The sequence below is a fragment of the Citrobacter sp. Cpo109 genome (assembly GCF_030332565.1).
Lineage (GTDB): Bacteria > Pseudomonadota > Gammaproteobacteria > Enterobacterales > Enterobacteriaceae > Citrobacter > Citrobacter portucalensis.
The window spans coordinates 115,343-173,013 of record NZ_JAOWHQ010000055.1; the positions used below are offsets into that span (position 1 = coordinate 115,343).

Below are 57,671 nucleotides of genomic sequence, written 5' to 3' on the forward strand. Positions count from 1 at the left end.
GGCAGGCAACTGCTGGCACACGCATTTACCCCGGAGCAACTGATGAACAACGACATTCCGCTAAAATATTATGATATCGCCGACGAGTACGCGACCGAGGCCGCAAAGCCGGTGAGCGACACAGAACGTGACGCGCTGGCGCACTACTTCCAGCAGTTGATCACCCGTTTGATGAACAACGAAGAGATCAGCGAAGAAGCACAGCAGGAGATGGCAACCGTGGCAGGTGTCGACGCTCAGCGTATCGATGATATCGCGGAGTTCCTCAATCGTTGGGGTAACGAGTAGCCAAAGACATGGCCTGTGTTTTACACTGCGCGCAAATTGAGTAGGTATACTCTACGAGTAATAGGTTTAATCAGGCGGAAACAGCAATGAACGGAACAATCACAACGTGGTTTAAAGATAAAGGCTTTGGATTTATCAAAGATGAAAACGGCGACAACCGCTATTTTCATGTGATTAAGGTTGCTAATCCTGAGCTGATCAAGAAAGACGCGGCGGTGACTTTTGAGCCCACCACCAACAACAAAGGCTTGTCTGCCTACGCGGTAAAAGTCATACCAGACAGCAAGTACATCTATATTGCAGGCGAGCGTCTGAAGCTCACCTCGATCAAGTCATTCCTGGTCTACAGCGAAGAAGTCCCTGTAGAGACCCGTATCGACAAAGAAAATGCTGTGCTGTCTGTCGGCGTGCTGATGAACAGCATCCGACCGAAATCAGACGTCAAGCCTGGTGAAATGCGCACGCTGAAAAAGCTGGCCATCACTACCTTCCAGGGCACGACGCTGATCTTCTCGGAAGATGAAATTGACATCGACGCGACGGTGAAACTGCTTAAAGTCTGAAACCCTTCAGACTGAATAAAAACCGGAACGCTGCTCTTTTCAGGAGCGGGTTTCGGTTTTTTTTTGATATGTGTAATTTACGTGATTCAGGTATGTAGTGATAAAATTAGTAGGTAGCAATCCGTTTCTGAATAGATATATATTATCCGTATTAAATAAATATGATCGCCAACTATTTGCAGATTAGTAGCGCGGTTAACTAATAGTGATTCACCGGTATAACTAATGGGGTAATATAAGTGATTTTTAAAAAAATATGGAAAGCTATATCTTCTGAATATATACCATCGGCCATTTGCTTTTTTCTCCTTGCAAAAATGGATTATGAAATAATATCTATCTGGCCACAGAATGAATCGGTTGATGACAGAATTAAACTTTCTTTACTATTCATTCATTTGGTGATGATTTTAGTGATGTTTACTCCGCTAATTAATCGGTTTTTGTCACGAGTAGACAATGAGAAACTTGAAAAGTTTATAGCTCTTCCGCAGAAAGATAAAAACATCACATACATCGATTATTATGATTTTCTGAGCGGGCTTGCTTTATCAGCATTTTACTTATCTATCCTTATTTTTACAATGAAGAGTATTTACGAAGAAGCAGGATGGATAATTTCTGGTATTTATATATTTACAATGTTTGTGTCTTCTATTTCTATTGCTGCATTGTCATTGCTTAGATTTATCTGGTTATTTACAAAGTTTAATAATTATATATATTGGTTTATTGTTTTACTTGCGAGCAGTATGTGTATGGCAGTTATTGGTGCCGCGATGAAAATGGCCTCGTAAAAATGCGCTTAATATCTGGAACAGTAATAATGGAGTATAAACTCTAAATAACAATACAGCTGGAACAGTGATGATTCCGTTTTGTAATCCGTGGGATGCATTGTTGCAAAGCTTAAAGCCTCTTTTGAAGAGGCTTTAAGCCCTCAGCGACCAGGGAAGTAAAAGACTGTCTTTCCTGGTGTTGAGCATTCTGCCAAAAACATAATTAACAGTATTCCAACTACTTTCTTCATTATCACGAGACTGCCGGATTTACCACGTCATCCATCAGTATGTAACGTGCTTCCTGGCGCGTGTATTGATCGATTAATGGTACAAGTCGCTGGAAATGCTCACTGGCACAATGTTCATCGAGAGCCGCGTGGTTTGGCCATTCTTCGATAAAAATAAAATGCCCCGGATCTTTTTCATCAATATAGAGGTCGTAAGCAATGCAGTGCGGTTCTTTCTTCGTTGCCGATATTAGCTCACGATACAACGGGAGAACGGTTTCAATATACTCAGGTTTGATGAAATCCTCAGCAATGACCTTTAACATGCAGCCTCCTGGCAGAAAACGAATGCACACTATGTAATGAAGATATTTTTTGGGCAAGAGGTCACAGAGTTTTATCGGCCGGATAGTGAGTTATGCCAGCTATCAATCAGATAATCCGCATAACTGTGATCCATCTCACCTCCCGGCAACCAAAATCTCCTGCGACTCGACGCCGTCCTCTATTTGTTTCGCCACCTTTTGTAAGGCCGGAAGATGCTTTTCCGCAGCCTGTTCGATGGTCATGGCGCTGGCCATATACACCAGATTCAGGCAGCCGATCACCCGCTGTTCGCTGCGGATGGGGACGGCGATAGAAGCGATTTTCTCTTCCTGATCCCAACAGCGAAAGTTCTGACCAAAACCGTCTTTTCGCGCGCGGGACAAAATGGCATTGAGCTTCAGCGGTTCGCGCGCAAGCTGAAACTCTTCTCCCGGTCGGGAGGCGAGTATCTCAATCAGTTCCTGCCGTTCATTCTCCGGACAAAATGCCAGCCAGGTCAGGCCGGATGCGGTTTTCAGCAGTGGTAAACGACGCCCTACCATCGCCCGGTGAAACGACAGGCGGCTGAAACGGTGGGTGGTTTCACGTACCACCATCGCGTCCACATCCAGCGTGGAAACGTCGGTCGGCCAGATGACCTCGCGCAGCAAATCCCCCAGCAGCGGGGCGGCGAGTGCAGAAATCCACTGCTCGTCACGAAACCCCTCGCTGAGCTGGCGGACTTTAATGGTTAAGCGAAAGCTGTCATCGGACAGGCTGCGCCGGACGTAACCCTCATCCTGCAGGGTTTCCAGCAGCCGTCTGACCGTGGTGCGATGCAGGCCGCTTAACTCAGCAAGTAAGCCAACACTGGCCCCACCATCGAGCCGGTTTAACATATTTAATAACATTAATCCGCGCGTTAATCCGCGTACGGTTTTGTACTCAGTGCTCTCGTCATTTTTCATATTCATTGACAAATCTACAGGTAAAACAACGTTGTGCACTTAGTGCACATCCTGGCATGTTTTGATTGTAGCGCAAAAACTCGCTTCTATACTGACCGCACAACAAAAAATTATTCACATATTTTTAACAAAACAGATTGCGCCTCACCAGGGTCTGCAATTGCGTTTTGTCCGAGTCGTGAGGTTCTGAAATGACAACAAAAAAACCGGATATCCAACCCGCTGTGCAGCATACCGCGCAGGTAGCGATTGCCGGCGCTGGTCCGGTAGGGCTGATGATGGCCAACTATCTTGGCCAGATGGGCATTGAGGTGTTGGTAGTGGAGAAGCTCGACACGCTGATCGACTATCCTCGCGCCATCGGCATTGACGATGAAGCGCTGCGCACTATGCAGTCTGTGGGGCTGGTCGAGCGCGTTTTGCCGCACACCACGCCGTGGCACGCAATGCGTTTTCTCACCCCGAAAGGCCGCTGCTTTGCTGATATCCAGCCGATGACCGACGAGTTTGGCTGGTCGCGCCGCAATGCGTTTATTCAACCACAGGTGGACGCGGTGATGCTGGAAGGGTTGTCGCGTTTTCCCAACGTGCGCTGCCTGTTCTCCCGCGAACTGGAGGCCTTCAGCCAGCAAAACGGCGAAGTGACGCTAAATCTGAAAGCGCCGGACGATCAACGTGAAACGGTGAAGGCCCAGTGGCTGGTGGCCTGTGACGGCGGCGGCAGCAACGTCAGACGCTCGCTGAACGTGCCGTTTGAAGGTAAAACCGCGCCGAATCAGTGGATTGTAGTGGATATCGCCAACGATCCGCTCAGCACGCCGCATGTGTATCTGTGCTGCGATCCGGTGCGACCGTACGTCTCCGCCGCACTGCCGCACGCGGTGCGCCGTTTCGAATTTATGGTGATGCCGGGGGAAACTGAAGCGCAGCTTAGCGAGCCGCAGAATATGCGTCAGCTCTTGAGCAAAGTGCTGCCGAACCCGGACAACGTCGAGCTGATCCGCCAGCGCGTGTATACCCATAACGCCCGTCTGGCCGAACGTTTTCGTATTGACCACGTGCTGCTGGCGGGCGATGCGGCGCACATTATGCCGGTCTGGCAGGGTCAGGGATACAACAGCGGCATGCGCGATGCTTTCAACCTGGCATGGAAACTGGCGCTGGTGATTAACGGTAAAGCCGGCGATGCGCTATTGAATACCTACCAGCAGGAACGTCGCGACCACGCCAAAGCGATGATCGACCTCTCTGTGACCGCAGGCAACGTACTTGCACCGCCCAAACGCTGGCATGGTGCGGTGCGCGATGGGGTTTCCTGGCTGCTGAACTATATTCCGCCGGTCAAACGCTACTTCCTTGAAATGCGCTTTAAGCCGATGCCGCAGTACCACGCCGGGGCGCTGGTGCGTGAAGGCAACGCGAAAACTTCACCGGTCGGCAAGATGTTTATCCAGCCGAAGGTGACGCTGGAATCGGGCGAAGCGACGTTGCTCGACAACGTCATCGGACCGAATTTCGCGGTGATTGGCTGGGGCTGTAACCCGCTATGGGGCATGAGCGAGGCGCAGATCCAACAGTGGCAGGCGCTGGGGACGTGTTTTATCCAGGTCGTGCCGGAGACGCAGATACATACCGATCAGGATAACCACGATGGCGTTACCCGCATTGGCGATACACAAAACCGCCTGCGCGCGTGGTTTGCCCAGCACAACGCCGCGCTGGTAGTCATGCGCCCGGACCGCTTCGTGGCCGCCATCGCCATTCCGCAAACCCTGGGCAGCACCCTGAATAAACTGGCGTCGGTGATGACGCTCACTCGCGCTACTGCCGACATTCCTGTTGAAAAGGTTGCCTGATATGCACGCTTATCTTCACTGTCTTTCCCATTCGCCGCTGGTGGGCTATGTCGACCCGGCACAGGCTGTGCTCGACGAGGTTAACGGCGTGATCGCCAGCGCTCGGGCACGTATTGCGGCGTTCGAACCTGAACTGGTCGTGCTGTTTGCCCCCGATCACTACAACGGATTTTTCTACGACGTGATGCCGCCGTTCTGTTTAGGCGTTGGCGCTACGGCGATCGGCGATTTTGGTAGCGCGGCGGGGGAATTGCCGGTGCCGACAGATCTGGCTGAAGCCTGCGCCCACGCGGTAATGAAAAGCGGTATCGATCTCGCCGTGTCCTACAACATGCAGGTCGATCATGGCTTCGCGCAGCCGCTGGAGTTTTTGCTCGGCGGCCTGGATAAGGTGCCGGTGCTGCCAGTGTTTATTAACGGCGTCGCCGCGCCGCTGCCGGGCTTTCAGCGCACCCGCATGCTCGGTGAAGCGATTGGCCGTTTCGCCAGCTCGCTGAATAAGCGCGTGCTGTTTTTAGGCTCCGGTGGTCTGTCGCATCAGCCGCCGGTACCGGAACTGGCGAAGGCCGATGCCCATATGCGTGACCGCCTGCTCGGTAGCGGCAAACAGTTGCCTGAAAACGAGCGTGAGCTGCGCCAGCAGCGGGTGATCAGCGCCGCCGAGAAGTTTGTGGTCGATCAAAACACGCTGCACCCGCTTAACCCCGTCTGGGATAACCGTTTTATGACGCTGCTTGAGCAGGGGCGTTTGCAGGAGCTGGACGCGGTCAGTAACGAAGAGCTGTCCGCGATGGCGGGCAAATCAACGCACGAAGTTAAAACCTGGGTTGCCGCCTTTGCCGCCATTTCTGCCTTTGGCAACTGGCGCAGCGAAGGCCGTTATTACCGCCCGATCCCGGAGTGGATCGCCGGATTCGGCTCCCTGAGCGCCACTACGCAGAACTAAATATGCAGGAGAACATCATGACTTACCAACCGCAAACCGAAGCCGCTACCAGTCGTTTTCTGGAGGTGCAGGAAGCAGGCGAAACCCTACGCGTGCATTTCAATGACTGTGGGCAGGGCGAAGAGACCGTCGTGCTGCTGCACGGCTCAGGTCCTGGCGCGACGGGCTGGGCAAACTTCAGCCGAAATATCGATCCGCTGGTACAGGCCGGATACCGGGTGATCCTGTTGGATTGTCCTGGCTGGGGCAAAAGCGATGGGATCGTTAACCGCGGTTCGCGATCCGATCTCAACGCTCGAATCCTGAAAAGCGTGGTCGATCAGTTGGATATTCAAACAGTCCACCTGCTGGGTAACTCGATGGGCGGCCACAGTGCTGTGGCGTTTACCCTGAGCTGGCCGGAGCGCGTGGGCAAACTGGTATTAATGGGCGGCGGAACGGGCGGCATGAGCCTGTTTACTCCGATGCCGACCGAAGGTATCAAGCGCCTGAATCAGCTGTATCGTGAGCCGACCATCGAGAACCTGAAGCTGATGATGGAGATCTTTGTCTTCGACACCAGCGACCTGACCGAGGCGCTGTTCGAAGCGCGTTTGAACAACATGCTGTCGCGCCGCGATCACCTGGAAAACTTTGTCCAGAGTCTGGAGGCCAACCCGAAACAGTTCCCGGATTTCAGCCCGCGTCTGGGTGAAATCAAAGCCCAGACCCTGATTGTCTGGGGACGCAATGACCGCTTCGTACCGATGGATGCCGGTCTGCGCCTGCTCTCCGGAATTGCCGGTTCTGAGCTGCATATCTACCGCGACTGCGGACACTGGGCGCAGTGGGAGCATGCGGATGCCTTTAACCAGCTGGTGCTGAATTTCCTCACACGCCCTTAAGGAACGGACATGACGAATCGTAATATTGAGCAGCTAGCCGCCGATTTACGTCAGGCTGAAGAAAAAGGGGAAGCCATCGCCCCGCTGCGTGAATTAATTGGTGTGGATAACGCCGAAGCGGCCTACGCCATTCAGCGCATCAACGTGCAGTACGACGTGGCGCGCGGGCGTCGCGTGGTGGGGCGCAAAGTGGGGCTGACGCACCCGAAAGTGCAGCAACAGCTGGGTGTCGATCAACCGGACTTCGGTACGCTGTTTGCTGATATGTGTTATGGCGATAACGAAACCATCCCGTTTTCCCGTGTGTTGCAACCGCGTATTGAAGCCGAAATTGCGCTGGTGCTGAACCGCGATCTGCCCAATACCGACACCACTTTTGACGAGCTTTACAACGCCATCGAGTGGGTACTTCCCGCGCTGGAAGTGGTCGGCAGCCGTATCCGCGACTGGTCGATCAAATTTGTTGATACCGTGGCGGATAACGCCTCCTGTGGCGTGTATGTGGTCGGCGGTCCGGCGCAGCGTCCGGCAGGATTAGATCTGAAAAACTGCGCGATGAAAATGACGCGCAACAACGAAGAGGTCTCCAGCGGACGCGGCAGCGAATGCCTGGGACATCCGATCAACGCTGCCGTTTGGCTGGCGCGCAAAATGGCCAGCCTCGGCGAGCCGCTGCGTGCCGGAGACATTATTCTCACCGGAGCGTTAGGCCCGATGGTGGCGGTGAATGCGGGCGATCGTTTCGAAGCCCATATCGACGGTATTGGTTCAGTCGCCGCCACCTTTTCAGCGGCGGTTACAAAAGGAAGTCAGTCATGAGTAAGCGTAAAGTCGCCATTATCGGCTCCGGCAACATCGGTACCGATTTGATGATAAAAATTCTGCGTCACGGCGTGCATCTGGAAATGGCGGTGATGGTCGGTATCGATCCAGAATCTGATGGCTTGGCGCGTGCCCGACGCATGGGCGTTGCCACCACCCATGAAGGGGTGACAGGGCTTATCGCCATGCCGGAATTCGCCGATATCGACATCGTGTTTGACGCCACCAGCGCAGGCGCGCATGTGAAGAACGATGCCGCGCTACGTGCCGTTAAACCAGGCATCCGCCTGATCGATCTGACGCCCGCGGCAATCGGTCCTTACTGCGTGCCGGTGGTGAATCTGGCAGCCAACGTTGATCAGCAGAACGTCAATATGGTGACCTGCGGCGGACAGGCAACCATCCCAATGGTGGCGGCAGTTTCTCGCGTGGCAAAAGTCCATTACGCCGAGATTATCGCCTCGATCGCCAGTAAATCGGCGGGGCCGGGTACCCGCGCCAATATCGACGAGTTTACCGAAACTACCTCGAAGGCGATTGAAGTGGTCGGCGGCGCGGCAAAAGGCAAAGCCATTATTGTCCTTAACCCGGCCGAGCCGCCGCTGAGGATGCGTGACACGGTGTATGTGCTGAGCGAAGCGGCCTCTGAGGTTGAAGTTGAAGCGTCTATTAATGAGATGGCGGCGGCGGTGCAGGCCTACGTGCCGGGCTATCGCCTGAAACAGCGTGTCCAGTTTGAAGTCATCCCGGAGGATAAACCGGTGAATCTGCCGGGTATCGGCCAGTTCTCTGGGCTGAAAACTGCGGTGTATCTGGAAGTGGAAGGCGCGGCGCACTATTTACCAGCCTACGCGGGCAACCTCGACATTATGACCTCCAGCGCGCTGGCGACCGCTGAGAAGATGGCGCAGTCCCTCGCTCGTCAGGCAGGAGAAGCAGCATGAACAGTAAAAAACTCTATATCTCTGACGTGACCCTGCGCGACGGTATGCACGCTATTCGTCATCAATATTCGCTGGAGAATGTGCGCCAGATAGCCAAAGCGCTGGACGACGCACGGGTTGATTCTATTGAAGTGGCCCACGGCGACGGTTTACAAGGTTCCAGCTTTAACTACGGCTTTGGTGCGCACAGCGATCTGGAGTGGATTGAAGCGGCGGCGGACGTGGTGAAGCATGCCAAAATTGCCACGCTGTTGCTGCCGGGTATCGGCACTATTCATGACCTGAAAAATGCATATCAGGCCGGCGCACGGGTAGTGCGCGTGGCGACCCACTGCACTGAAGCAGACGTGTCGGCCCAGCATATTCAGTATGCGCGTGAGCTTGGCATGGATACCGTCGGCTTTCTGATGATGAGCCATATGACCACACCGGAGAACCTGGCACAGCAGGCGAAGCTGATGGAGAACTACGGTGCGACCTGTATTTATGTGGTCGATTCCGGCGGCGCAATGAACATGAGCGATATTCGCGCCCGCTTCCGCGCACTGAAAGCGGTGCTGAAGCCGGAGACGGAAACCGGAATGCATGCGCATCACAACCTGAGTCTTGGCGTGGCGAACTCCATTGCCGCGGTAGAAGAGGGGTGTGACCGTATCGACGCTAGCCTGGCCGGGATGGGCGCAGGCGCGGGCAACGCGCCATTGGAAGTGTTTATCGCCGCTGCGGAAAAACTCGGCTGGCAGCATGGAACCGATCTCTACGCACTGATGGACGCCGCCGACGATTTAGTGCGTCCACTACAAGACCGCCCGGTGCGGGTGGATCGTGAAACGCTGGCGCTGGGCTATGCCGGGGTGTACTCCAGCTTCCTGCGTCATTGCGAAGTGGCGGCAGCACGCTATGGCCTGAGCGCAGTAGATATTCTGGTGGAACTGGGCAAACGTCGGATGGTGGGCGGCCAGGAAGATATGATCGTCGACGTGGCGCTGGACCTGCGCAACCGCAAATAAAAAATGATTACGCGGCTGGCAACGTATCAGCCGCGATTCACCTGCATCGTGACCTCAGAGGGACATCTTATGACGACCCGTACCCCCGCATCTTACCGCCTGACGTTGACTGTTGGGCTTTGCTTTTTAGTTGCCCTGATGGAAGGGCTGGATTTACAGGCCGCTGGTATCGCTGCCGTCGGTATCGCCCACGCGTTTGCGCTGGATAAAATGCAGATGGGCTGGATCTTCAGTGCGGGCATTCTCGGGCTGCTGCCCGGCGCGCTGGTGGGTGGCATGCTGGCTGACCGCTACGGCCGCAAGCGTATTCTCATTGCCTCTGTGGCGCTGTTCGGCCTGTTCTCGCTGGCGACGGCGATTTCCTGGGATTTCTCATCGCTGGTATTTGCCCGTCTGATGACAGGTGTCGGGCTGGGCGCGGCGTTGCCGAACCTGATCGCGCTGACCTCCGAGGCGGCGGGCCCGCGTTTTCGCGGTACGGCGGTGAGTCTGATGTACTGTGGTGTGCCGATTGGTGCGGCGCTGGCGGCAGCGCTCGGGTTTAGCGGTCTGGCCTCCGCCTGGCAAACGGTGTTTTGGGTAGGCGGGGTGATCCCGCTGCTGCTGGTGCCGCTGTTGATGCGCTGGCTGCCGGAATCACAGGTTTATACCCAACAAACGCAAGTGGCCGTCGCACCGCTGCGGGCCCTGTTTGCGCCAGCGACGGCGAGTGCCACGCTGCTGCTGTGGTTGTGCTATTTCTTCACCCTGCTGGTGGTGTATATGCTGATCAACTGGCTGCCAATGCTGCTGGTGGAGCAGGGCTTTCGGCCATCGCAGGCGGCAGGCGTAATGTTTGCTCTGCAAATTGGCGCGGCCAGCGGCACGTTAATTCTCGGGGCGTTAATGGATAAACTGCGCCCGGTGGTGATGTCGCTGCTGATCTACACCGGGATGTTGGCTTCACTGCTGGCGCTGGGTACGGTGTCGTCATTGAGCGGCATGCTAATGGCGGGATTTGTGGCGGGGATGTTCGCCACCGGCGGGCAAAGCGTGTTGTATGCTCTGGCGCCGCTGTTTTACAGCACGCAGATCCGCGCCACAGGCGTGGGAACCGCCGTCGCAGTCGGGCGTCTGGGGGCGATGAGCGGTCCGCTGCTGGCAGGGAAAATGTTAGCGCTCGGTACCGGAACGGTAGGGGTGATGGCGGCTTCTGCACCGGGCATTTTGCTGGCAGGCCTGGCGGTATTTATTCTGATGAGCCGCAAATCGCAGATGCCGATCCCGGCCAGCGGTGCTTAAGCATTCATCCGGTTGTGGGAGTGGGGAGATTTGATTCCCACTTCCGGGTTAACGCCGTCAGTCAACTGTGTTGCCAAAGTTTAGATAAAACATGGCAACGGAGGCGTTATGAGCTGGCGGCCCTTTTTGTATCTGATTATTAATCCCCAACCGCTATTAAGCGCCCGGCGCGGGCATCTGCGTCTGGTGCAGGGTTGACTTTGCATTCTGTTAACAAACGCGGTATAACAAACCTTCTTTGGATGTTTAGATGTCCATGCGTTTAGAAGGTTATATGCAAACAACACAACAAAATGCGCCACTGAAGCGCACAATGAAAACGCGTCACCTGATTATGCTTTCCCTGGGCGGCGTGATTGGCACAGGATTATTCTTCAATACCGGGTACATCATTTCCACCACTGGAGCGGCGGGAACGCTGCTGGCCTATCTGATTGGCGCGCTGGTGGTCTGGCTGGTTATGCAGTGTCTGGGCGAGCTGTCGGTCGCGATGCCGGAGACCGGAGCGTTTCACGTTTATGCCGCGCGCTATCTTGGTCCGGCTACCGGGTATACCGTGGCCTGGCTTTACTGGCTGACCTGGACCGTGGCGCTGGGTTCGAGCTTTACCGCCGCTGGATTCTGTATGCAGTACTGGTTTCCACAGGTGCCGGTATGGGTCTGGTGCGTGGTGTTCTGCGCGATTATTTTTGGTCTGAATGTTATCTCCACGCGCTTTTTTGCCGAAGGGGAGTTCTGGTTCTCGCTGGTCAAAGTGGTCACTATCATCGCCTTTATCATCCTCGGTGGGGCGGCGATTTTCGGCTTTATTCCGATGCAGGATGGCTCGCCCGCGCCGGGGCTGAGTAATATCACGGCAGAAGGCTGGTTCCCGCACGGTGGCTTACCGATTTTGATGACTATGGTGGCAGTGAACTTTGCTTTTTCGGGGACCGAGCTTATCGGCATTGCCGCCGGTGAAACGGAAAACCCGCGCAAGGTTATCCCCGTGGCGATTCGTACCACCATTGCGCGGCTGATTATTTTCTTCATTGGCACCGTGTTTGTGCTGGCGGCGCTGATCCCGATGCAGCAGGCGGGCGTGGAGAAAAGCCCGTTTGTGCTGGTATTTGAGAAAGTAGGGATCCCGTACGCCGCTGATATTTTTAACTTCGTGATCCTGACAGCTATTCTTTCTGCAGCGAACTCCGGTTTGTATGCTTCCGGGCGCATGCTGTGGTCGCTGTCGAATGAACGTACGCTACCTGCCTGTTTTGCGCGAGTAACGAAAAACGGTGTACCGCTGACGGCGCTGTCGGTCAGTATGCTCGGTGGTGTGCTGGCGCTATTTTCCAGCGTGGTGGCCCCGGACACGGTATTTGTTGCGCTGTCGGCAATCTCCGGGTTTGCGGTGGTGGCGGTGTGGCTGAGCATCTGCGCCTCGCATTTTGTTTTTCGTCGCCGTCATCTGCAACAAGGTAAGGCATTGAGTGAATTACATTATCGCGCGCCGTGGTATCCGCTGGTGCCGGTATTAGGTTTTGTGCTGTGCCTGGTGGCCTGTGTAGGGCTGGCATTCGATCCAGCGCAGAGAATTGCGTTGTGGTGCGGGTTACCGTTTGTTGCGTTGTGCTATGGTGCTTATTTCCTTACTCAACCCCGAAACGCAAAACAGGAGCCAGAACATGTCGCAGAATAATCCGTTACGCGCTCTCCTTGATAAACAGGATATCCTGCTGCTGGATGGCGCGATGGCGACGGAGCTGGAAGCGCGAGGGTGTAACTTAGCCGACAGCCTGTGGTCAGCCAAAGTGCTGGTAGAAAACCCGGAGCTTATCCGCGAAGTGCATCTTGATTACTACCGGGCGGGGGCGCAATGCGCGATCACTGCCAGCTATCAGGCGACGCCGGCGGGCTTCGCCGCGCGAGGTCTGGATGAAGCGCAGTCGAAAGCGCTGATTGGCAAAAGCGTGGAGCTGGCGCGTAAAGCCCGTGAAGCGTATCTGGCAGAGAACCCGCAGGCAGGAACGCTGCTGGTGGCGGGATCCGTTGGGCCTTACGGCGCGTATCTGGCGGATGGCTCTGAATACCGTGGCGATTATCATTGTAGCGTTGAGGCGTTCCAGGCGTTTCATCGCCCGCGCATGGAAGCCTTGCTGGATGCCGGGGCCGATCTGCTGGCCTGCGAAACCCTGCCGAATTTTGCCGAGATTGAGGCGTTGGCTGAGCTGTTGACCGCATATCCGCGTGCGCGGGCGTGGTTCTCATTTACCCTGTGCGACAGCGAGCACCTGAGCGACGGTACGCCGCTGCGTGACGTGGTTGCGTTGCTGGCGGGTTATCCGCAGGTGGTGGCGCTAGGCATTAACTGCATTGCGCTGGAAAACACCACCGCTGCGTTGCAGCATTTACACGGTTTAACGGCGCTGCCGCTGGTGGTGTATCCGAACTCGGGCGAGCAGTACGATGCGGTGAGCAAAACCTGGCATCATCACGGTGAGCATTGCGCGCAACTGGCGGATTATCTGCCGCAGTGGCAGGCCGCTGGCGCACGGTTAATTGGCGGGTGCTGTCGCACCACGCCTGCGGATATCGCCGCGCTAAAAGCGCGAAGCTGAGAGTTTATCGGGCCTACTTCGTTCATTGTAGGCCTGATAAGCGCAGCGCATCAGGCATTGCCGGATGGCGGCACAAGCGCCTTATCCGGCTTACAAAGCCACAAAACGTTATGCCGCATCCGCCAGAACAAACATGCCGTACGGATGGATTTCGAGATAATACTGTTCGCCGACGTCCGGTTGCAGGCGCGTAGCGTTGACCTGCAATAAAATCTCCTGCCCGTGCCATTCCACCGTCACTTCATACTGCGGCCCCATATAGGCGACGTGGCGGATCACGCAGCGCTGGCTCTCCTCGCCGCGATCGCTGAGCGTGATCGCTTCCGGGCGCACACCGACCATCCCTTCGCCCTGCGTACCAAAGTGCAGCGGACGCGGCAGATGATAGCCGTAGATATCAACGTATCTGTCGCTGAAGGTAGCCGGGAACAGGTTGGCATCGCCCATAAAGCTCGCCATAAAGCGGGAGGCGGGCTGGCGGTAAAGATCCTGCGGTGAGCCGATCTGCATGATGTGTCCCTTGTTCATCACCAGCACGGTATCAGAAACCGCAAAGGCTTCGCTCTGATCGTGGGTGACGTACAGCGAGGTGATATCAAACTGCTTTTGCAGCTCGCGGATCTTGTCGCGCATGCTGCGACGCAGGTTGGCGTCGAGGTTACTCAACGGCTCATCAAACAGCAGCACTTTCGGCTTGAGGATTAGCGCGCGGGCCAGCGCCACGCGCTGCTGCTGACCGCCGGAGATCTGGTCGACAAAGCGGTCTTCGAATCCTTCCAGATCCACCATCGCCAGCGCCTCTTTGACGCGGGCTTTCAGCTCTGCGCGCGGTACGCCGAGCATTTTCAGGCCATAACCGACGTTCTCTCCCAGCGACATATGCGGGAACAGGGCATAGGACTGAAACACCATGCAGATATCGCGCTGCTGAATAGAGCGATGGGTGACGTCTTCGCCATCAATGAAAATTTGCCCTTCGCTCGGTTTTTCCAGCCCGGCAACCAGGCGCAAAATGGTGGTTTTGCCGCAGCCGGACGGGCCGAGCAGGGTTACCATTTGCCCCTGCGGGATGGTGAGGTTGATATTGTCGATTACCGTATTACTGCCAAATCGTTTAGTGACGTTGCGCAGTTCAACGAAATTTTTCTGAGTCATAGTGCGCTCCATTACGCCTGGTTTTTGGCTTTTGAACGGGAGGTACGTGATTCGCCGATCAGCCAGTCAAAGATGAAAATAATCGCCAGCATCACCACGATCAGAATGGAACCGTAGGCAATCGCTACACCGTATTCGCCATCTTCCACGCGGTTCAGGATGTAGGCCGTCGCTACGCGGGTATCCGGCGTGACGAGGAACACAATGGCGCTGACGGTGGTAATGGCGCGCACAAAGCTGTAAATCAGCGCCGAAAGGATCGCCGGGCGCAGCAGCGGCAGCAGGATATGCGTAATGGTCCGCAGCGAACCGGCGCGCAGGCTGAGCGAGGCTTCATCGAGCGATTTATCGATTTGGCCTAAGCCCGCGATGCCTGCGCGGATACCGACCGGGACGTTACGCATCACCATCGAGATAATGACGATGGCGGCGGTGCCGGTGAGATACACCGGGGCGCTGTTAAAGGCCAGAATGTACGATACGCCCGCGACGGTGCCCGGAACGGCAAAGCACAGCATGGTGGTGAACTCGATGGTCTTCTTGCCTTTAAACTGCTGGCGCACCACGATCCATGCGATCAGCAGGCCGAAGATCGCGGTGATCGGCGCGGCAATCCCGGCGTAGAGCAGGGTGTCGAGCAGTGAAGGCCACGCGCCGTCGCTCATCCCCTGACCGAACAGTTTGGTAAAGTTCGCCAGCGTCAGGGTGTAGTCCACGCCCCAGTTGACGGTGAAACTGCCGTAGAAAATGCTGCCGTAGAGCAGGGCGTTAAAGGCAATCCACACTGCCAGCAGTGCGACCACGCTCCATACCAGCGTCACAGGCAACGGCTGTACGTCGCCCCGGTAGGATTTGCCGGAAACGGTGACGTATGAGCGTTTACCAATCCACATATACTGCACGCAGAATACCAGCAGCGAGAACAGCAGCAGGAAGGCTCCCAACGTACTGGCGGCCTGGTAGTCGAGCTGCGAACCGGTGATGTAGAAGTAGATTTGCGTTGCCAGCACGTCGAAGTTACCGCCGAGCACCAGCGGGTTACTAAAGTCGGCCAGTGACTGCACCACTACGATTAAAAAAGCGTTCGCCAGTGCGGGTTTCAGCAGCGGGACAAACACGCCGTTAAAGGTCTGCCAGCGGCTGGCACGCAGGGTGTATGACGCTTCTTCCAGCGACGGATGAATGGTTTTGATTGCTCCGTCGAGGATCATAAACGCCATCGGCGTAAAGGCCAGAACCTGCGCCAGCCAGATGCCGGTAAAGCCATACAGCCAGTTGGTGTTGGTTAAACCAAACCATTCGACCATAAACTCGGTGATGTAACCGGAGCGTCCCATCATCAGCGTGACGCCTAAACCGACGACAAACGGCGGAGTGACGATCGGCAGAATCGAGAAGATACGTCCGATTATGGCGCTGCGTCTGGCGATACGGGTGGTGTAGATAGCCAGTACCAGACCAAAGAAGGTACAGCCGACGCCGACGGCAATCGACAGCATAATCGAGTTGAGGATCACCTGAATGATATGCGCCTGCGACAGCACATTCATAAATGCCAGCGGGGCAAATTCCCCGGCGTCGTTGGTGAACATCGGAATGAAAATGGCGATGCTTGGCCAGACGATAAAAATACCGATCAGCGCGACAATCGCGGTAAGCGAGCCGATGACGAAACGGTCACCGCCCAGCCATTCGAGGCGGGTGAGCGCCAGGGTCATGATTGCGCCAAGCGCCACAAACAGCACGATGGTGGCATAGCCTAAGCCGCGACCCTCAAGGGTGGCGCTGGCGACAATAAAGGCCATACAGAAAAATGCCCAACCCGCGTCAAGATAATGGCGGCTGCGCTGTTCGCGCCCGGCTTCATGGAATGGGCGCACCAGCAGCAGACTTGGCAGCAGATACCACAGCCAACTGATATTGAACTGCGACCAGCCGTAGGCGGCGAGTATTTCTTCCCGCGTTGACTCCAGCAGACCGTAGTCCAGGCTCCAGCTCGGCAGCAGGGCAAACGCCAGCCAGCCGAGCAAAACCCAAAGAAATATCGCATCCCGTTTTTTCACGGGATGGAGTGCAAGTGTGTGTGACATAGCGTTTCCGGTAATGTAGGCCGGGTAAGGCGTTTACGCCGCACCCGGCAAATGAACGCAACGTGGGCTTATTTACCCATCTTAACTTCGCTAACCCACTTATTGATCAACGCCTTACGTACGTCAGTCGAGCCGTACTTATCCATGTCGTAATTGATAAGCTTCAGGTCGTCGAGCTTCAGCGAGTTAGGGGAGGTCTCGGCGGTGGTGTTGGTCAGGATCTGATAGGATTTGCCTTTCTTCCACGCCAGCTCCTGCGCGTCTTTTGACAGCACCCAGTCAACGAACAGTTTGGCATTGTCGACGTTGCGCGCACCTTTCAGGATGCTGACGCCGCCGATTTCATAACCGGTGCCTTCGCATGGAGAAATCAGTTCCAGCGGTGCGCCCTGTTCTTTTTCCAGCGAGTAGTCGTGCAGGAAGCCGATGCCGATAGCCGTTTCACCGCGGGCAGCGTTACGCGCCGGGGCAATGCCGGATTTGGTGTATTGAGAGACGTTGGCGTTGAGCTGTTTCAGGTAATCAAAGGCCTGATCTTCGCCCCACAGTTGAGCAAAGGTCGCCAGCGCGGTGTAGGCGGTACCGGAGCTTTGCGGGTCAGCAATCTGGATTTCGCCCTTGTATTCCGGTTTGGTCAGATCCTTCCAGCATTTTGGCACCGGCAGGTTTTTCTCTTTCAGGCGCTGGGTATTAACGCCAAAGCCCAGAATACCGACGTAAACCGCCGAAGAGAGGTTACCTTTGACCTTTGCGGGATCGCGGAATTTCTCCATGATCTGTTCGAGGTTTGGTGATTTATACGGCTGTAGCAGACCCATTTCACCGGCCTGAGATTGTGGATCCAGCGTACCGCCGTACCACACATCCGCCTGCGGGTTTTTCTTCTCTGCATCCACTTTCGCCAGCGTACTGCCCGAGCCGTTGCGAATGAATGAGGTTTTCACATCATATTTTTCACCGAAGGCTTTGGTTTCGGTTTCGCACATCTCGTTGGTGGCACTGCAATACACCACCAGGCGGCCCTGCGCCTGGGCTGCGTTGCTGAAGGCCGCCAGCGTCAGAGCGGAAGCAATCAGGGTAGAGGTAAGCGTCAGTTTCATTGTTTTATCCTTTGACTGAGAGAAGGGGTAATGCCCGCAATGAGCAACGGCATCAGCAATAAACCCATAAAGACAGCGGCAACCGAGAGCAAACTGAACATTCCCGACCAGCCGTAATGTTCTATGACCAACGACAGCGGCCAACCCGCCAGCGCGGCCCCCAGATAGGCGAAAAGCCCGAGAAAACCGGTAATTGAACCTGCCGCCGCTTTGTGTCCGCATTCAACGGCTGCGAGGCCAATTAGCATCTGTGGGCCAAACACAAAAAAGCCCACGGTAAAGAAACACACTGCCAGTAACGCGTAGTGGTGCACTGGTGCCAGCCACAGTGCGGCGACGGAAACCATCAGCCCCAGCGTGAACAGCAAAATCATCGGCGCACGTTGACCGCTGAACAGCAGATCCGATCCCCATCCGGCAAACAGCGCCCCCAGCAAGCCGCCAACTTCAAACAGCATCACCGTGGCATTGGCGCTGAGCAGATTCACGCCGTGGCTTTCCGTCAGCCAGATATTGCCCCAGTCGTTGAGCGCAATGCGGATCAAGTAGACCAATACATACGACACGCCGAGCAACCAGATCATCGGGTTTTTCAGCATGGTGGTGCGCAACATTTGCCACAGCCCCATCGGCGGGCTTTGCTGCTCCTGGCGTAGCTCCAGCGGGTCATGCCGCCATTCCCCAACCGTGGGTAATCCTTCTTCCTGGGGCGTGCCTTTCAATTGCAGGGTGAGCCAGATTCCCAATGCCATGCTGATTATCCCCGGTGCCAGCATGGCTGCCTGCCAGCCCCACCAGTGGGCGGCAAAAGCGCTAATCAGCGGGATAATGGCGCCACCGATATTGATCGACATATTCCAGCAGCCCCACCAGAAGCCACGTTCGTTGCGCGAGTACCAGTGGGTCAGTAGTCGGGCACAGGGCGGCCAGCCCCAGCCCTGAAAAAATCCGTTCAGCGTCCAGACCACCAGCAGCAGCGTCAGCGATTCCCCAAAGGCGAACAGCACGTTTAAAACGCCGGTAGCAAACAGGCCAATTCCCATAAATGCCCGCTGTCCGTGGCTGTCGTGCCACAGCCCAGCGGTAAATTTCGACAAACCATAGGTCAGATAAAACAGTGACCCAAGCAGGCCGATATCGCCTTTATCCAGACCCAGATCCGTTTGCAGTGCCGGGAGGACGTAGTTAACGCTTTTGCGCGTCAGATAAAACGCGGCGTAACCAATTACCATACACATCAGCAGCCGGGGGCGTAGCGCCCGGTATTGTTGGTCTGTTTCGCTGGCTGAGCGTGTATGCATGGCAGTCTCCGTTTGTGCTGACTATAGGAAAGTGAAAGCAAAAGGGGATGAGAGAAAGTCCGCAGTGACTAAGACTTTTTCCTGGTTAGCGGCTGGTTTGTTGCAAATTTGTGGGCAGGTTAACAATTACCCGCGTGCCGTTGTTTGATTCGAGCGTCAGTTCACCGCCAAGGGCGCTCACCCGTTCACGCATCCCCTGGATACCGAAACCGGGGATTTTTTCTGGCAGAATACCAACGCCGTTGTCAGCGACGTCCAGAAACAAGCAATGTTCCCGCTGTCGCAGCGTAATCGACACATCGCTGGCATCGGCATGTTTGCATACGTTATTGAGTAACTCCTGCAACAGGCGATACAGCGTGAAGCGCACCGTTTCGTTTTCTGGCGTATTCTCTAGCTGATAATCAAAGCGGCAGCGAATACCCCGCTCAGCAAAAGCAAATTCATTCACCAGATGATGTAGTGCATCTTTAAAAGACAGTTCATCGAGCGCGGGTGGGCGCAGCTGACGAAGTAGCTGGCGGGTCGAATGGTGAATACGCCGGGCCAGGTTGTTGATCTGATTTGCTGCTTCGAGCGTTTGCTCAGGGCCTGGCGCGCGTTTGACCAGTTGCGACTGAATTTGAATGGCGGTGATGTTCTGACCAATTTCGTCGTGCAGTTCCCGCGCCAGGCTTTTGCGCGTGTTTTCTTCGGTGCGGATCAGCTGTTCGGTCAGCGCGCGACGCGCCGCCAGTTCGGTTTCCAGACGCTGGCGATAATGGTGCAAATTTTGCGCCAGATGCTGCTGGCGGCTGATGGCGATCCCCAGCCCGATGCCGAGCAGCGCCTGGGTGGCGAGGAAAATCTCCAGCTCCAGTAAGTTACTGAACCCGACGCCGATTTGCCGGGCGATGGTGATCATCATACTGCCGAGCAATCCTGACAACACGCCGCCCTGCCAGCCAAATTTCCACGCCATCACCACGTTCGGTAAGAACACCACGATCAGCAACAGGCGCTCGATCTCCGGCGACAGCACCATCTGAGTACCGATGCCAATAATAAAAAACAGGCTACACCAGATGATAAGCGAGGTGCGCAGTGGGGGATTGGTGGTATCCAGCCCGAGCAGATGATAGCGGTGCTGTTGGCGCAGAAATTCATAGATCAGATAGACAAACGGCGTCAGCAACACGCCGCCGGTAAACGACGCCAGGCCAATCAACGTTGCCGGGCTCTGGATAAACGGTGAAAGCAGGGCGGTATTGAGCAATGAGGTGAGCGTTACGGCGGCCAGCAGCAGCGTTAAGCGTTGCCAGTAAAGGGGAAAGCGGTGCCAGTATGACTGGCCGATGCTCGCCGGAATCAGGCTAATTAACGGCGCAGCCAGCAGGATATAGCCATTCAGTAATTGCTCGCTGTGCAGCCAGAACAACATTAGCAGGGGGGGCAGCACCAGTGCGGGCCAGTAACGGCGAGAAAGCAGAATTAACAGCGCGAGATAGACGCCGTGCGGCAGAAATAGCGCCGCCTGCTGGCCGTTGTGGGTCAGGTAAAACCCCAGCGTCCACAGCATCAGCCAGCCCGATCCCCAGGCCAGCAGAATAAACAGAGAAATAACCCAATGCCGAAGGTTACGCGACATTAATGCCCCGTTAATAGCTGGTGGTCGAGGGCAAAATGCACCAGATCGATGGTGCTGTGGCATTGCAGTTTGCCCAGCACGTTCGCCCGATGAACGTGCACCGTCTTGTGGCTGAGGTCGAGCTTGAAGGCGATCTCTTTTACGCTGTCGCCTTTGACCAACAGATCAAAAACTTCACGCTCGCGCGGGGTCAGAACTTCCAGGACCTGCGCGGGCTGCTCGCCGCCGCGTAGTGCCCGTAAAGCATCGGCGCACAGGTAATGACCGCCCATACCTACCGAGCGTACCGCCTGCACCAGTTCTTCCGGGCCGCAGCGTTTGGTCAGGTAACCGCTGGCACCAGCGTCCAGCGCGCTTTGCACAAACGTGGGCGAGTCATAAATGCTGAGAATGATGGCGCGAAAACCGGGCTTTTGCGCCCGCAGTCGTTTTAACAGGCTCAGACCATTTTCATCCGGCATGGCGATATCCATTACCGCGACGCTGACGTCATCATGCAGAAGTGCAGACCAGGCCTCCGCTGCGCTGCTGTACTGACCGGTAACGTTAAGATCGTCTTCGAGACTGAGTAATTGCGCAAAGCCGGAACGCACCACCACATGGTCATCCACCAGCACAACATGAATCATGATATTGCTCTCTTGCCTGACAATGGTCTCTATGATGCCTGCCATCACCGCGCTGGCAATCACCGTGGCGCGGATATGTAACGAATGTAACAAAATCGCAATAATTTGCCGGGTGTTATAGCGAGTGTAGGCCTGATAAGCGCAGCGCATCAGGCATATGATTACCGGATGGCGGCGCAAGCGCCTTATCCGGCCTACGTTCTGTAATGAGCGAAATAGCTAACTATTGCCGCTTTTTTTCTAAAAACAGATCGCTATTAACCAGAATTTTTAATTCCTTTATCAAATTGTGCCGCAACGAAATACTGCCTCCATAACAAGACAGGGGAGCAGACAATCATGGCTATTTCATCGCGTAACGCACTTCTTGCCGCACTGGCATTCATCGCATTTCAGGCGCAGGCGGTGAACGTCACCGTTGCTTATCAGACCTCCGCCGAACCTGCCAAAGTGGCGCAGGCGGACAACACCTTTGCCAAAGAGAGCGGGGCGACCGTTGACTGGCGCAAATTCGACAGCGGCGCGAGCATCGTTCGTGCGCTGGCATCCGGTGATGTGCAGATCGGTAATCTTGGCTCCAGCCCGCTGGCGGTCGCTGCCAGCCAGCAGGTGCCTATTGAGGTTTTCCTACTGGCATCAAAGCTCGGCAATTCTGAAGCGCTGGTGGTGAAGAAAAACATCAGTAAACCGGAAGATTTGATTGGCAAACGCATTGCCGTGCCGTTTATTTCCACCACCCATTACAGCCTGCTGGCGGCGTTGAAACATTGGGGGATTAAACCCGGCCAGGTGGAGATTGTGAACCTGCAACCACCGGCGATTATTGCCGCATGGCAGCGCGGAGATATTGATGGTGCGTATGTCTGGGCACCTGCGGTCAATGCGTTGGAAAAAGACGGTAAGGTGTTAACGGACTCCTCACAGGTTGGCGAGTGGGGAGCACCGACGCTTGACGTGTGGGTGGTGCGCAAAGATTTTGCCGAGAAGCATCCTGAGGTGGTGAAAGCCTTTGCCAAAAGCGCTATCGATGCCCAGCAGCCTTATATCGCTAATCCTGATGAATGGCTGAAGCAGCCGGAGAATATCAGCAAACTGTCGCGTTTGAGCGGCGTACCGGAGGCGGATGTACCGGGGCTGGTGAAAGGTAACACTTACCTGACACAGCAACAGCAAACCGCTGAGCTAACCGGCCCAGTGAACAAAGCGATTATCGACACCGCGCAGTTCCTTAAAGAGCAGGGCAAAGTCCCCGCTGTCGCGACAGATTACAGCCAGTACGTTACCGATCGCTTCGTGCAATAAATAAGGAGGCGATGATGCTGCAAATCTCTCATCTTGCCGCCAGCTACGCTGGAAAACCGGCGCTGGAGGATATCAACCTGACGCTCGATAGTGGTGAACTGCTGGTGGTACTCGGGCCTTCCGGTTGCGGGAAAACCACGCTGTTAAATCTGATTGCCGGGTTTGTGCCGTATCAGCATGGCAGCATCACGCTGGCGGGTAACAGTGTTGACGGTCCGGGGGCAGATCGCGGGGTCGTTTTCCAGAATGAAGGTCTGCTGCCCTGGCGTAACGTGCAGGACAACGTGGCTTTTGGTCTGCAACTGGCGGGCGTGGACAAGCAGCTGCGCCAGCGTATTGCCCTGGATATGTTGCAGAAAGTCGGGCTGGAGGGCGCGGGAAAACGCTTTATCTGGCAGCTTTCCGGTGGACAACGTCAGCGTGTCGGCATTGCGCGGGCGCTGGCGGCCAACCCGCAGCTGTTGCTGCTGGATGAACCTTTTGGCGCGCTCGACGCCTTTACTCGCGAGCAGATGCAAACCCTGCTGCTGAAGCTGTGGCATGAGACCGGTAAACAGGTGCTGCTGATTACCCACGATATTGAAGAAGCAGTATTTATGGCGACAGAACTGGTATTGCTGTCCCCAGGCCCTGGCCGGGTACTGGAGCGTCTGCCGCTCAATTTTGCCCGTCGCTTTGTGGCCGGAGAGTCGAGCCGCAGCATTAAGTCCGATCCGCAGTTTATCGCCATGCGCGAGTACGTGTTAGGTCGTGTCTTTGAACAACGGGAGGCATTCTCATGAGCGTGGTGATTAATGATAAACCCCGTCGCCAGCGGGTGCTGAACTGGCGTTGGCCGTTTTCGCGACAGATTACCTTAAGCCTCGGTACGCTGGCCGTCATTCTGGCGGTGTGGTGGACGGTGGCGGCGCTGCAGTTAATCAGTCCGTTGTTTTTACCGCCACCGGGACAGGTTTTACAAAAGCTGCTCGTCATTGCCGGGCCGCAAGGGTTTATGGATGCAACGCTGTGGCAGCATCTGGCGGCGAGTCTGACGCGTATTGTTATCGCGCTGCTGGCGGCGGTGCTGCTGGGCGTTCCGGTTGGGATCTCGATGGGGCTGAGTCCTACGATGCGCGGCATTCTCGATCCGATCATTGAACTGTATCGTCCGGTTCCTCCCCTGGCCTATTTACCGCTGATGGTCATTTGGTTTGGCATCGGTGAAACCTCCAAGATCCTGCTGATCTATCTGGCGATTTTCGCCCCTGTGGCGATGTCGGCGCTGGCGGGGGTGAAAAGTGCGCAGCAGGTGAGAGTGCGCGCCGCACAGTCGCTGGGGGCCAGCCGTGCGCAGGTGCTGTGGTTTGTTATTTTGCCGGGGGCATTACCGGAGATCCTCACCGGGTTACGCATTGGGCTTGGCGTGGGTTGGTCGACGCTGGTGGCAGCTGAACTGATCGCGGCCACGCGAGGGTTAGGATTTATGGTGCAGTCAGCCGGTGAGTTTCTGGCAACGGATGTGGTGCTGGCAGGGATCGCGGTCATTGCCGTTATCGCATTTATTTTAGAACTGGGTCTGCGCGCGATTCAGCGTCGCCTGACGCCCTGGCATGGAGAAGTACAATGAGTGAACGTTTGAGCATTACCCCGCTGGGGCCGTATATTGGCGCACAAATCACTGGTGCGGATTTAACGCGTCCGCTGAGCGATAATCAGTTTGAACAGCTTTATCACGCGGTACTGCGCCACCAGGTGGTGTTTCTGCGTGAGCAGGTGATTACGCCGCAACAGCAGCGCGCACTGGCGCTGCGTTTCGGCGATCTGCATATTCATCCGGTCTATCCGCATGCCGAAGGGGTAGAGGAAATTATCGTGCTGGATACCCATAACGATAATCCGCCGGATAACGATAACTGGCACACCGATGTGACCTTTATCGACACGCCGCCTGCCGGGGCGATTCTGGCTGCAAAAGAGCTGCCATCGACCGGGGGAGACACCCTGTGGATCAGTGGGATTGCCGCTTATGATGCGTTGTCTGAGCCGTTTCGCCAGTTGCTGAGCGGCCTGCGGGCAGAACATGATTTTCGTAAATCATTTCAGGAATATAAATACCGCAAGACGCCAGAGGAGCATCAGCGCTGGCTGGAAGCGGTGGCGAAGCATCCGCCCCTGTTGCATCCGGTGGTGCGTACGCATCCGGTGAGCGGGAAGCAGGCGCTATTCGTGAATGAAGGATTTACCACGCGAATTGTCGATGTCACGGAAAAAGAGAGCGAGGCGTTACTGAGTTTTTTATTCGCGCATATCACTAAACCGGAGTTTCAGGTGCGCTGGCGTTGGCAGCCCAACGATGTGGCGATTTGGGATAATCGCGTGACGCAGCATTATGCGAATGCGGATTATCTGCCACAGAGGCGCATTATGCACCGGGCGACAATTTTGGGAGACAAGCCGTTTTATCGGGCGGGATGATTGCCGGCGGCGTTTGACTTACCGGGCCTACGATCTGTAGGCCGGATAAAGCGAAACCGCCATCCGGCAACAATGTGATTAGCGCAGGATTTTTTTCTCAGCCAGATCCAGTGCGAAGTAGCTGAAGATCAGATCCGCGCCAGCGCGTTTGATCGAGCCTAAGCTTTCCAGAACCACTTTCTCTTCATCTATTGCACCTGCCATCGCCGCAAATTTGATCATCGCGTATTCACCGCTGACCTGATAAGCGCCAATCGGAAGCTCGGTGCGCTCGCGGATATCACGCAGAATATCGAGATACGCGCCTGCCGGTTTCACCATCAGGCAGTCTGCTCCCTGGGCTTCATCCAGCAGCGATTCGCGAATCGCTTCCCGACGGTTCATCGGGTTCATTTGATAGGTTTTACGATCGCCTTTCAGCGCGGTGCCTGCGGCTTCACGGAACGGGCCGTAGAAAGAAGAGGCAAACTTGGTGGAGTAGGACATGATCGCGGTATCGGTGAAGCCCGCGGCGTCCAGCGCCTGGCGAATAGCCTGTACCTGGCCGTCCATTGCGGCGGAAGGGGCGATGAAATCTGCGCCCGCTGCTGCGGCAACGACTGCCTGTTTGCCGAGGTTAGCAAGGGTTAAGTCGTTATCAACGCCGTGTTCGCATAATACGCCGCAGTGACCGTGCGAGGTGTATTCACAGAAACAGGTGTCGGACATGACGATCATTTCTGGTACGGTCTGCTTACAGATACGCGACATGCGCGCCACCAGACCGTCTTCTTTCCAGGCATCGCTGCCGGTCTCATCGGTGTGATGAGAAATCCCGAAGGTCATGACCGAGCGGATACCGGCATTAGCAATACGTTCGATTTCGCGCGCCAGGTGTTTCTCTGGAATGCGCATCACGCCGGGCATGGCGTCGATAGCTTTGTAATCGTCGAGTTCTTCTTCAACAAAGATCGGCAACACCAGGTCATTTAAGCTGAGTGTTGTCTCTTCAAACATAGCGCGCAGCGCAGGGGATTTGCGCAGGCGACGAGGGCGTTGGATTAGGTCTGTCATGGTATGCCTGATGTTTGTGGAATCGAAGGCCGTAGTATACCCGAACCTGAGGGCGAGGGGTTTACGAAAGTTGGCGTTATGCCGAGGTTATGGTGATGTTATCAATGCGTGGTATTATGTATTATCTCTATTTTTGCAATTATGACTATTTTAAATAGTGATTAGTTTTATGGTGAATTTAGTTTAGTTTAATTTTTAATTAAGTGGCGGGATTTAACGGTATTTATTTGCTGACGTTTGATTTTTAAGTTAATCATAAATTTAATATATTGTTTTGCCAGTGTCTTTGCCTGTAACTGTCTAAAATAGAAATGATTTTTACGTTTGTTTGCTGTTTCGAATAATTTGCATGTCTATTGTCCGTAATCGGACTTAAGCCAAAGAATAATTGAACCTTTCCTTTGTGAAACCGCATAATCCTTCCCGCGAAACATAAAATGTTTTCTTTGCATTGATAATTGATGGATCAACTATATTACGTCCCTGAGGAGGGATGACAAATGCACACTTGGAAAAAGAAGCTTGTAGTATCACAATTAGCATTAGCCTGCACTTTGGCAATCACTTCTCAGGCGAATGCTTCAACTGATATCTCTGGGACCACCTACACAACGTTTGCTCATTATAATGACGCATCTTATGCGGATGGCGTCTATTATGATGGATATGTCGGTTGGAACAATTACGATACCGATAGTATTTATAACGGTGATATTTATCCGGTAATCAATAACGCCACTGTCAACGGCGTTATTTCTACTTATTATCTGGATGATGGGCTGTCTACTAACACCAATAACAACAGCCTGACCATTAAAAACAGCACCATTCACGGTATGGTGACATCCGAATGTATGACCACGGATTGTACTAACCGTACGGGTACTGACTATTACTATGATCGCCTGGCGATGAACGTCATCAACTCAACTATCGATGACAACTACGAACATTATACCTACAACGGTACGTATAATGACGCAGCTGACACGCACGTTGTCGACGTTTATAACCTGGGTACGGCTATCACGCTGGATCAAGAAGTTGATCTGTCTATCTCCGCCAACTCTCACGTCGCTGGCATTACCCTGACTCAGGGTTACGAGTGGGCAGATATTGACGATAATACCGTCAGCACTGGCGTAAACAGCAGTGAAGTATTTAACAACACTATCGCTGTCAGCGATTCTACCGTGACCTCTGGCTCATGGTCTGACGAAGGTACCACCGGCTGGTTTGGTAACACCAGCAATGCAAGCGACTACAACGGTAATGGCTGGAACGCTGACGATATTGCATTAGCGGTTATTGCACATCCGGATGCGGATAACGCGATGCAGACCACTGCCACGTTTGATAATTCCACGCTGATGGGTGACGTGCTGTTCTCCAGCAACTTCGATGAGAACTTCTTCCCGAACGGCGCTGACACTTATCGTGATACCGATGCTGACCTGGATACCAATGGTTGGGACGGTACTGACCGTCTGGATCTGACCCTGAACAATGGCAGTAAGTGGGTCGGTGCGGCAATGTCTGTGCACCAGGTTGACACCGATGGTGACGGAGTTTATGACAGCTACGCTGCAGGCACTGAAGCCACCGCTACTCTGATCGACATCACCGCTAACAGCCTGTGGCCGGATTCAACCTACGGAATCGATAGCGACACAACTTCTTATGACGAAAATGGTCATGTAGTTGGCAACGCTGTCTACCAGAGCGGCCTGTTCAACGTCACGCTGAACGGTGCTTCACAGTGGGATACCACCAAAACTTCCCTGATTGATACCCTGAGCATCAACAGCGGTTCGGTTGTCAACGTGGGTGATTCTATCCTGATCTCCGACACTATTGGCCTGACCGGTGGTTCTGCACTGAACATCAACGAAGATGGTCATGTTGCAACAGATACTCTGTCTATCGACAACAGTACTGTAACGATTGCTGACGACGTATCTGCTGGCTGGAGTGTAGGTAGTGCTGCGCTGTATGCAAACACCATTAACGTCACCAACAACGGTGTTCTGGATGTGGGTAACAGTACCGGTAATGCGCTGCAGGTTGATACCCTGAATCTGACCAGCTACACCGACGCTTATAACCATGTTAACGCGGGTGTTTTCGACATCAACAGCAACAACTATGTGCTGGATGCTGACTTGACCAACGATCGCACTAACGATGAATCTCAGTCTAACTACGGTTATGGCGTGATCGCGATGAACTCTGATGGTCATCTGACTATCAACGGTAACGGCGATTCCGACACCTCAGGCGATCAGTCTGAAGTTGATAACTATGGTGACCATGTAGCGGCGGCAACCGGTAACTACAAAGTCCGCATCGACAACGCTACTGGCGCAGGTTCTGTTGCGGATTACAAAGGTAACGAGCTGGTCTACGTTAACGACGCGAACAGCACTGCGACCTTCTCTGCAGCCAACAAAGCTGACCTGGGTGCTTACACCTATCAGGCACAGCAGCAGGGTAACACCGTTGTTCTGCAGCAGATGGAACTGACAGACTACGCGAACATGGCGCTGAGCATTCCGTCTGCTAACACCAATATCTGGAACCTGGAACAAGATACCGTTGGTACTCGTCTGACTAACGCGCGTCATGGTCTGGTTGATAACGGTGGTGCATGGGTTAGCTACTTCGGTGGTAGCTTCGATGCAGATAATGGCACCATTAACTACGATCAGGATGTTAACGGCATCATGGTCGGTGTTGATTCCAAAATTGATGGTAACAACGCTAAGTGGATTGTCGGTGCTGCAGCAGGCTTCGCGAAAGGTGATATGAGCGACCGTACCGGTCAGGTGGATCAGGATAGCCAGACTGCCTACATCTACTCTTCTGCTCACTTTGCCAACAACATCTTTGTTGACGGTAACTTAAGCTACTCTCACTTCAACAACGATTTGACTGCTAACATGAGCAACGGTCAGTATGTTGATGGCAGCACCTCATCTGACGCCTGGGGCTTTGGCCTGAAACTGGGTTATGACCTGAAGCTGGGTGATGCAGGTTACGTAACGCCATACGGCAGCGTATCCGGTCTGTTCCAGTCTGGTGATGATTATAAGCTGAGCAACGACATGAAAGTTGATGGTCAGTCTTATGACAGCATGCGCTATGAACTCGGTGTAGATGCAGGTTATACCTTCGCCTACAGCGACGACCAGGCGCTGACCCCGTACTTCAAACTGGCCTACGTTTACGATGACTCTAACAACGATTCTGACGTAAACGGCGACTCTATCGACAACGGTGTAGAAGGTTCTGCGGTACGTGTTGGACTGGGTACTCAGTTCAGCTTTACCAAAAACTTCAGCGCATACACCGATGCTAACTACCTCGGTGGTGGCGATGTTGATCAAGACTGGTCTGCAAATGTTGGTGTTAAATATACCTGGTAAGACATCTCTTGTTGTTAAAGAAAAGATAATCTAACTCAGAAAAATGCCCGTCACGGATTTGACGGGCATTTATTGCAAGGAATGCCCAAATGTTGTCTGCAAATAAACCGCTTGTGGAATTTGGTAAGCTTGATAAATGTTTGTCAAAATATGGCAAACACTTTGAGTGTGATAACGATAAAGAAATAATTTATTCCAGTGATATAAACAGTGACGATACCTTTATCATTTTAAATGGTGTAATTTCCCTGAGGCGAGGGGAGAATGTGCTGGTCGGTATTGCGCAGGCACCGTTTATTATGGGGCTTTCAGATGGTGTGATAAAAACAGATATACAATACAGATTAATCACAGAAAGCGATTGTACGGGATACCATCTACCTGCCTCGCAAACAATTAATATAATTGAAGAGTGCCAGCTTTGGCGTGAAGCTTTTTGTTGGTTGGCATGGCAAAACTCCATGCTTGAATTACGCGATCTGCAGTTGATCGGCAACAACTCCTACGATCAGATCCGCGCGACATTGATCTCTATGACGAAATGGGATGAAGCCCTTCGTTCACGCATTGGCGTTATGAACTATATTCACCAACGCACACGAATTTCACGCTCGGTTGTCGCTGAGGTTCTCGCGGCATTGCGCAAAGGCGGTTACATTGAAATGAATAAAGGCAAACTGGTGTGCATTAACCGTTTGCCTTTTGAGTATTGAATCAGGATGCAGGAATGACCTGTGGCTTGTACCCGCTCAATTCTGCAACCAGTTCGTTGATACCGTCGCTCATATTGGTAAAACGGGTCAGCGGAGAGCGCGTCACTACGACAAATGCCCCAACGTTTTGCTGTGGGATCATCGCCATATAGGTAATGAAGCCACCGCCGCCACCGGTTTTTTGAATAATTCCCGGTCTGCCATTCTTCGGCGCCATGTAGACCCAGCCCAAACCAAGCGCATCGGCTCTGCCTGGAACGTCCATTCCCACCACTTTAGTTAACTGCGTACGCTGGTAAATCAGCGTCTGCATCCGGTCGGCCTGCTGGCTACGATGATAAAAGTCAGAAGAGAGATACTGCTGCATCCAGCGCATCATATCGCCAGGCGTTGAATAAACGCCGCCGCTACCCATCGCTGCCAGCGTATTGTTACAAGGGCTGGCACCTTTTTCCGCGACCATCAGGCGTCGGCACTGATCGGGTGATGGCGTAAAGGTGGTGTCTTTCATCCCCAGCGGACGGGTGATTTTTTCTTCAAACAGCTGCGGATAAGGCTTACCTGACGCGGTACCCAGCGCATCGGCCAGCAGATCAAACGCCAGGTTGGAATAAGAAGCCTGCGATCCTGGCGCGGCTTTAAGCGTAGCCGTTGAGAGATAGCTCCAGCGCTGCTCGCGGGTTGGCCAGACAAACACCGGCCGTTTGGCTGCCCCGCCTGGCTGTTCGCGCGGTAGTGCGCTGGTATGTGTCGCCAGATTCACCAGCGTAATTGGTGTTCCTTGATAAGTGGGTACGCGTGCGCCAGGTGGTGCATATTTACTCAATGGATCGTTGAGTTTGACCGTGCCTTGATCGAGTAATTTCACCAGCATTTCGCTGGTCATTAATTTGGTAATTGAGGCAATGCGGATTACGGAATCCAGTTGCGGGTGAACATTATTGCCGGGGCGTGTTTCACCAAAACTGCGAAATACACGCTGATTACCATCAATCACCACGAGCGCCATCCCCGTAGCACCACTGCCGTAAAATATATGGTCGGCATAACGATCAACGATATCAGAGGCGAAGACCGGATCGGTTATAGGCTGTGCCGCCTGGACAGATGTCAATGACGCCGCACACAGCGCGGCAGAAAAAAGCAGACTACGTTTCAACGGTGGTGTCCATGAGTTAGAGAAAGTGAAAAAGGATGTCGTGCGTATGCGTATTTATACTACTCATCGGCGTATTGCAAAGCGCTTATCAACCAATGATAGTGGGAAAAACGTAACGATGAGTAAACACAGGAGTTTCCTGGATTGCGGATGTTCGCTTTTGTGATCTCACGCTGTGATAATCTGCACATACTGGAACGTTGTCGAGTGTGAAAACCACAGAAACAATTCTTCATAACCGAGGTGCGAACTAAGTGCCTCGGTTTTGGTCACAATTGTCGGTTTCAGCTTGTGTTTTTGGGCGTAAGCCGTCTGGCCTCCGCACTCTACGGTGGCAAATGCACAGCAGTCGTCATAACGATAAGAAGTTAGCAGGAGAGCACTATGTTTAAGTCTTTTTTCCCAAAGCCGGGGCCGTTCTTTATTTCGGCATTTATTTGGGCACTCGTCGCCGTTGTATTCTGGCAAGCAGGTGGGGGAGCCTGGGTTGCACATATTACCGGCGCGTCGGGAGACGTACCTATTAGCGCAGCGCGTTTCTGGTCGTTGGATTACCTGATTTTTTATGCGTACTACATTCTTTGTGTCGGGGTGTTCGCGCTGTTCTGGTTTCTCTACAGCCCACACCGCTGGCAGTACTGGTCTATTCTTGGCACATCGCTGATTATTTTTGTGACCTGGTTTCTGGTTGAAGTCGGTGTCGCTGTCAACGCCTGGTATGCGCCATTTTATGACCTGATTCAAACTGCGCTCAGCGCACCACACAAGGTGAAGATTGAGCAGTTCTATCATGAAGTGGGCATTTTTCTCGGTATTGCGCTGATAGCCGTAGTCATTGGCGTGATGAACAACTTCTTCGTCAGCCACTATGTGTTCCGCTGGCGTACCGCGATGAACGAACACTATATGGCGCACTGGCAGCATTTGCGTCACATCGAAGGCGCAGCGCAGCGTGTGCAGGAAGACACCATGCGTTTTGCTTCTACGCTGGAAGATATGGGCGTCAGCTTTATCAACGCGATTATGACGCTGATTGCCTTCCTGCCTGTACTGGTTACGCTCTCTGCCCATGTTCCTGACCTGCCGATTGTTGGACATGTGCCTTATGGCCTGGTGATTGCCGCGATTGTCTGGTCGCTGATGGGAACCGGTTTACTGGCCGTGGTCGGGATAAAACTTCCCGGGCTGGAGTTTAAAAACCAGCGCGTGGAAGCGGCCTATCGTAAAGAATTGGTGTATGGCGAAGATGATGGCAACCGTGCGACGCCACCGACGGTGCGTGAACTGTTCCATGCGGTACGGCAAAACTACTTCCGCCTCTATTTTCACTATATGTACTTCAATATCGCCCGTATTCTTTACCTGCAGGTTGATAACGTTTTCGGTTTGTTCCTGCTGTTTCCGTCAATTGTTGCCGGTACGATTACGCTCGGTTTGATGACGCAAATCACCAACGTGTTTGGCCAGGTGCGCGGCTCGTTCCAGTATCTGATTAACTCCTGGACAACGTTAGTGGAACTGATGTCTATTTATAAGCGTCTGCGCAGCTTTGAACGAGAGCTTGATGGTCAGGATATTCAGGAAGTTACCCATACGCTGAGTTAATAATAAGGAGATGTTATGTCGACGGTTTCCCGTCTTTACCCCTTGTCTGGTCTGGCAGCACTGGTGCTGGTGGGATGTAGTAGCCAACCCGCGCAGCCGCTAAAAAAGGGGGAGAAAGCCGTCGATGTGGCGAGCGTGGTGCGCCAGAAAATGCCCGCCAGCGTGAAAGACCGGGACGCGTGGGCGCAGGATTTGGCAAAGACCTTTGAAAGCCAGAAGCTGGCACCGACGGTTGAAAACATCTGTTCGGTGCTGGCGGTAGCGCAGCAGGAGTCAAACTTCCAGGCCGATCCGGCTGTTCCTGGTTTAAGCAAAATAGCCTGGAAAGAGATTGATCGTCGCGCAGAACGCATGCATATCCCGCTGTTTGTCGTGCATACCGCGCTAAAGATTAACTCGCCAACGGGGAAAAGCTACAGCGAGCGTCTGGATACGGTGAAGACGGAAAAACAGCTTAGCGCTATCTTTGATGATTTCATCAACATGGTGCCGATGGGGCAGACATTGTTTGGATCGCTTAATCCGGTACATACCGGTGGTCCAATGCAGGTCAGTATCGCGTTTGCTGAGCAGCACACCAGCGGGTATCCGTGGAAAATGGCGGGGACGGTACGTCAGGAAGTGTTTAGCCGCCGTGGTGGGCTGTGGTTTGGTACATATCATCTGCTCAATTACCCGGCGAATTACAGTGCGCCAATCTTCCGCTTCGCCGATTTTAATGCCGGATGGTATGCGAGCCGCAATGCAGCTTTCCAGAATGCGGTCAGTAAAGCCAGCGGAGTGAAGCTGGCGATGGATGGGGATCTGATTCTCTATGGCAGCAGTGAGCCGGGCAAAACGGAGCTGGCGGTACGTAAACTGGCCGGGAAGCTAGGGATGAGCGAGAGTGAGATCCGCCGTCAACTGCAAAAAGGTGACAGCCAGGCCTTTGAAGAGACCGCACTGTACGAGAAGGTCTACAAGCTGGCGGAAGCGAAGACCGGGAAAGCGCTTCCTCGTGAAATGCTGCCGGGCATTCAACTGGAAAGCCCGAAGATCACGCGTAATCTAACTACCGCATGGTTTGCTAAACGCGTGGACGATCGTCGGGCGAAGTGTATGAGTCAGTCATCTTTATGATGACGGTGACGCCAGCGCATGATCGCCGCGATGGCACCAAGAATCAGGCTTCCTACCAGGAAGGGGATCAGTCCAAAGAGAGTACCGACGCCTAAACCGATTTCGACCCGCGGGCGTCCTGTCTCTTGCATTTGCAGCTGCATCAGTTCTTCATAGATGCCGGGTGCGTGGGCCAACAGATTTAAAATCTGTGCACCCGCCCAGAAGCAAAACAGCACAAATACGGCATACGCAATGTTGCCGGGCAGGGAGGAGGGATCCCGATGCTTGCCCTTAAACAGGGATTTTGAGAGCGTAAAATCAGCCATAAAGACCTCCGGAAATAACCTGCTTTTTTTGACGTAATGCCTGGAACTGAGAGTGAGTCTGACAGGTGATCGGCAATGTCAATATCAGAATGATGGTAATTTCAGGTAGAGATTATTCCTGGATTTCGGTTTTTTGTTGATGGTCACAATTATGTAACCTTAAGTGAAACTGAGTTACATTTAAGAAATTCCGCACAGACCACAGACGCCCTCGGGGAAATGTGCGAGGATGCCTCCCTGTGTTGTATTTTCACCGGAGCTGTTATGAACCTGCCTGTAAAAATCCGCCGAGACTGGCACTACTATGCTTTCGCTATTGGGCTTATCTTTATTCTGAATGGCGTGGTGGGGTTATTAGGTTTTGAAGCGCAGGGATGGCAAACCTATGCGGTGGGGCTGGTGACCTGGGTGATTAGCTTTTGGCTGGCCGGATTAATCATCCGTCGCCGCGTTGAAGATGATGAAGCAAAGGATGCCCAATAGCTCTATCAGGCATCCTGACGGGTTTACATACTGGTTTTCAGCGCGCTATCTGCAGCATGGCGTTCCAGTGCCAGTTCGATCAGGCGAGTGATCAAATCGGTATAGCCTAAACCGCTCGCCTGCCACAGTTTCGGATACATACTGATGTTGGTAAAGCCAGGCAGCGTGTTGATCTCATTGATCACAACGTCGTTTTCAGCAGTTAAGAAGACGTCCACGCGCGCCATGCCGGCACAGCCCAGAGTCTGGTAGGCCTGAATGGCGATTTCGCGGATCTTATCGTTAATCTCTGGCGCAATTGCTGCCGGAACGACAACTTTGGCACCGTTATCGTCAATGTATTTAGTGTCGTAAGCGTAAAAATCGCTGTTCAGCACGATCTCACCACAGGTACTGGCCTGCGGATGATCGTTGCCCAGTACCGCACATTCGATCTCGCGGCCTTTGATCCCTTGCTCCACAACGACTTTATGATCGAATTCAAATGCCAGCGCGACGGCTTGATCGTATTGGGCTTCGCTGGTTACTTTACTGACGCCAACGGACGATCCCTGGTTGGCCGGTTTTACAAACAGCGGCAGACCCAGGCGGGATTCTACTTCGGCAAAGCTGATGCTGTTGCGATTCGCGCGAGTGAGAGTAATAAATGGCGCGATGTTTAACCCGGCATCACGCAGCAGACGTTTGGTCACGTCTTTATCCATACAGGCAGCAGAACCCAGCACATCAGAACCGACAAACGGCAGGTTCGCCACGCGCAGCATGCCCTGCAGAGAGCCATCTTCACCCAAAGTACCGTGTACGATTGGGAAAATAACATCGACCGTCGGCAGTGGTTGACCGTTTTGTGCATCGATCAACTGGTGCTCTTGTTTACCGGGTACCTGCGCCAGGCTGGTTTCAGAAGGCCGCAGCGCAATATGCGCCGGATCGTCTGAATTGAGCAGATAGCTACTGGCATCGCTGACGTGCCATTGCCCTTGTTTATCAATACCTAACAGCACAACGTCAAAGCGAGTCTTGTCGATGGCATCGACAATATTTTTTGCCGATTGCAATGACACTTCATGTTCCGCTGATTTACCACCAAATACGATTCCTACCCGCAACTTTGCCATCTTAAAAACCCATTCCATGAATGCAAAGCACATACATTACCACGACAAAACGCAGGTTTCCTCGGCTTCTGGCAGATTGTTTTGGCGAATGACAGGGGATTAGAAGGGGACATACACGCAGATCGCGCGGGAAGCACAATCCCCTGTTTGTATTATGGGTTTGATGTGAGCTATATCACAAATATGATGAGCGGGAAGATAAAATCCTAAACTGTGATTTATCGCACCTGTAGACCCTTATTCGGCTAAGTAATTTGTTAAGCTGCTCGCAGTTTTCAGCTACTTATCGTTATGAGTCCTTATGGAATCCTGGAGAGTTAACCTTATTTCCGTTTGGTTCGGGTGCTTTTTTACCGGACTGGCGATTAGCCAAATCTTGCCTTTTTTACCACTCTATATCTCCCAACTGGGCGTGACCTCGCATGAAGCGCTATCAATGTGGTCCGGATTAACGTTCAGCGTCACCTTCCTGATTTCAGCCATTGTTTCTCCGATGTGGGGCAGTCTAGCCGACCGCAAAGGACGCAAGCTGATGCTGCTGCGGGCCTCACTGGGGATGGCCATTGCGATTTTGCTCCAGGCATTTGCCACTAACGTCTGGCAGCTTTTTCTGCTGCGCGGGGTGATGGGGTTAACCTCCGGCTATATTCCTAATGCGATGGCGCTGGTTGCGTCACAGGTTCCACGCGAGCGCAGCGGCTGGGCGCTGAGTACGCTCTCTACGGCGCAAATTAGCGGCGTCATTGGCGGACCGCTGATGGGAGGCTTTATCGCCGATCATGTTGGCTTACGGGCGGTATTCTGTATTACCGCCGCCTTGCTGGTGGTGAGTTTTCTGGTCACACTGTTCTTGATCAAAGAGGGCGTTCGCCCGACGGTTAAAAAAAGTGAACGTCTGAGTGGGAAGGCCGTGTTTGCCTCGCTTTCGCATCCGGCGTTGGTGATCAGCCTGTTTTTTACCACCATGGTGATTCAACTGTGTAACGGTTCAATTGGGCCGATTCTGGCGCTGTTTATCAAATCGATGGTCCCAGATAGTTCGAATATTGCCTTTCTCAGCGGGCTGATAGCCTCAGTACCGGGCATTTCTGCTCTGATTTCCGCGCCTCGACTGGGTAAGTTAGGCGACCGTATTGGTACTGAGCGGATTTTAATGGCGACGTTAATCTTTGCGGTGGTGCTGTTTTTCGCCATGTCGTGGGTCACCACGCCGTTGCAGTTGGGAGTACTACGTTTTCTGCTTGGATTTGCCGACGGCGCGATGTTGCCGGCGGTGCAGACGCTGCTGGTGAAATACTCCAGCGACCAGATAACCGGGCGCATCTTTGGCTATAACCAGTCATTTATGTATCTCGGCAACGTCGCCGGGCCATTAATGGGGGCGACGGTTTCGGCAATGGCGGGGTTCCGTTGGGTGTTCATTGCTACAGCAAGCATTGTGCTTATCAATATCTGGCAACTGGCTATCGCGTTACGACGTCGGCGCGGGGTTCGTTGAGTTCCTGATTAACAACGCTGCCTGTCAGCGTTGTTAATCCATAATTGCGTATTATATATTTGTGTGATTATTAATTTTCTTACCTTTTTATATTGAATCATTCTGCATCCAGACGCATTTACCCTTATTTTGTGTTGTGATTGTTTTCGCAAATCTTTTTATTCCTTATAAAAATACAACTTTCATCCTCTAGGCAGTTGTGAGCCTTAATGATAACGTGGCCCATATTTTGTTAAGGGAATAGGCAAATGAAAAACCTCGTCACTGAGTTGTTACTTAAGCTCGCGCAAAAAGAAGAAGAGTCGCAAGATCTGGCGGCACAGGTCGAAACGTTGGAACGGGTAATCATCGAAATGCTGCGCAATATGGCGTGGAACGATCGGCAAATATTTATTCGTCAAATTGAGGGGGCGCTGGCTGATGTAAACCACATGCCCGCGTTTCTGACGAACATACATAGCGCTTGCGAGGGCGTACAAAAAGCGTTTTGAACCCTCTGTGGCGGGACACCCACAAATTATCATAAAAGTGTCACATCAAATACTTATAGTCGCTTTGTTTTAATTTTACCGTATTTATACATGGAGAATATAAAGTGAAACAAAGTGCACTCGCTATTGCCCTGTTACCTTTGCTGTTTACCCCGGTTATTAATGCAGAAACATCTACTGTAGCGGTTATGGATAATCGTGCCGCTCAAGGTGATATCACCACGCCGGGTGGCGCTCGCCGATTGTCTGCCGATCAAACGGCGGCTCTGCGCGAATCCCTGAACGATAAACCAGCCAAAAATATTATTTTGCTAATTGGCGATGGGATGGGCGATTCCGAAATAACGGCAGCGCGAAATTATGCTGAAGGCGCGGGCGGCTTTTTTAAAGGTATTGATGCTTTACCGCTGACCGGGCAATACACGCATTATGCGTTGGATAAGAAAACAGGGAAACCTGATTATGTGACAGATTCAGCAGCATCTGCGACGGCGTGGACGACCGGCGTTAAAACTTACAATGGTGCTCTGGGCGTTGATATTCGTGAAAAAGATCACGCCACTATTCTGGAAATGGCCAAAGCGGCAGGTCTGGCGACAGGCAACGTTTCCACGGCTGAATTGCAGGATGCCACCCCGGCCGCACTGGTTGCCCATGTCACTTCGCGTAAATGCTATGGCCCGAGCGTGACGGCTGAAAAATGCCCGACGAACGCGCTGGAAAAAGGCGGTAAAGGGTCGATTACCGAACAATTATTGAATGCCCGTGCGGATGTTACGTTAGGCGGCGGAGCAAAAACATTTACTGAAACCGCTACGGCAGGTGAGTGGCAGGGTAAAACGCTGCGTGAGCAAGCACAGGCTCGCGGTTATCAAATGGTGAGCGATGCCGCGACGCTGGCGGCGATTACCGAAGCGAATCAGGATAAACCGCTGTTGGGTCTGTTCTCAGACGGTAATATGCCAGTGCGTTGGGAAGGGCCGAAAGCGTCTTATCACGGAAATCTGGATAAGCCGGTAGTGACCTGTATGCCAAATCCAAAACGTAACGACAGCGTGCCAACGCTGGCGCAGATGACGGATAAAGCGATTGAGCTGTTAAGCAAGAATGAGAAAGGTTTCTTCCTGCAAGTAGAAGGCGCGTCAATCGACAAACAAGATCATGCCGCTAACCCGTGTGGTCAAATTGGTGAAACGGTCGATCTGGATGAAGCGGTGCAGCGTGCTCTTGCTTTTGCTAAGAAAGATGGCAACACCCTGGTTGTGGTAACCGCTGACCACGCGCATGCCAGCCAGATCGTCGCACCGGATACCAAAGCACCCGGTTTAACGCAAGCGCTGAACACCAAAGATGGCGCGGTGATGGTCATTAGCTATGGCAACTCTGAAGAAGAGTCCCAGGAGCACACCGGCAGCCAACTGCGTATTGCAGCCTATGGCCCTCATGCGGCGAATGTGGTTGGCCTGACCGATCAAACCGATCTGTTTTACACCATGAAAGCGGCGTTAGGACTGAAATAAGCTGACACCCGACGGCAATACTTTTGCCGTTGGGTGGTATTTTTATCGTTAGCAGCCAAACTTACCTGTGTGTCGTCGTTCAGAAAAGGATGGTGCTATGAAAATTACATTATTAATGACGTTACTCTTTGGCCTTATTTTTTTAACTACAGTCGGTGCTGCCGAGAAGACGTTAACCCCGCAACAACAGCGTATGACCACCTGCAATCAGCAGGCAACGGCGCAGACCTTAAAAGGGGATGCGCGTAAGACCTACATGAGTGATTGCCTGAAAAACAGTAAATCTGCGCCTGAGGAAAAGAGCCTGACGCCGCAGCAGCAGAAAATGCGTGAATGCAACGTCAAGGCGACGGAACAGTCGCTGAAAGGCGATGATCGTAATAAGTTTATGAGCGCTTGCCTGAAAAAATCTGCTTAGCACTTCCGGGTGAGCAGGTAAAATCGCTCACCCGAAATATCATACTTCCGCCACCAGACCCCTTCCTATAATTTGGGAAATTTGTTTCAGAATATTCCCAAATACGATGAATGATGAAAACTTTTATCAAAAGAAGGTCGTCCCGAATGAAGCATTTATATTGCTTCATCAAAATGACCACCAACGTTCCGGTCTGCGATTTGCCCGACGAATCAGGCTGCCGCGAGCGGTGGGACTGGGGGGAATGTTTTTCCCTATCGCGTCTGTATTAGTTTCTCAGCCAATAACCGGAGGCTGGTGGCTTTTGCTGGTGGGATGGGCGTTTGTCTGGCCGCATCTGGCATGGCAATTGGCAAGTAAAGCTATCGATCCACTGCATAGCGAATATACCAACTTAAAAGCCGATGCCATCCTCGCCGGGATGTGGATGGGGATTATGGGGATAAACTTGCTGCCATCCACGGCGCTGTTGATGATTATCTGTATCAACCTGATGGGCGCAGGGGGGATGCGTGTCTTCATCGCAGGTGCCGTGTTGATGGTGGTTTCATGCCTGGTGACGTTACAGTTAACGGATATCCCCGTGGCTTTTAGCAGTACGCAACTGGGCGTGCTGCTGTCGCTGCCGGTGTTAGTGGTTTACCCGTTGCTGTTTGCCTGGGTGAGTTACCAGACACTCATCAGGCTGGCAGAACATAAACGCCGCTTACAGGTTATGAGTACGCGAGATGGGATGACCGGGGTTTATAACCGACGTCATTGGGAACTGTTGCTGCGAAATGAATTTGATAATTGCCGCCGCCATCAGCGTGACGCCACGCTCCTTATCATCGATATTGACCATTTTAAGAGTATCAATGATACCTGGGGCCATGACGTCGGGGATCAGGCCATTGTTGCACTGACCCGCCAGTTACAGATGACCTTACGCGGTAGCGATGTGATTGGTCGCTTTGGCGGTGATGAGTTTGCGGTAATCATGTGTGGCACGTCAGCGAGCAGCGCGATTGCAGCGATGTCACGTGTTCACGAACGGCTTACCCAACTGCGTTTATCCTGCGCGCCGCAGGTTGACCTGCGCATTAGCGTGGGTGTTGCGCCGCTGACGTCTGAAACTGAACACTATCGAGAATGGTTAAAATCAGCAGATATGGCTCTCTACAAAGCAAAGAATTCCGGACGTAACCGCACTGAAGCGGCGGCCTGACGTCCGGCGGTGTTAACTCAGGAGCGGCTGAGTTTTTCCGACTGCTCCATGCACTTAATCATCGCTTCAATCACCGATGAACGGAAACCGCGTTCTTCCAGGACGCGTACCGCCTCAATGGTGGTTCCACCCGGCGAGCACACCATATCCTTTAATTCGCCTGGATGTTTACCCGTTTCCAGAACCATCTTCGCCGAACCCATTACCGCTTGTGCTGCAAATTTATAAGCCTGCGCGCGGGGCATCCCCCCCTGAACGGCGGCATCTGCCATCGCTTCGATAAACATAAATACATAGGCCGGTGCTGAACCGCTGACGCCAACGACCGGATGAATCATTGCCTCCGCAATGACTTCAGCTTCGCCAAAGCAGCGGAAGATATTGAGCACGTCGGCCGTATCTTCCGGCGTGACTAAGGCGTTTGGCGTGACGGAGGTCATTCCGGCGTTCACCAGCGATGGCGTGTTTGGCATCGCGCGAATGATTTTACGGTCATGACCCAGCGCGCGAGCGAGCTGATCGAGGGTGACGCCCGCGGCAATCGAAACGACAAGGGAGTCTTTGTTCAGGCTGGAGGTAATTTCGCTCAGCACCTTAATCATAATGCCTGGCTTTACGGCCCCAAAAACAATATCAGCGATCTGCGCGACTTCTTGTGCAGACTGCGCCGCATTAATGCCGTACTGGTCGTGTAGTGCGGCGACCTTATCGGGGGAAGGGGTGTAGACCCAGATTTGTCCGGGGAGAACCTGACCGCTGGCGATCATGCCGCCAAGAATGGCTTTGCCCATATTACCGCAGCCGATAAAACCAATTTTCTTGTCCATCTTGTCACTCCCTATGGATGATATTCATTGTTTTATACCCTAAATACTTCAAGTTACTTGAAGTATTTAGGGTAAATCTGGGAAAGGTAAGCTTAGCGCGGAATGAATATGTGCAGAAGGAGAAACAGCACTTTGCCTGAAAGTAAAAGCACGCGACAATGTGCGACAGCACACCAGTGGGGAGAAGTTATGACAATATGGGTGGATGCCGATGCGTGTCCGAATGTGATTAAAGACATTTTGTACCGCGCCTCTGAGCGCATGCAAATGCCGCTTGTTTTAGTGGCCAACCAAAGCCTACGCGTCCCGCCTTCGCGTTTCATCAGCACATTACGTGTGCCTGCGGGCTTTGACGTGGCTGATAACGAGATTGTGCGTCAGTGCAGCGCCGGTGATTTAGTGATAACGGCAGATATTCCGCTGGCGGCTGAAGTGATTGAAAAAGGTGCGGCGGCGCTTAACCCGCGTGGCGAACGTTATACCGACGCGACGATCCGTGAGCGTCTGATGATGCGTGATTTTATGGATACACTGCGTGCCAGCGGTATTCAGACCGGGGGGCCGGATAGCCTTTCGCCCCGCGACAGACAGCATTTTGCGGCTGAACTGGATAAGTGGTGGCTGGAAGTTCAGCGTAGAAAATAGAGTGTGTAATTTATTATTTACACTTTATTCATTGTGAATTCTTGTTATAGTAGGGGTTAACTCACCTCGCCATTTCTTCTGTAATTTTTTATTTACAGTTTTGGCGGCGTACTAGTTTGATGATATGATTATATTTTTAACCGCATCAGATCCCGCTTGTTGGCGGCTCTCTGGGGAAATTCTGTGATGACGCAACCTCTTTTTCTTGTTGGCCCCCGGGGGTGTGGTAAGACGACAACCGGTATGGCGCTGGCAAAGGCTATTGATTTCCAGTTCGTTGATACCGATCGCTGGTTGCAATCGCACGTGCAAATGACCGTGGCGGAAATCGTCGAAAGAGAAGGATGGGAAGGGTTTCGTGCCCAGGAAACGACCGCTCTGCAGGCTGTCACAGCTCCTGCCACGGTTGTTGCGACCGGCGGCGGTATCATTCTTACCGAATTTAATCGCCGCTACATGCGCAGCCACGGCGTGGTTATCTATCTAAGCGCACCGGTATCGGTACTGGTTGATCGTCTGGAGGCCACGCCTGAAGAAGGATTACGACCGACTCTAACCGGCAAACCGTTGACCGAAGAGGTTCAGGAAGTGCTCGCCCAGCGCGATGTTTTGTATCGCGAGGCTGCGCACTATATCGTTGATGCCACCAATCCGCCTTCGCAGGTAGTGGAAGACATTCTTGGAATACTGGCGCAGGCAGCGCCACGGTTGCAGGGCGGTGTCTATACTTAATGTTCATCCAGTTAAAAGGAAGAACTATGCCGACACAACCACCTTACCCACGTCAAGCGACCATTGTTACGGTTGAAAAAGGGGCGCCAGGCCAGACGGTAACCTGGTATCAACTTCGTGCCGATCACCCTAAACCGAATTCGTTGATCAGTGAGCATCCTTCAGCTCAGGAAGCGATGGATGCTAAAAAACGCTACGAAGACCCCGATAAAACCTGATATGAAGACCGCTCTGGCACGATTCTTAAAAGTGCCAGTCCGGGCGTGCATCACATTATTTTAAATTTCGCCGTATACAGTAAAAATTGAAAATTAAACAATAACAATCCAGTACTGGAATGATCTGGAATCTTTACACAATACACCGCCGATCTACTGCTACGCTTTTGAGCATTTGTAGCACAGGTCAGCGCCCGGCTCTTATCCGGGATTTCACAGCAAAGTAAGAAGACGGTGGAGCAACAAATGAGTACGTCGTTGGCTATCCTCACGATTGGCGTTGTGCCGATGTGTGAGATGTTACCGCTCCTGACGGAATATATTGATGAACAGCACATTACTCACCACAGTCTGCTGGGGCAGATGCAGCGAGAAGATGTGATGGCCGAGTACGGGGCTTCACCCGGTGACGAGCTGTTATTAACACTGCTTAGCGACCACCAACTTGCTCATGTCTCACGTCAGAAAGTGGAACGCTCGCTGCAAAGCATTGTGGAGGTTCTCGATAATCAGGGATTTGATGTGATCCTGCTGATGAGTACCGCCTCAATCACCCGTCTGACCGCCCGCAATAGTATCTTGTTGGAACCCATACGCATTATTCCCCCGTTAGTGGCTTCAATTGTCGAAGGGCATCAGGTTGGGGTCATTGTACCTGTTGCTGAATTGCTCAAAGCCCAGACACAAAAGTGGCAGGTGTTACAAACTCCGCCAGTGTACGCCGTGGCGAATCCAGTAGAAGGTTCCGAACAACAGCTGATTGATGCCGGGAAATATCTCCTTGAGCAAGGTGCTGATGTTCTTATGCTGGACTGCCTGGGGTTTCATCAACGTCATCGTGATTTACTGCAAAAGTCGCTGGATGTCCCGGTTCTGTTGTCCAATGTGTTGATTGCTCGACTGGCTTCGGAATTGCTGGCGTAATTTTGCGTGACAGGTGGAACGTCAGCCCCCTATATTGGTTCCTAACTTAATCACGAGATAGGGCCAGTTGTATGCTTCAAAGTAATGAATACTTTTCCGGCAAAGTAAAATCGATCGGTTTTACCAGCAGCAGTACTGGCCGCGCCAGTGTAGGTGTGATGGCTGAAGGTGAATATACCTTTGGTACTGCGGCGCCTGAAGAGATGACGGTAGTTAGTGGCGCACTGAACGTGCTGCTGCCAGGGGAAACCGAGTGGAAAGTGTATGCCGCAGGAGACGTGTTTAACGTACCGGGCAACAGCGAGTTTCATCTGCAGGTAGCAGAGCCAACATCCTATCTTTGCCGTTACCTGTAAGCGTAAAAATGACGAATGGCGATATTGAGTCGCCATTCGCTAAACACGGCTTAACGTTGCGCTTCGCCGCCTAATCCTTCCACCAGACTTTTAATCAGCGCCGCCAGTTCACCTGTCATCAGGATGAAATCGGCATCAAAACGCTGAGCATAATCTTCGCGGTCGATATCTTCATTCTGATCGCGCAGCTCGTCGCTGAACTTCAGGCGCTTAATGGAGCCGTCGTCACACATAACGAACTGAATGCGCTGCTGCCAGTCGAGGGCCAGCTTGGTGACCAGTTTGCCCGCTTCGATATGCACGGCGATTTCGTCGCAGACCAGATCCTGCTTTTTCGCGCGGATCACACCGCCGTCTTCAAGGATCGCTTTCAGTTCAGCTTCATCCAGCAGTTGGAAGCCCTGCGCCGTGGTGCCGGAGCGAACCCATTCGGTCAGCGTCAGCTCAATAGGGTTTTCCATCGTCAACGGAACGACCGGCAGCGAACCGAGACTCTTACGCAGCAGCGCTAGCGTATCTTCGGCTTTTTTCGCGCTCGCACAATCAACCATGATCAGATCGTTGACGGTATCGATCCACATCATTGTCTGGCTGAAGCGGCTAAAGGCGCGCGGCAGCAATGAGTGCAGAACTTCATCTTTCAGCGAGTCTTTTTCGGTCTTCTTAAGTTTGCGACCTTGCTCAGCTTCCAGTTTGAATATTTTTGCTTCCAGCGCCTGTTTGATAACCGGCGACGGCAGAATTTTTTCTTCTTTGCGGGCGCAGATAATAATTTGGCCATTGGCGGTATGCGTTAATGCATCGCTGTGCGATCCCATCGGCGGAACCCAGCCCATTTTTGCCATATCCTGGCTACCGCAAGGGGTGAACGTCATTGATGCCAGCTGTTTTTCCATCTCTTCGGCTCGCAAAGAAACATCGCGGCTAAGACGGTAAACCATTAAATTTTTGAACCACAGCATGATAATTTCCACGGCCTTGTCGTTAAATCCAGCGGGCATGATAGCGAATTGTCGCTATGCTTGCATTGTTAATCGGGAAGAGGAGCAAACAGTGCGTATAGGTATCGATTTGGGCGGTACGAAAACGGAAGTTATTGCGCTTGGCGATGCGGGCGAGCAGCTTTTTCGCCATCGCCTGCCCACGCCGCGTGATGATTATCGGCAAACGATAGAAACCATCGCCACGCTGGTGGAGATGGCGGAAAACGCCACCGGGCAGACGGGAACCGTGGGAATGGGCATTCCAGGTTCAATCTCGCCCTACACCGGGGTGGTAAAGAATGCCAACTCGACCTGGCTTAACGGACAACCTTTTGACAAAGACCTGAGTTCGCGTCTGAATCGCGAAGTGCGGTTGGCAAATGATGCCAACTGTCTGGCGGTTTCAGAAGCGGTGGATGGTGCGGCGGCAGGTGCACAAACCGTATTTGCTGTGATTATCGGCACCGGATGTGGCGCAGGCGTGGCACTGAATGGTCGGGCGCACACCGGCGGCAACGGTACCGCAGGGGAGTGGGGACATAATCCGCTGCCGTGGATGGACGAAGATGAGCTGCGTTTTCGACAAGAAGTCCCTTGTTATTGTGGCAAACAAGGCTGCATTGAAACCTTCATTTCCGGGACCGGTTTTGCCACCGACTACCAGCGTCTGAGCGGTAAGAAGCTCAAAGGTAATGAAATTATCAGCCTTGTTAATGCGCAGGATGCTCTTGCGGAGCAAGCGTTGAGCCGCTATGAGCTTCGTCTGGCGAAATCACTGGCTCATGTGGTGAATATTCTCGATCCGGACGTCATTGTGCTGGGTGGTGGAATGAGCAATGTCGACCGACTGTATCAAAACGTTCCGACGTTGATTAAGCAGTTTGTCTTTGGCGGCGAATGCGAAACACCTTTACGCAGAGCGCTACACGGTGACTCCAGCGGCGTACGTGGCGCGGCCTGGCTGTGGCCGCAGGAGTAATGTTCGCGTAGCCGGGTAGCGCAGATGCTATCCGGCAGCGTGTGTCATCTGGGGGACTGCGCGCTTCAGGCGACCGTACAGCAACAGTGACGACATCGCAGAAAACGACAGTAGTGCCGCCGGCAGTGTCACGTAGTTGTAGGCAAAGCCCAGCGTCAGCATCATGCCACCGCAATAAGCGCCAATCGCGCTGCCGAGGTTAAAGGCAATTTGCCCGCCAGCCGCACCCAGCAGCTCCCCTCCTTTAGCATTTTGCAGCAGTAAAATTTGCAGCGGCGCCGACAGGGCAAACAGGCCCGCGCAGCAAATAAAGGCGAAGGTCAGCGACGCGACTTTGATCCCGCCAAAGGCAAAGAGCAACAGCAGAGCCAGCACAATCACGAAGTCGGTTATCACCGCAATGCGCAGCGGCGTATAGCGACCAGACAGCCGACCGCTCAGCAGATTTCCCAACACCATTCCTAATCCTACCAGCATCATGATGAAGGTCATCAGCGATTCGGAGAAGCCGGAGATATACATCATGTACGGTTTGACGTAGCTGAACCAGGCGAAAACCCCGGCGTTACCGAACATGGTGGCGGAGAAAATGAGCCACGGGGCGGGGCTTTTCAAAAAGTGAAATTGTTCGCGCAGTTTTCCTTTTGCTTCATCGCTGATGTTGGGTACCCAAAAAGCGACCGAGACCATCACGGCGATATTAAAGACGGCAATCAGCAGGAACGTATAGCGCCAGCTAAATTCCTGACTCAGCCAGGTGCCGAAAGAAATGCCAACCAGATTGGCTACGGTCATCCCCGAAATCATACCCGCGACGGCGGCGGTGACTTTTCCCGGACGGGCGAGCTTCGACAGGATTATTGCGCCAACGCCAAAAAACGCACCATGCGGGAAGCCGGAGACCAGCCTGCCTACCGCCAGCATAAAATAGGAGGAGGAGAGGGTGAAGATGGCGTTGCCAATCACACACAGTGTGACCAGAAACAGCAGAATATGCTTGAGTGAAAAACGGCTGGAAAAGAGCGCAATAATGGGGGCGCCCAGCACCACGCCAAAGGCGTAAAACGAGATCATATGGCCAGCGGCAGGAATAGAAATTCCCACGTCCTGCGCCAGCTCGGTGAGAACGCCCATAATGCCAAACTCGGCCATGCCCAGCCCAAATGTTCCCAGCGCTAAAGAGAAAATGACTTTTTTCATACCACCTGCCAACAAGAAAGACGCAGGATGTGCGTCATAGCGGCGAACGTTCGCCGCCAATAGCGATAGCTTGCGGATAAGCGAAGTGGAATGCCATTTCATATCCGTCCCTGAGTATGCAATATTGTGCTACATAGAGTGCCGGATGGCGCTAGCGCGTATCCGGCCTGTGACACCACATCCGCTGGTCGATTACTCCACCGCAAACATCTTGTCGAGTTTGCTGTAGCCCAGACCGTTGATTTTTTTCACCTTGATCTGCACCGGAATGCGTTCTTTCATTGCTTCGACGTGGCTGATGACGCCAATGGTTTTACCGGTAGCGTTGAGCGCATCCAGCGCGTCCAGAGCGGTATCCAGCGTTTCACTGTCCAGCGTGCCGAAGCCTTCGTCGAGGAACAGGGAGTCAATTCGTGTTTTGTGGCTGACCAGATCGGATAATGCCAGCGCCAGCGCCAGACTCACCAGGAAGCTCTCGCCGCCGGAAAGCGTACGCGTGTCACGCACCGCATCGGCCTGCCAGGTATCAACCACTTCCAGCTCTAACGCTTCGCTGGCCTTGCGCTGCAACAAATAGCGACCGTGCAGACGGGTTAACTGGTTGTTGGCAAGCCAGACGAGGTTATCCAGCGTCAGCCCCTGGGCAAATTTGCGGAACTTATCTCCCTCTTTCGAGCCGATCAGCGCATTCAAATACCCCCAGTCTTCGACCTGCTGTGCGACTTTTTCAATCTCCTGCATCAGCGCCTGCTGCTGCTGGCGGTTTTCAGCATCTTGCTTAAGCTGCTGGCGAATTTCGCCCTGACGAGTCGTGTTATCGCGTAGCAGCTGGGTGAGCTGCGCCAGCGCGTCGTGTAGATGTTGTGCGGTAAGCGAGAGATCTACCCCGGTTGGTTGCTGCTGTTGATGAGTCGCCAGCGCCTGCTGGGCCTGATTAAGCAGCGTTTGTGCCTGTTGTTGCTGGCTTTCCAGCGATTGCTTCAACTGCTCAAGACGGTTGAAAGTCTCTTCATCCAGCAGGGCGGCAATAAAGGCGTCACGATTGTCAAAGATACTGGCCTGCAATGCGGCATTAAATTGTGCCTGAATGTCTGCGGCGCGCTGAACGTCCTGCGCCTCCTGCTGTTGCAAGGTTTGCCACTGTCCCTGTAAAGAGAGGCAATCGTCGTGCACCTGCCGCCAGTTTTCCAGCGACAAATCCTCAATGTCTTCAGAAAGCGCCTCGGTTTCTGGCAGCGTTTCCAGCAGCGGCGCAAGCTGGGCAATCCGGGCCTGTAACTCGGTCAGTTCATTCTGGCGCTGTTGCCACATTTGCGCTTCGTTCGCCCGTTCGCTTAGCCATGAGGCAACGTTATCCTCTGGCGGAAGGGCCAGACCATGACGGGCCAGCTCGACGGTTAGCATCGCCTGGCGCTGGTCAATATGCTGCTGGAGCTGGGTAATCTGCTCGGTATGGGCTGCGATTTGCGCCTGCAGGGTATGACGCAGGCTCAACTGGTGAAGCTGTTGTTCGTGCTCTTCCTGAGCGGCCAGCCACGGGGCAATGTCATCCTGCGGTTGTAGCGTGACGTTGAGGCTGGCGGTGACGGTCAGCCACTCTTGAGTAAGTGCTTGCTCCTCCTGAGAAAGCGTCTGTGCTTCGCGTTCATCCCGCTGAAGTTGCTGCGTGATCGCCTCAAGCTGGCCGCGTAACGTGGAACCTTCATCGGCCAGTGTTTTGACCTCTTTTTCCAGCGCTTCACGCCGCGTCTGATTCACGCTCAGTTCGAGCGTTTGATAGCGTTCAATCGCCGGATGTGCGGTGGAGCCGCATAGCGGGCAAGGCATGCCGGATTGCAATAATGCCCGTTGGCTTTCCAGATCTTTGATTCGGGCTTCCTGTTCGCAAATGACTTTTACATCGGTAAGTTGCTGATTTTTATCTTTATAGCGCTGACGTTTTTCGGCAAGCACCGCGTTGCGCTGAGTTAGCTCTTGCTGACGCTGTACAAGCGTGGCGCGTAACTGTGCCAGTTGCTTTTGCTTCGGGGCGATTTGCCCGTGCAGATTGCTCAGCCGCTGGCGTAGCGGACGAAGCTGCACATGTTGTGCCAACGCATCCGTTACCTCCTGCGGCGAAAGGGTCAGCGCGGGAAGCGTTAGTGCATTGAGCTTACGGGTGTCGTTCTCCCGCAACTGCTGCCACTGGCGTAGCTGGGCGCTGGCGTCGGACTGTTGCGCCAGAAGCGCTTTCCATCCTGCCAGTTCGCTACTCCATAAGCGGAAGCGGTCATGTTCGTTCAGCCAGTCGGTTAACGTCTGTTGTTCGGCGAGTATCGCGGTCGATTGCGTGTGCGCCTGCTGACGGATGCGCCCGCGCAGCGCTAAGCTGCCTTGTAAGCGAGTATTCACTTCCTGAATCTTCTGGCGCGTGCGCTCGATAGTAGCCGTTTGTTCCTGGATTCGCTCCCAGTGTGGGCGTAATGCTCTGGCTGGCTGCGCCAGGCTCAGCGCTGCCAGCTGCGGCTGCGCGTCTTCTTGCGCCTGAAGTGCTGCCTGTAATGCCTGCTGGTGGCGGTTTATGTCCGTTTGAAGTTCATTTTGCCGAATAAGCCAGTTGAGGTGCTGTTGCTGGATTTGTTGGCTGGTAAGGTATTGTTTTTCTTCGTCAGTAAGTACCTGCAAACTTTCTGTCAGGGACTGCACCTGCTCTGGTGCTAACAGCGCAACGCCGCTGGCCTGGGCCTGCAGTTTTTCCAGTTCTGTACGCGCTGACTTGTGCTTTTCAAACACCATGGCGGAGATTTGGCCGTAGATCTCAGTACCGGTTAACTCTTCCAGCAGCTCGGCGCGCTCTTTCGGTTTGGCATTAAGAAAGGCGGCAAACTGCCCCTGAGACAGCAGCATCGAACGGGTAAAACGCCCGTAATCCAGCCCGGTAAGCTCGGCTGTCATCTCCAGCTTGTCTTTGACTTTATCGGCGAGGATTTTACCGTCGGCGCAGCGGGCCAGCTCTACGCGCGGGACCTGCAGGTTGCCCTCAGGCTGGTTGCGTGCCCGGTTCTGACTCCAGAATGCGCGGTAGGCTTCGCCGCGCACCTCAAACTCGACCTCGGCCAGACACTCCGCGGTGTCGCGGGTCATCAGGTCATTTTGCGACTGTGACACGTTATTCAGGCGTGGCGTTTCGTGGTACAGGGCGAGGCATATCGCGTCCAGCAGGGTGGTTTTCCCCGCGCCCGTTGGCCCGGTGATGGCGAACAACCCGTTGCTGGCAAAAGGTTCTGCCGTGAAATCGACTTTCCATTCTCCCTTCAGGGAGTTGAGGTTCTTCAGGCGCAGGCTGAGAATTTTCATGCTTCACTCTCCCCTGCAAGCGTGTGTAAGGTTGCGCTAAACAGCTGATTCAACCGCTCGCGCTGAGGCTCTTCGAGCTCTTCCAGCGCCAGGCGGCGGTCAAAAACTTCCGTTACGCTTAGCTCGCTTAACGTTTCGCGTCGTTCACTGGCCATAATACGTTCACGTTGTTCCCGACTGCGGCGCACCAATAACACCTCGACCGGTAAATCTTCGGTTAAGGCCTGGATCTTACGTTGCATGTCATGCAGATAGTCGTCGGTGGTGATTTCAATATCCAGCCATATCGGCGGCTCTTGTGGTACGTTACGCCACTGTTCAAGCTGGGTGGTAATGGCAGCTAAATCGCCTTTCAGTACCGCAAGCGGCTGGGTGACCGGTACGGTGAGATTTTCAACGGCGCTGAGTTTCCCCGCTTCAAAGCTCACCAGATGTACACATTTGTTTTTGCCGCACTCGTCAAAACTGAGGGCAATCGGTGAACCGCAGTAGCGAATATGGTCCGTCCCGCCGATAACCTGCGCCCGGTGAATATGCCCCAGTGCGATGTAGTCCGCGGGTGGAAAGTTTTGCGCCGGAAAGGCGTCCAGCGTACCGATATAAATGTCACGTACGGCGTCACTTTTACTGGCGCCAACGGTGGTCAAATGCCCGGTCGCAATGATGGGCAGGTTTCGATCGCCACGCAGCGTGCAGGCGTCCTGATACTGCTGCTGGTAATAGTCGGTGATCGCCCCCAGCAGATGCTGCTGTTTTTCTTGTCCGGTTAGCCCGGCCTGGCTGGTAATGATGTCACGTGGTCGTAAGAAAGGAACCGGACACAGGATCGCTCCCGACGTGCCATCACGTTGCGGCAGTACCTGCGGCGCATGGCCGGCGCTGGCAACGACCGTGGTGTTGAGAAACGCCAGAATATCGCGGGATTCATTGAGCGTGGCGACGGAATCGTGGTTGCCTGCCAGCACCACCAGATGACAGCCAGTTTGCTGCAGATTGACGACAAAACGGTTATACAGCTCACGGGCGTAGCTTGGCGGTGAGCCGGTATCGAAAATATCGCCAGCCACAATAATGGCATCCACCTGCTGGGATTGTGCCGTTTCCAGCAGCCAGTCGAGAAAGGCCTGATGTTCAGCGGCGCGGCTCTTGCTGTAGAAATTTTGGCCCAGATGCCAGTCAGACGTGTGAAGGATGCGCATAAGAGTTCCATGACGATAAAACAGTGGCGGGGATTATAACCTTTCAAGGACGGTAATATCTTGTCTCCGGGCTGTCATAATTCGTCGGGCTGCGTTAAACCTGGGCTATCTTTTCATAAATCTGTCATAAAACTGACGCATAATGGCACCGTATTGATGGCAAACGATTTAATTATAAACAGGGCAAATCATGGCGAGACGTATTCTGGTCGTAGAAGATGAAGCTCCAATTCGTGAAATGGTCTGCTTCGTGCTCGAGCAAAACGGTTTTCAACCCGTAGAAGCCGAAGACTATGACAGTGCTGTGAACCAACTCAATGAACCCTGGCCGGATCTCGTCCTGCTTGACTGGATGCTTCCCGGCGGCTCGGGTCTACAGTTTATTAAGCATCTCAAGCGCGAAGCCATGACACGGGACATCCCCGTGATGATGCTGACGGCGAGGGGAGAAGAGGAAGATCGCGTCCGGGGTCTGGAAACCGGTGCGGATGACTATATTACCAAGCCGTTTTCTCCCAAGGAGCTGGTGGCGCGTATTAAAGCTGTGCTGCGTCGAATTTCCCCCATGGCGGTGGAAGAGGTGATTGAGATGCAGGGGCTGAGTCTTGATCCCACTTCGCATCGCGTGATGACCGGCGAAGAACCGCTGGATATGGGGCCGACCGAATTCAAACTGTTGCACTTCTTTATGACTCACCCCGAACGCGTATACAGTCGTGAACAACTCCTCAATCATGTCTGGGGAACCAATGTCTACGTGGAAGACCGGACAGTTGATGTGCATATCCGCCGATTACGTAAAGCGCTGGAGCACAGCGGACACGATCGTATGGTGCAGACAGTTCGCGGGACGGGATATCGTTTTTCGACCCGCTTTTGACTGACAAGAATCAGGGCCTGATGGATTAGGCCGTTTATGGAGTAAGACGTTTGCTAGAACGATTGTCATGGAAAAGGTTGGTACTGGAGCTGATCCTGTGCTGCATACCGGCATTTATCCTTAGCGCTTTTTTCGGTTACCTGCCCTGGTTTTTACTGGCGTCGGTAACGGGCCTGCTTATCTGGCATTTCTGGAATTTATTACGTTTATCCTGGTGGTTATGGGTCGACAGAAGTATGACGCCGCCACCGGGGCGAGGCAGTTGGGAGCCGTTGTTATATGGGCTGCATCAAATGCAGCTTCGCAACAAAAAGCGCCGTCGAGAACTGGGTAACCTGATTAAACGTTTTCGCAGCGGGGCGGAATCCCTACCCGACGCGGTGGTGTTGACCACCGAAGAAGGCGGTATCTTCTGGTGTAACGGACTGGCTCAGCAGGTTCTGGGACTGCGTTGGCCGGACGATAGCGGGCAAAATATTCTTAACCTGCTGCGCTACCCGGAATTCACACAATATCTGAAAACGCGCGATTTTAGCCGGCCAATCAATCTGGTGCTCAATACCGGACGGCATCTGGAAATTCGCGTGATGCCCTATACCGATAAGCAATTGTTGATGGTGGCGCGCGACGTTACCCAGATGCACCAACTGGAAGGTTCACGGCGTAACTTTTTCGCCAACGCCAGCCATGAGCTGCGCACACCGCTGACGGTGCTGCAAGGCTACCTGGAAATGATGCAGGAGCATCCGCTGGAAGGGACAACGCGCGAAAAAGCGCTGCATACCATGCGTGAACAAACGTACCGTATGGAAGGTCTGGTGAAACAGCTGCTGACGCTGTCAAAAATTGAAGCTGCGCCGACGTTGCAGCTGAATGAGAAAGTCGATGTGCCCATGATGCTGCGCGTGATCGAGCACGAAGCGCAAACCCTGAGCCAGCATAAACATACGTTTACCTTTGATGTCGATAACAGCCTGAACGTGCGAGGCAACGAGGAGCAGTTGCGTAGCGCTATCTCGAATCTCGTGTACAACGCGGTTAACCACACACCAGCGGGAACGCACATTACCGTACGCTGGCAGCATGTGGCGTCGGGGGCGGAGTTTTGCGTGGAAGACAACGGTCCGGGCATTGCCCCCGAGCATATACCACGTTTGACCGAGCGTTTTTATCGTGTGGATAAGGCGAGATCGCGACAAACGGGCGGTAGCGGGCTGGGTCTGGCTATCGTGAAACATGCGCTGCATCATCACGACAGCCGTTTGAACATCGAAAGCGAACCAGGCAAAGGGACGCGATTTAGTTTCATGATCCCGGAACGTTTCATTGCCAAAAGTAACGGCTAAGACGTATTCGTAAGATAATCTTTCCAAAAGCCAGCGCAAGCTGGTTTTTTTTATGTGGTCAATAGATGCCTCCTGAATTTTACGACGTTTGATTGTTTTTTGTTCGAATTATTACCCATACCTTTTTCCATGAAATGGTTTTTTGTGCTAACCCTATTTTTCATATCGCTATATTGTTCTGGTTTTTGGATCCCACCTTGCTTTAAAACGTTATAAGCGTTTAAATTGCGCTCCAGGTGCTGTCATACCGACTGCATTTACGCGGTAAATCGAAAAACTATTCTTCGCCGCGCCAGGTCGGGAGTGTTTCCCGCTGGAATTGAGCAAAAATGCCGCTGTATTGTCCCCCAGGGAAAGGCAAAAATTTACTATTTTCAACACCACATCCACAGGCAGTAAGACTTTATGACCCATCAGTTAAAATCGCGCGATATTATCGCTTTGGGATTTATGACATTTGCACTGTTCGTTGGTGCAGGTAACATCATCTTCCCCCCAATGGTTGGTTTGCAGGCAGGTGAACACGTCTGGACTGCGGCTTTTGGCTTTTTGATTACCGCCGTTGGCCTGCCGGTACTTACCGTTGTCGCGCTGGCGAAAGTCGGCGGTGGTGTGGACCGACTGAGCACGCCTATCGGTAAAGTTGCCGGTCTGCTGCTGGCGACCGTTTGCTATCTGGCCGTTGGGCCGTTATTTGCTACCCCGCGTACCGCGACGGTCTCTTTCGAAGTCGGGATTGCACCGCTGACTGGTGACTCTGCGCTGCCGCTGTTTATCTATAGTGTTATCTATTTCGCGATTGTCATTCTGGTTTCGCTTTATCCAGGCAAACTGCTGGATACGGTGGGTAATTTCCTGGCACCGCTGAAAATCCTGGCGCTGGTGGTCCTGTCTGTCGCTGCAATCGTCTGGCCTGCAGGCCCGATCAGTAATGCGATGGAAGCCTATCAAACTGCGGCGTTTTCTAATGGCTTCGTGAACGGGTATCTGACCATGGATACGCTGGGCGCGATGGTGTTTGGTATTGTTATCGTTAACGCCGCTCGCTCGCGTGGTGTTACTGAAGCGCGTCTGCTGACCCGTTACACCGTTTGGGCGGGTTTAATGGCGGGTGTGGGCTTAACGCTGCTGTATCTCGCGCTGTTCCGTCTGGGTTCAGATAGCGCGATTCTGGTCGATCAGTCTGCTAACGGCGCGGCGATTCTGCATGCGTATGTTCAGCACACCTTTGGCGGTGCAGGAAGCTTCCTGCTGGCGGCGCTGATTTTCATCGCCTGTCTGGTCACCGCGGTTGGCCTGACCTGCGCCTGCGCAGAGTTCTTTGCCCAGTACGTTCCACTGTCTTATCGTACGCTGGTATTTATCCTCGGCGGCTTCTCGATGGTGGTTTCTAACCTGGGTCTGAGCCATCTGATTCAGATCTCTATTCCGGTGCTGACGGCTATCTATCCGCCATGTATCGCACTGGTTGTATTAAGCTTTACCCGCTCATGGTGGCATAATTCTTCCCGCGTCATTGCACCTGCGATGTTTATCAGCCTGATTTTTGGTATCCTTGATGGCATTAAAGCTTCTGCAATTGGCGACGTGTTACCGGCCTGGACCCAGCGTTTACCGCTGGCGGAGCAGGGGCTGGCGTGGTTGATGCCAACAGTCGTGATGGTGGTCCTGGCAGTTATCTGGGATCGCGCCGCGGGTCGACAAGTGACCTCCAGCGCACACTAATATCACTGACAATAAGTTTTAACCACGGGGCTATTAACATGGCCCCGTGGTTTTTTTATTGTGTTAACAGGTTAGGAATCGATGGAAAGTAATAACAAGCTAAAGCGTGGGCTGAGCACCCGGCACATCCGCTTTATGGCATTAGGTTCAGCAATTGGTACCGGGCTGTTTTACGGCTCGGCCGACGCCATCAAAATGGCGGGGCCAAGCGTGTTGCTGGCCTATATTATCGGCGGTGTCGCAGCGTACATTATTATGCGTGCGCTGGGCGAAATGTCTGTTCATAACCCGGCAGCCAGCTCCTTCTCGCGCTATGCGCAGGAAAACCTCGGACCGCTGGCAGGCTACATTACCGGCTGGACCTACTGTTTTGAAATCCTGATTGTCGCCATTGCCGACGTGACAGCCTTCGGCATATACATGGGCGTCTGGTTCCCGGCGGTACCGCACTGGATTTGGGTACTCAGCGTGGTGCTGATTATCTGCGCCATCAACCTGATGAGCGTGAAGGTGTTTGGTGAGCTGGAGTTCTGGTTCTCGTTCTTCAAAGTCGCCACCATTATCATCATGATTGTTGCCGGTTTCGGTATCATCATTTGGGGGATTGGCAACGGCGGACAACCAACCGGTATCCATAACTTATGGAGCAACGGTGGCTTCTTCAGCAACGGCTGGCTCGGCATGGTGATGTCGCTGCAAATGGTGATGTTTGCCTATGGCGGGATTGAGATTATCGGGATTACCGCAGGCGAAGCCAAAGATCCGGAAAAATCTATTCCGCGCGCCATCAATTCCGTACCAATGCGTATCCTGGTGTTTTATGTGGGGACGCTGTTCGTCATTATGTCTATCTACCCGTGGAACCAGGTGGGTACCGACGGTAGCCCGTTCGTTATGACGTTCCAGCATATGGGTATTACCTTTGCTGCCGGGATCCTCAACTTTGTGGTTCTGACTGCGTCGCTGTCGGCTATTAACTCTGACGTCTTCGGTGTGGGGCGTATGCTGCACGGCATGGCGGAGCAGGGCAGTGCCCCGAAAATGTTCGCCAAGACGTCGCGTCGTGGCG

General features: G+C 53.4%; 53 protein-coding genes (1 of these 53 cut by a window edge). 36 read left to right on the forward strand and 17 right to left on the reverse strand.

The features are described from left to right. Positions 1-42: 42 nt before the first annotated feature. The 3 genes from OGY71_RS08755 to OGY71_RS08765 all read left to right on the forward strand — a co-directional run bounded on the left by OGY71_RS08755 (position 43) and on the right by OGY71_RS08765 (position 1,648). Complete coding sequence (locus OGY71_RS08755) at positions 43-288, forward strand: YmjA family protein (protein ID WP_003021350.1); 246 nt, start codon at positions 43-45, stop codon at positions 286-288. Between the two features lie 86 nt (positions 289-374). Beyond that, entirely contained in the window at positions 375-851 is a 477-nt protein-coding gene (locus tag OGY71_RS08760; RefSeq protein ID WP_003830914.1) for a cold-shock protein, read from the forward strand. 239 nt (positions 852-1,090) lie between these two features. After that, the gene (locus OGY71_RS08765) at positions 1,091-1,648 is read left to right on the forward strand and encodes a hypothetical protein (RefSeq protein ID WP_223849069.1); all 558 of its coding nucleotides are present in this window, start codon (positions 1,091-1,093) and stop codon (positions 1,646-1,648) included. 235 nt (positions 1,649-1,883) lie between these two features. Here OGY71_RS08765 and OGY71_RS08770 read toward each other — a convergent pair whose 3' ends face one another. Together OGY71_RS08770 and OGY71_RS08775 are read right to left on the reverse strand one after the other, a co-directional pair. Further along, positions 1,884-2,186 (reverse strand): putative quinol monooxygenase, encoded by a 303-nt coding sequence (locus tag OGY71_RS08770; RefSeq protein ID WP_003830918.1) that lies wholly within the window; start codon positions 2,184-2,186, stop codon positions 1,884-1,886. Between the two features lie 135 nt (positions 2,187-2,321). Continuing rightward, the gene (locus tag OGY71_RS08775) at positions 2,322-3,134 is read right to left on the reverse strand and encodes a DNA-binding transcriptional regulator (RefSeq protein ID WP_286613185.1); all 813 of its coding nucleotides are present in this window, start codon (positions 3,132-3,134) and stop codon (positions 2,322-2,324) included. Positions 3,135-3,325: 191 nt separating this feature from the next. Here OGY71_RS08775 and OGY71_RS08780 point away from each other — a divergent pair, with 191 nt between their 5' ends. The 9 genes from OGY71_RS08780 to mmuM all read left to right on the forward strand — a co-directional run bounded on the left by OGY71_RS08780 (position 3,326) and on the right by mmuM (position 13,474). Further along, entirely contained in the window at positions 3,326-4,990 is a 1,665-nt protein-coding gene (locus OGY71_RS08780) for a bifunctional 3-(3-hydroxy-phenyl)propionate/3-hydroxycinnamic acid hydroxylase (RefSeq protein WP_286613136.1), read from the forward strand. Between the two features lies 1 nt (position 4,991). Further along, positions 4,992-5,936, forward strand: coding sequence for a 2,3-dihydroxyphenylpropionate/2,3-dihydroxicinnamic acid 1,2-dioxygenase (gene mhpB, locus OGY71_RS08785; RefSeq protein ID WP_063941281.1), 945 nt, complete (start codon positions 4,992-4,994; stop codon positions 5,934-5,936). A gap of 17 nt (positions 5,937-5,953) precedes the next feature. Further along, positions 5,954-6,820, forward strand: coding sequence for a 2-hydroxy-6-oxonona-2,4-dienedioate hydrolase (gene mhpC / locus OGY71_RS08790; RefSeq protein WP_103015003.1), 867 nt, complete (start codon positions 5,954-5,956; stop codon positions 6,818-6,820). Between the two features lie 9 nt (positions 6,821-6,829). Then, positions 6,830-7,639, forward strand: coding sequence for a 2-keto-4-pentenoate hydratase (gene mhpD, locus OGY71_RS08795; RefSeq protein ID WP_286613138.1), 810 nt, complete (start codon positions 6,830-6,832; stop codon positions 7,637-7,639). Next, positions 7,636-8,586 (forward strand): acetaldehyde dehydrogenase, encoded by a 951-nt coding sequence (mhpF, locus tag OGY71_RS08800; RefSeq protein ID WP_286613140.1) that lies wholly within the window; start codon positions 7,636-7,638, stop codon positions 8,584-8,586. The genes mhpD and mhpF overlap by 4 nt, the downstream gene beginning before the upstream one ends. Then, positions 8,583-9,596, forward strand: a complete 1,014-nt coding sequence (mhpE, locus tag OGY71_RS08805; RefSeq protein WP_063941282.1) for a 4-hydroxy-2-oxovalerate aldolase — start codon at positions 8,583-8,585, stop codon at positions 9,594-9,596. The genes mhpF and mhpE overlap by 4 nt, the downstream gene beginning before the upstream one ends. Before the next feature lie 69 nt (positions 9,597-9,665). Further along, on the forward strand, positions 9,666-10,877 hold the full coding sequence (gene mhpT / locus OGY71_RS08810) for a 3-(3-hydroxy-phenyl)propionate transporter MhpT (RefSeq protein ID WP_149281139.1): 1,212 nt from the start codon (positions 9,666-9,668) through the stop codon (positions 10,875-10,877). A 274-nt stretch (positions 10,878-11,151) separates the two neighbouring features. Continuing rightward, entirely contained in the window at positions 11,152-12,555 is a 1,404-nt protein-coding gene (gene mmuP, locus OGY71_RS08815) for an S-methylmethionine permease (protein WP_001373486.1), read from the forward strand. Next, entirely contained in the window at positions 12,542-13,474 is a 933-nt protein-coding gene (gene mmuM, locus OGY71_RS08820; RefSeq protein WP_206159838.1) for a homocysteine S-methyltransferase, read from the forward strand. The genes mmuP and mmuM overlap by 14 nt, the downstream gene beginning before the upstream one ends. 108 nt (positions 13,475-13,582) lie before the next feature. On the opposite strand, the gene fbpC is transcribed toward mmuM, so the two are convergent. The 6 genes from fbpC to OGY71_RS08850 all read right to left on the reverse strand — a co-directional run bounded on the left by fbpC (position 13,583) and on the right by OGY71_RS08850 (position 21,376). Then, positions 13,583-14,629, reverse strand: coding sequence for a ferric ABC transporter ATP-binding protein (fbpC, locus tag OGY71_RS08825; protein ID WP_003830930.1), 1,047 nt, complete (start codon positions 14,627-14,629; stop codon positions 13,583-13,585). Positions 14,630-14,640: 11 nt separating this feature from the next. Further along, the gene (locus OGY71_RS08830) at positions 14,641-16,719 is read right to left on the reverse strand and encodes an ABC transporter permease (protein ID WP_063941285.1); all 2,079 of its coding nucleotides are present in this window, start codon (positions 16,717-16,719) and stop codon (positions 14,641-14,643) included. 68 nt (positions 16,720-16,787) lie between these two features. Then, positions 16,788-17,819 (reverse strand): ABC transporter substrate-binding protein, encoded by a 1,032-nt coding sequence (locus tag OGY71_RS08835; protein WP_003830932.1) that lies wholly within the window; start codon positions 17,817-17,819, stop codon positions 16,788-16,790. Continuing rightward, on the reverse strand, positions 17,816-19,120 hold the full coding sequence (gene uhpC, locus OGY71_RS08840) for an MFS transporter family glucose-6-phosphate receptor UhpC (protein WP_003830933.1): 1,305 nt from the start codon (positions 19,118-19,120) through the stop codon (positions 17,816-17,818). The genes OGY71_RS08835 and uhpC overlap by 4 nt, the downstream gene beginning before the upstream one ends. Positions 19,121-19,205: 85 nt before the next feature. After that, positions 19,206-20,747 carry an MASE1 domain-containing sensor histidine kinase gene (locus tag OGY71_RS08845; protein ID WP_003830934.1) on the reverse strand — a complete coding sequence of 514 codons (1,542 nt, stop codon included), beginning with the start codon at positions 20,745-20,747 and terminating at the stop codon, positions 19,206-19,208. Next, complete coding sequence (locus OGY71_RS08850) at positions 20,747-21,376, reverse strand: response regulator transcription factor (protein ID WP_003830935.1); 630 nt, start codon at positions 21,374-21,376, stop codon at positions 20,747-20,749. Before OGY71_RS08850 ends, OGY71_RS08845 begins: the two co-directional genes overlap by 1 nt. 339 nt (positions 21,377-21,715) lie before the next feature. On the opposite strand from OGY71_RS08850, the gene tauA reads away from it, so the two are divergent. Genes tauA through tauD form a run of 4 tightly spaced genes read left to right on the forward strand, consistent with a single transcriptional unit; the run spans position 21,716 to position 25,135 of the window. Continuing rightward, positions 21,716-22,678, forward strand: a complete 963-nt coding sequence (gene tauA / locus OGY71_RS08855) for a taurine ABC transporter substrate-binding protein (RefSeq protein ID WP_200920734.1) — start codon at positions 21,716-21,718, stop codon at positions 22,676-22,678. A 14-nt stretch (positions 22,679-22,692) separates the two neighbouring features. Next, positions 22,693-23,460: a taurine ABC transporter ATP-binding subunit gene (gene tauB, locus OGY71_RS08860; RefSeq protein ID WP_149335061.1), complete on the forward strand. Its 768-nt coding sequence runs from the start codon at positions 22,693-22,695 to the stop codon at positions 23,458-23,460. After that, entirely contained in the window at positions 23,457-24,287 is an 831-nt protein-coding gene (tauC, locus tag OGY71_RS08865; RefSeq protein WP_063941287.1) for a taurine ABC transporter permease TauC, read from the forward strand. The genes tauB and tauC overlap by 4 nt, the downstream gene beginning before the upstream one ends. Then, entirely contained in the window at positions 24,284-25,135 is an 852-nt protein-coding gene (tauD, locus tag OGY71_RS08870; protein WP_193135097.1) for a taurine dioxygenase, read from the forward strand. Before tauC ends, tauD begins: the two co-directional genes overlap by 4 nt. A 78-nt stretch (positions 25,136-25,213) precedes the next feature. Here the strand turns inward: tauD and hemB are convergent, their stop codons facing one another. Next, on the reverse strand, positions 25,214-26,188 hold the full coding sequence (hemB, locus tag OGY71_RS08875; protein ID WP_003830941.1) for a porphobilinogen synthase: 975 nt from the start codon (positions 26,186-26,188) through the stop codon (positions 25,214-25,216). A gap of 500 nt (positions 26,189-26,688) precedes the next feature. Here hemB and ehaB point away from each other — a divergent pair, with 500 nt between their 5' ends. Both ehaB and iprA read left to right on the forward strand, forming a co-directional pair. Next, positions 26,689-29,613 (forward strand): autotransporter adhesin EhaB, encoded by a 2,925-nt coding sequence (gene ehaB, locus OGY71_RS08880; protein WP_191219550.1) that lies wholly within the window; start codon positions 26,689-26,691, stop codon positions 29,611-29,613. An 89-nt stretch (positions 29,614-29,702) separates the two neighbouring features. Then, a complete protein-coding gene (gene iprA, locus OGY71_RS08885; RefSeq protein WP_003830944.1) occupies positions 29,703-30,326 on the forward strand; it encodes a hydrogen peroxide resistance inhibitor IprA in 624 nt (207 codons plus the stop codon). 1 nt (position 30,327) lies between these two features. On the opposite strand, the gene ampH is transcribed toward iprA, so the two are convergent. Next, on the reverse strand, positions 30,328-31,485 hold the full coding sequence (gene ampH, locus OGY71_RS08890; protein ID WP_003830945.1) for a D-alanyl-D-alanine-carboxypeptidase/endopeptidase AmpH: 1,158 nt from the start codon (positions 31,483-31,485) through the stop codon (positions 30,328-30,330). Positions 31,486-31,869: 384 nt separating this feature from the next. Here ampH and sbmA point away from each other — a divergent pair, with 384 nt between their 5' ends. Together sbmA and OGY71_RS08900 are read left to right on the forward strand one after the other, a co-directional pair. After that, entirely contained in the window at positions 31,870-33,090 is a 1,221-nt protein-coding gene (gene sbmA, locus OGY71_RS08895; protein WP_003021430.1) for a peptide antibiotic transporter SbmA, read from the forward strand. A 15-nt stretch (positions 33,091-33,105) separates the two neighbouring features. Beyond that, a complete protein-coding gene (locus OGY71_RS08900; protein WP_126319069.1) occupies positions 33,106-34,209 on the forward strand; it encodes a DUF1615 domain-containing protein in 1,104 nt (367 codons plus the stop codon). Here the strand turns inward: OGY71_RS08900 and OGY71_RS08905 are convergent. Beyond that, a complete protein-coding gene (locus OGY71_RS08905) occupies positions 34,194-34,517 on the reverse strand; it encodes a DUF2755 family protein (protein WP_003830948.1) in 324 nt (107 codons plus the stop codon). The two genes, OGY71_RS08900 and OGY71_RS08905, sit on opposite strands and share 16 nt — an antisense overlap. Positions 34,518-34,781: 264 nt before the next feature. Here OGY71_RS08905 and OGY71_RS08910 point away from each other — a divergent pair, with 264 nt between their 5' ends. Further along, on the forward strand, positions 34,782-35,000 hold the full coding sequence (locus tag OGY71_RS08910) for a DUF2754 domain-containing protein (RefSeq protein WP_003830949.1): 219 nt from the start codon (positions 34,782-34,784) through the stop codon (positions 34,998-35,000). Positions 35,001-35,023: 23 nt separating this feature from the next. Here the strand turns inward: OGY71_RS08910 and ddlA are convergent, their stop codons facing one another. Then, positions 35,024-36,118, reverse strand: a complete 1,095-nt coding sequence (ddlA, locus tag OGY71_RS08915; RefSeq protein ID WP_032934537.1) for a D-alanine--D-alanine ligase — start codon at positions 36,116-36,118, stop codon at positions 35,024-35,026. A gap of 301 nt (positions 36,119-36,419) precedes the next feature. On the opposite strand from ddlA, the gene OGY71_RS08920 reads away from it, so the two are divergent. The 5 genes from OGY71_RS08920 to adrA all read left to right on the forward strand — a co-directional run bounded on the left by OGY71_RS08920 (position 36,420) and on the right by adrA (position 41,252). Then, complete coding sequence (locus OGY71_RS08920) at positions 36,420-37,616, forward strand: multidrug efflux MFS transporter (protein WP_003830951.1); 1,197 nt, start codon at positions 36,420-36,422, stop codon at positions 37,614-37,616. 248 nt (positions 37,617-37,864) lie between these two features. Then, entirely contained in the window at positions 37,865-38,107 is a 243-nt protein-coding gene (locus tag OGY71_RS08925; protein ID WP_003830953.1) for a sigma-S stabilization anti-adapter protein IraP, read from the forward strand. Between the two features lie 104 nt (positions 38,108-38,211). After that, complete coding sequence (gene phoA, locus OGY71_RS08930; protein WP_191221777.1) at positions 38,212-39,627, forward strand: alkaline phosphatase; 1,416 nt, start codon at positions 38,212-38,214, stop codon at positions 39,625-39,627. 97 nt (positions 39,628-39,724) lie between these two features. Then, complete coding sequence (gene psiF / locus OGY71_RS08935) at positions 39,725-40,045, forward strand: phosphate starvation-inducible protein PsiF (RefSeq protein ID WP_003830956.1); 321 nt, start codon at positions 39,725-39,727, stop codon at positions 40,043-40,045. Positions 40,046-40,136: 91 nt separating this feature from the next. Further along, positions 40,137-41,252: a diguanylate cyclase AdrA gene (gene adrA / locus OGY71_RS08940; RefSeq protein WP_122973925.1), complete on the forward strand. Its 1,116-nt coding sequence runs from the start codon at positions 40,137-40,139 to the stop codon at positions 41,250-41,252. A gap of 17 nt (positions 41,253-41,269) precedes the next feature. On the opposite strand, the gene proC is transcribed toward adrA, so the two are convergent. Further along, positions 41,270-42,079, reverse strand: coding sequence for a pyrroline-5-carboxylate reductase (proC, locus tag OGY71_RS08945; RefSeq protein ID WP_003021462.1), 810 nt, complete (start codon positions 42,077-42,079; stop codon positions 41,270-41,272). Positions 42,080-42,268: 189 nt separating this feature from the next. On the opposite strand from proC, the gene OGY71_RS08950 reads away from it, so the two are divergent. The 5 genes from OGY71_RS08950 to ppnP all read left to right on the forward strand — a co-directional run bounded on the left by OGY71_RS08950 (position 42,269) and on the right by ppnP (position 44,954). Continuing rightward, entirely contained in the window at positions 42,269-42,724 is a 456-nt protein-coding gene (locus tag OGY71_RS08950; protein WP_003830959.1) for a YaiI/YqxD family protein, read from the forward strand. Between the two features lie 186 nt (positions 42,725-42,910). Further along, positions 42,911-43,456, forward strand: coding sequence for a shikimate kinase AroL (gene aroL / locus OGY71_RS08955; protein WP_003830960.1), 546 nt, complete (start codon positions 42,911-42,913; stop codon positions 43,454-43,456). A 26-nt stretch (positions 43,457-43,482) separates the two neighbouring features. After that, complete coding sequence (yaiA, locus tag OGY71_RS08960) at positions 43,483-43,674, forward strand: protein YaiA (protein ID WP_003830961.1); 192 nt, start codon at positions 43,483-43,485, stop codon at positions 43,672-43,674. A 246-nt stretch (positions 43,675-43,920) separates the two neighbouring features. Further along, the gene (locus OGY71_RS08965) at positions 43,921-44,598 is read left to right on the forward strand and encodes an AroM family protein (RefSeq protein WP_003830963.1); all 678 of its coding nucleotides are present in this window, start codon (positions 43,921-43,923) and stop codon (positions 44,596-44,598) included. 71 nt (positions 44,599-44,669) lie between these two features. Continuing rightward, positions 44,670-44,954, forward strand: coding sequence for a pyrimidine/purine nucleoside phosphorylase (gene ppnP, locus OGY71_RS08970; RefSeq protein WP_003021477.1), 285 nt, complete (start codon positions 44,670-44,672; stop codon positions 44,952-44,954). 50 nt (positions 44,955-45,004) lie between these two features. Here the strand turns inward: ppnP and rdgC are convergent, their stop codons facing one another. Continuing rightward, positions 45,005-45,916, reverse strand: a complete 912-nt coding sequence (rdgC, locus tag OGY71_RS08975; RefSeq protein ID WP_003021479.1) for a recombination-associated protein RdgC — start codon at positions 45,914-45,916, stop codon at positions 45,005-45,007. Positions 45,917-46,007: 91 nt separating this feature from the next. Between rdgC and mak the strand changes: the two genes are divergently transcribed. Continuing rightward, a complete protein-coding gene (gene mak, locus OGY71_RS08980) occupies positions 46,008-46,916 on the forward strand; it encodes a fructokinase (RefSeq protein WP_267440549.1) in 909 nt (302 codons plus the stop codon). 27 nt (positions 46,917-46,943) lie between these two features. Here the strand turns inward: mak and araJ are convergent, their stop codons facing one another. The 3 genes from araJ to sbcD form a co-directional block, all read right to left on the reverse strand. Beyond that, positions 46,944-48,116 carry an MFS transporter AraJ gene (gene araJ, locus OGY71_RS08985; protein WP_286613187.1) on the reverse strand — a complete coding sequence of 391 codons (1,173 nt, stop codon included), beginning with the start codon at positions 48,114-48,116 and terminating at the stop codon, positions 46,944-46,946. A gap of 192 nt (positions 48,117-48,308) precedes the next feature. Next, on the reverse strand, positions 48,309-51,452 hold the full coding sequence (sbcC, locus tag OGY71_RS08990) for an exonuclease subunit SbcC (RefSeq protein WP_286613143.1): 3,144 nt from the start codon (positions 51,450-51,452) through the stop codon (positions 48,309-48,311). Beyond that, positions 51,449-52,651: an exonuclease subunit SbcD gene (gene sbcD / locus OGY71_RS08995; RefSeq protein ID WP_286613146.1), complete on the reverse strand. Its 1,203-nt coding sequence runs from the start codon at positions 52,649-52,651 to the stop codon at positions 51,449-51,451. The genes sbcC and sbcD overlap by 4 nt, the downstream gene beginning before the upstream one ends. A 190-nt stretch (positions 52,652-52,841) precedes the next feature. On the opposite strand from sbcD, the gene phoB reads away from it, so the two are divergent. The 4 genes from phoB to proY all read left to right on the forward strand — a co-directional run. Next, on the forward strand, positions 52,842-53,531 hold the full coding sequence (gene phoB, locus OGY71_RS09000) for a phosphate response regulator transcription factor PhoB (RefSeq protein ID WP_003830970.1): 690 nt from the start codon (positions 52,842-52,844) through the stop codon (positions 53,529-53,531). Between the two features lie 50 nt (positions 53,532-53,581). Then, the gene (phoR, locus tag OGY71_RS09005) at positions 53,582-54,877 is read left to right on the forward strand and encodes a phosphate regulon sensor histidine kinase PhoR (RefSeq protein WP_003830971.1); all 1,296 of its coding nucleotides are present in this window, start codon (positions 53,582-53,584) and stop codon (positions 54,875-54,877) included. A gap of 405 nt (positions 54,878-55,282) precedes the next feature. Further along, a complete protein-coding gene (brnQ, locus tag OGY71_RS09010) occupies positions 55,283-56,602 on the forward strand; it encodes a branched-chain amino acid transporter carrier protein BrnQ (protein WP_003021501.1) in 1,320 nt (439 codons plus the stop codon). Between the two features lie 81 nt (positions 56,603-56,683). Beyond that, positions 56,684-57,671 carry the 5' portion of a proline-specific permease ProY gene (proY, locus tag OGY71_RS09015; protein ID WP_003021504.1) on the forward strand. 386 nt of this gene lie beyond the right edge of the window, so the window shows 988 of its 1,374 coding nt (coding positions 1-988); its start codon is at positions 56,684-56,686; the stop codon falls past the right edge of the window.

What these genes read in the sequence shown, in the direction of transcription:
- OGY71_RS08755 (WP_003021350.1), top strand. Translation starts at nt 43, where the DNA reads ATGAACAACGACATTCCGCTAAAATATTATGATATCGCCGACGAGTAC.
- OGY71_RS08760 (WP_003830914.1), top strand. Translation starts at nt 375, where the DNA reads ATGAACGGAACAATCACAACGTGGTTTAAAGATAAAGGCTTTGGATTT.
- OGY71_RS08770 (WP_003830918.1), bottom strand. Translation starts at nt 2,186, where the DNA reads ATGTTAAAGGTCATTGCTGAGGATTTCATCAAACCTGAGTATATTGAA.
- OGY71_RS08775 (WP_286613185.1), bottom strand. Translation starts at nt 3,134, where the DNA reads ATGAAAAATGACGAGAGCACTGAGTACAAAACCGTACGCGGATTAACG.
- OGY71_RS08780 (WP_286613136.1), top strand. Translation starts at nt 3,326, where the DNA reads ATGACAACAAAAAAACCGGATATCCAACCCGCTGTGCAGCATACCGCG.
- mhpB (WP_063941281.1), top strand. Translation starts at nt 4,992, where the DNA reads ATGCACGCTTATCTTCACTGTCTTTCCCATTCGCCGCTGGTGGGCTAT.
- mhpC (WP_103015003.1), top strand. Translation starts at nt 5,954, where the DNA reads ATGACTTACCAACCGCAAACCGAAGCCGCTACCAGTCGTTTTCTGGAG.
- mhpD (WP_286613138.1), top strand. Translation starts at nt 6,830, where the DNA reads ATGACGAATCGTAATATTGAGCAGCTAGCCGCCGATTTACGTCAGGCT.
- mhpF (WP_286613140.1), top strand. Translation starts at nt 7,636, where the DNA reads ATGAGTAAGCGTAAAGTCGCCATTATCGGCTCCGGCAACATCGGTACC.
- mhpE (WP_063941282.1), top strand. Translation starts at nt 8,583, where the DNA reads ATGAACAGTAAAAAACTCTATATCTCTGACGTGACCCTGCGCGACGGT.
- mhpT (WP_149281139.1), top strand. Translation starts at nt 9,666, where the DNA reads ATGACGACCCGTACCCCCGCATCTTACCGCCTGACGTTGACTGTTGGG.
- mmuP (WP_001373486.1), top strand. Translation starts at nt 11,152, where the DNA reads ATGCAAACAACACAACAAAATGCGCCACTGAAGCGCACAATGAAAACG.
- mmuM (WP_206159838.1), top strand. Translation starts at nt 12,542, where the DNA reads ATGTCGCAGAATAATCCGTTACGCGCTCTCCTTGATAAACAGGATATC.
- fbpC (WP_003830930.1), bottom strand. Translation starts at nt 14,629, where the DNA reads ATGACTCAGAAAAATTTCGTTGAACTGCGCAACGTCACTAAACGATTT.
- OGY71_RS08830 (WP_063941285.1), bottom strand. Translation starts at nt 16,719, where the DNA reads ATGTCACACACACTTGCACTCCATCCCGTGAAAAAACGGGATGCGATA.
- OGY71_RS08835 (WP_003830932.1), bottom strand. Translation starts at nt 17,819, where the DNA reads ATGAAACTGACGCTTACCTCTACCCTGATTGCTTCCGCTCTGACGCTG.
- uhpC (WP_003830933.1), bottom strand. Translation starts at nt 19,120, where the DNA reads ATGCATACACGCTCAGCCAGCGAAACAGACCAACAATACCGGGCGCTA.
- OGY71_RS08845 (WP_003830934.1), bottom strand. Translation starts at nt 20,747, where the DNA reads ATGTCGCGTAACCTTCGGCATTGGGTTATTTCTCTGTTTATTCTGCTG.
- OGY71_RS08850 (WP_003830935.1), bottom strand. Translation starts at nt 21,376, where the DNA reads ATGATTCATGTTGTGCTGGTGGATGACCATGTGGTGGTGCGTTCCGGC.
- tauA (WP_200920734.1), top strand. Translation starts at nt 21,716, where the DNA reads ATGGCTATTTCATCGCGTAACGCACTTCTTGCCGCACTGGCATTCATC.
- tauB (WP_149335061.1), top strand. Translation starts at nt 22,693, where the DNA reads ATGCTGCAAATCTCTCATCTTGCCGCCAGCTACGCTGGAAAACCGGCG.
- tauC (WP_063941287.1), top strand. Translation starts at nt 23,457, where the DNA reads ATGAGCGTGGTGATTAATGATAAACCCCGTCGCCAGCGGGTGCTGAAC.
- tauD (WP_193135097.1), top strand. Translation starts at nt 24,284, where the DNA reads ATGAGTGAACGTTTGAGCATTACCCCGCTGGGGCCGTATATTGGCGCA.
- hemB (WP_003830941.1), bottom strand. Translation starts at nt 26,188, where the DNA reads ATGACAGACCTAATCCAACGCCCTCGTCGCCTGCGCAAATCCCCTGCG.
- ehaB (WP_191219550.1), top strand. Translation starts at nt 26,689, where the DNA reads ATGCACACTTGGAAAAAGAAGCTTGTAGTATCACAATTAGCATTAGCC.
- iprA (WP_003830944.1), top strand. Translation starts at nt 29,703, where the DNA reads ATGTTGTCTGCAAATAAACCGCTTGTGGAATTTGGTAAGCTTGATAAA.
- sbmA (WP_003021430.1), top strand. Translation starts at nt 31,870, where the DNA reads ATGTTTAAGTCTTTTTTCCCAAAGCCGGGGCCGTTCTTTATTTCGGCA.
- OGY71_RS08900 (WP_126319069.1), top strand. Translation starts at nt 33,106, where the DNA reads ATGTCGACGGTTTCCCGTCTTTACCCCTTGTCTGGTCTGGCAGCACTG.
- OGY71_RS08905 (WP_003830948.1), bottom strand. Translation starts at nt 34,517, where the DNA reads ATGGCTGATTTTACGCTCTCAAAATCCCTGTTTAAGGGCAAGCATCGG.
- OGY71_RS08910 (WP_003830949.1), top strand. Translation starts at nt 34,782, where the DNA reads ATGAACCTGCCTGTAAAAATCCGCCGAGACTGGCACTACTATGCTTTC.
- ddlA (WP_032934537.1), bottom strand. Translation starts at nt 36,118, where the DNA reads ATGGCAAAGTTGCGGGTAGGAATCGTATTTGGTGGTAAATCAGCGGAA.
- OGY71_RS08920 (WP_003830951.1), top strand. Translation starts at nt 36,420, where the DNA reads ATGGAATCCTGGAGAGTTAACCTTATTTCCGTTTGGTTCGGGTGCTTT.
- OGY71_RS08925 (WP_003830953.1), top strand. Translation starts at nt 37,865, where the DNA reads ATGAAAAACCTCGTCACTGAGTTGTTACTTAAGCTCGCGCAAAAAGAA.
- psiF (WP_003830956.1), top strand. Translation starts at nt 39,725, where the DNA reads ATGAAAATTACATTATTAATGACGTTACTCTTTGGCCTTATTTTTTTA.
- proC (WP_003021462.1), bottom strand. Translation starts at nt 42,079, where the DNA reads ATGGACAAGAAAATTGGTTTTATCGGCTGCGGTAATATGGGCAAAGCC.
- OGY71_RS08950 (WP_003830959.1), top strand. Translation starts at nt 42,269, where the DNA reads ATGACAATATGGGTGGATGCCGATGCGTGTCCGAATGTGATTAAAGAC.
- aroL (WP_003830960.1), top strand. Translation starts at nt 42,911, where the DNA reads ATGACGCAACCTCTTTTTCTTGTTGGCCCCCGGGGGTGTGGTAAGACG.
- yaiA (WP_003830961.1), top strand. Translation starts at nt 43,483, where the DNA reads ATGCCGACACAACCACCTTACCCACGTCAAGCGACCATTGTTACGGTT.
- OGY71_RS08965 (WP_003830963.1), top strand. Translation starts at nt 43,921, where the DNA reads ATGAGTACGTCGTTGGCTATCCTCACGATTGGCGTTGTGCCGATGTGT.
- ppnP (WP_003021477.1), top strand. Translation starts at nt 44,670, where the DNA reads ATGCTTCAAAGTAATGAATACTTTTCCGGCAAAGTAAAATCGATCGGT.
- rdgC (WP_003021479.1), bottom strand. Translation starts at nt 45,916, where the DNA reads ATGCTGTGGTTCAAAAATTTAATGGTTTACCGTCTTAGCCGCGATGTT.
- araJ (WP_286613187.1), bottom strand. Translation starts at nt 48,116, where the DNA reads ATGAAAAAAGTCATTTTCTCTTTAGCGCTGGGAACATTTGGGCTGGGC.
- sbcC (WP_286613143.1), bottom strand. Translation starts at nt 51,452, where the DNA reads ATGAAAATTCTCAGCCTGCGCCTGAAGAACCTCAACTCCCTGAAGGGA.
- sbcD (WP_286613146.1), bottom strand. Translation starts at nt 52,651, where the DNA reads ATGCGCATCCTTCACACGTCTGACTGGCATCTGGGCCAAAATTTCTAC.
- phoB (WP_003830970.1), top strand. Translation starts at nt 52,842, where the DNA reads ATGGCGAGACGTATTCTGGTCGTAGAAGATGAAGCTCCAATTCGTGAA.
- brnQ (WP_003021501.1), top strand. Translation starts at nt 55,283, where the DNA reads ATGACCCATCAGTTAAAATCGCGCGATATTATCGCTTTGGGATTTATG.